At 69.8% G+C, this 54,812-nt stretch carries 54 protein-coding genes (2 of these 54 running past the window's edge); 24 read left to right on the top strand and 30 right to left on the bottom strand.

Annotated elements, in window-relative coordinates; all coding sequences use genetic code 11:
• The 10 genes from Q8W67_RS00770 to Q8W67_RS00725 all read right to left on the bottom strand — a co-directional run.
• On the bottom strand, positions 1–592 hold the 5' portion of the coding sequence (locus Q8W67_RS00770; protein ID WP_305539238.1) for a lysylphosphatidylglycerol synthase domain-containing protein. It extends 497 nt beyond the left edge of the window; only the first 592 of its 1,089 coding nucleotides appear in the window; the start codon lies at positions 590–592; its stop codon lies beyond the left edge, outside the window.
• 162 nt (positions 593–754) lie between these two features.
• Positions 755–1,384 carry a uracil-DNA glycosylase gene (locus Q8W67_RS00765; protein ID WP_305539236.1) on the bottom strand — a complete coding sequence of 210 codons (630 nt, stop codon included), beginning with the start codon at positions 1,382–1,384 and terminating at the stop codon, positions 755–757.
• A complete protein-coding gene (locus tag Q8W67_RS00760; RefSeq protein WP_305539234.1) occupies positions 1,374–2,132 on the bottom strand; it encodes a PIG-L deacetylase family protein in 759 nt (252 codons plus the stop codon). The genes Q8W67_RS00765 and Q8W67_RS00760 overlap by 11 nt, the downstream gene beginning before the upstream one ends.
• A gap of 8 nt (positions 2,133–2,140) precedes the next feature.
• Positions 2,141–3,379, bottom strand: coding sequence for a glycosyltransferase family 4 protein (locus Q8W67_RS00755; RefSeq protein WP_305539232.1), 1,239 nt, complete (start codon positions 3,377–3,379; stop codon positions 2,141–2,143).
• A gap of 43 nt (positions 3,380–3,422) precedes the next feature.
• Entirely contained in the window at positions 3,423–4,295 is an 873-nt protein-coding gene (locus tag Q8W67_RS00750) for a sugar phosphate isomerase/epimerase (RefSeq protein ID WP_305539230.1), read from the bottom strand.
• Complete coding sequence (locus Q8W67_RS00745) at positions 4,292–5,878, bottom strand: YcaO-like family protein (RefSeq protein ID WP_305539228.1); 1,587 nt, start codon at positions 5,876–5,878, stop codon at positions 4,292–4,294. Before Q8W67_RS00745 ends, Q8W67_RS00750 begins: the two co-directional genes overlap by 4 nt.
• Positions 5,875–6,930 (bottom strand): Gfo/Idh/MocA family protein, encoded by a 1,056-nt coding sequence (locus tag Q8W67_RS00740; protein ID WP_305539653.1) that lies wholly within the window; start codon positions 6,928–6,930, stop codon positions 5,875–5,877. The genes Q8W67_RS00745 and Q8W67_RS00740 overlap by 4 nt, the downstream gene beginning before the upstream one ends.
• Entirely contained in the window at positions 6,930–8,111 is a 1,182-nt protein-coding gene (locus Q8W67_RS00735; protein ID WP_305539226.1) for a bifunctional 2-polyprenyl-6-hydroxyphenol methylase/3-demethylubiquinol 3-O-methyltransferase UbiG, read from the bottom strand. Before Q8W67_RS00735 ends, Q8W67_RS00740 begins: the two co-directional genes overlap by 1 nt.
• 44 nt (positions 8,112–8,155) lie before the next feature.
• On the bottom strand, positions 8,156–9,013 hold the full coding sequence (locus tag Q8W67_RS00730) for a hypothetical protein (RefSeq protein ID WP_305539650.1): 858 nt from the start codon (positions 9,011–9,013) through the stop codon (positions 8,156–8,158).
• Positions 9,014–9,159: 146 nt separating this feature from the next.
• On the bottom strand, positions 9,160–10,350 hold the full coding sequence (locus Q8W67_RS00725) for an inositol-3-phosphate synthase (protein ID WP_305539224.1): 1,191 nt from the start codon (positions 10,348–10,350) through the stop codon (positions 9,160–9,162).
• A gap of 323 nt (positions 10,351–10,673) precedes the next feature.
• Between Q8W67_RS00725 and Q8W67_RS00720 the strand changes: the two genes are divergently transcribed.
• On the top strand, positions 10,674–11,870 hold the full coding sequence (locus Q8W67_RS00720) for a transglycosylase SLT domain-containing protein (RefSeq protein ID WP_305539222.1): 1,197 nt from the start codon (positions 10,674–10,676) through the stop codon (positions 11,868–11,870).
• Positions 11,871–11,915: 45 nt separating this feature from the next.
• Here the strand turns inward: Q8W67_RS00720 and Q8W67_RS00715 are convergent, their stop codons facing one another.
• Together Q8W67_RS00715 and Q8W67_RS00710 are read right to left on the bottom strand one after the other, a co-directional pair.
• Entirely contained in the window at positions 11,916–13,574 is a 1,659-nt protein-coding gene (locus Q8W67_RS00715) for a DHA2 family efflux MFS transporter permease subunit (protein WP_305539220.1), read from the bottom strand.
• Between the two features lie 5 nt (positions 13,575–13,579).
• Complete coding sequence (locus tag Q8W67_RS00710) at positions 13,580–14,836, bottom strand: HlyD family secretion protein (RefSeq protein ID WP_305539218.1); 1,257 nt, start codon at positions 14,834–14,836, stop codon at positions 13,580–13,582.
• 198 nt (positions 14,837–15,034) lie between these two features.
• Here Q8W67_RS00710 and Q8W67_RS00705 point away from each other — a divergent pair, with 198 nt between their 5' ends.
• On the top strand, positions 15,035–15,703 hold the full coding sequence (locus tag Q8W67_RS00705; RefSeq protein ID WP_305539216.1) for an HdeD family acid-resistance protein: 669 nt from the start codon (positions 15,035–15,037) through the stop codon (positions 15,701–15,703).
• A 259-nt stretch (positions 15,704–15,962) separates the two neighbouring features.
• Positions 15,963–18,425, top strand: a complete 2,463-nt coding sequence (locus Q8W67_RS00700) for a PBP1A family penicillin-binding protein (RefSeq protein WP_305539214.1) — start codon at positions 15,963–15,965, stop codon at positions 18,423–18,425.
• 4 nt (positions 18,426–18,429) lie between these two features.
• Here Q8W67_RS00700 and Q8W67_RS00695 read toward each other — a convergent pair whose 3' ends face one another.
• A complete protein-coding gene (locus tag Q8W67_RS00695) occupies positions 18,430–18,858 on the bottom strand; it encodes a DUF1810 domain-containing protein (protein ID WP_305539210.1) in 429 nt (142 codons plus the stop codon).
• A 129-nt stretch (positions 18,859–18,987) separates the two neighbouring features.
• On the opposite strand from Q8W67_RS00695, the gene Q8W67_RS00690 reads away from it, so the two are divergent.
• Entirely contained in the window at positions 18,988–19,365 is a 378-nt protein-coding gene (locus Q8W67_RS00690; RefSeq protein ID WP_305539205.1) for a hypothetical protein, read from the top strand.
• On the opposite strand, the gene Q8W67_RS00685 is transcribed toward Q8W67_RS00690, so the two are convergent.
• A complete protein-coding gene (locus tag Q8W67_RS00685; RefSeq protein WP_305539203.1) occupies positions 19,338–19,592 on the bottom strand; it encodes a hypothetical protein in 255 nt (84 codons plus the stop codon). The two genes, Q8W67_RS00690 and Q8W67_RS00685, sit on opposite strands and share 28 nt — an antisense overlap.
• Before the next feature lie 161 nt (positions 19,593–19,753).
• Here Q8W67_RS00685 and Q8W67_RS00680 point away from each other — a divergent pair, with 161 nt between their 5' ends.
• From Q8W67_RS00680 to pcaD, 3 genes are read left to right on the top strand one after another with little or no spacing between them, the layout of a single operon-like run.
• Complete coding sequence (locus Q8W67_RS00680; RefSeq protein WP_305539201.1) at positions 19,754–20,050, top strand: DUF2061 domain-containing protein; 297 nt, start codon at positions 19,754–19,756, stop codon at positions 20,048–20,050.
• A 10-nt stretch (positions 20,051–20,060) separates the two neighbouring features.
• Positions 20,061–20,330 (top strand): YciI family protein, encoded by a 270-nt coding sequence (locus tag Q8W67_RS00675; RefSeq protein ID WP_305539199.1) that lies wholly within the window; start codon positions 20,061–20,063, stop codon positions 20,328–20,330.
• A 38-nt stretch (positions 20,331–20,368) separates the two neighbouring features.
• Entirely contained in the window at positions 20,369–21,169 is an 801-nt protein-coding gene (gene pcaD / locus Q8W67_RS00670) for a 3-oxoadipate enol-lactonase (protein ID WP_305539197.1), read from the top strand.
• A 205-nt stretch (positions 21,170–21,374) separates the two neighbouring features.
• Here the strand turns inward: pcaD and Q8W67_RS00665 are convergent, their stop codons facing one another.
• The 6 genes from Q8W67_RS00665 to Q8W67_RS00640 form a co-directional block, all read right to left on the bottom strand.
• Positions 21,375–21,788 (bottom strand): EF-hand domain-containing protein, encoded by a 414-nt coding sequence (locus Q8W67_RS00665; protein ID WP_305539195.1) that lies wholly within the window; start codon positions 21,786–21,788, stop codon positions 21,375–21,377.
• A 523-nt stretch (positions 21,789–22,311) separates the two neighbouring features.
• The gene (locus Q8W67_RS00660; protein WP_305539193.1) at positions 22,312–23,931 is read right to left on the bottom strand and encodes an ABC transporter substrate-binding protein; all 1,620 of its coding nucleotides are present in this window, start codon (positions 23,929–23,931) and stop codon (positions 22,312–22,314) included.
• Positions 23,932–24,078: 147 nt separating this feature from the next.
• A complete protein-coding gene (locus tag Q8W67_RS00655) occupies positions 24,079–25,140 on the bottom strand; it encodes an MBL fold metallo-hydrolase (RefSeq protein WP_305539191.1) in 1,062 nt (353 codons plus the stop codon).
• Positions 25,141–25,220: 80 nt separating this feature from the next.
• Positions 25,221–25,457: a hypothetical protein gene (locus tag Q8W67_RS00650; protein ID WP_305539189.1), complete on the bottom strand. Its 237-nt coding sequence runs from the start codon at positions 25,455–25,457 to the stop codon at positions 25,221–25,223.
• 104 nt (positions 25,458–25,561) lie between these two features.
• On the bottom strand, positions 25,562–26,587 hold the full coding sequence (locus Q8W67_RS00645; protein ID WP_305539647.1) for an aromatic ring-hydroxylating dioxygenase subunit alpha: 1,026 nt from the start codon (positions 26,585–26,587) through the stop codon (positions 25,562–25,564).
• Between the two features lie 405 nt (positions 26,588–26,992).
• Positions 26,993–27,646, bottom strand: a complete 654-nt coding sequence (locus Q8W67_RS00640; protein ID WP_305539187.1) for an ATPase — start codon at positions 27,644–27,646, stop codon at positions 26,993–26,995.
• A gap of 303 nt (positions 27,647–27,949) precedes the next feature.
• On the opposite strand from Q8W67_RS00640, the gene Q8W67_RS00635 reads away from it, so the two are divergent.
• The 7 genes from Q8W67_RS00635 (at position 27,950) to Q8W67_RS00605 (ending at position 32,788) form a co-directional block, all read left to right on the top strand.
• Positions 27,950–28,162 carry a glutathione S-transferase gene (locus Q8W67_RS00635; RefSeq protein ID WP_305539185.1) on the top strand — a complete coding sequence of 71 codons (213 nt, stop codon included), beginning with the start codon at positions 27,950–27,952 and terminating at the stop codon, positions 28,160–28,162.
• Positions 28,163–28,179: 17 nt separating this feature from the next.
• Positions 28,180–29,739, top strand: a complete 1,560-nt coding sequence (gene ffh / locus Q8W67_RS00630; RefSeq protein WP_305539183.1) for a signal recognition particle protein — start codon at positions 28,180–28,182, stop codon at positions 29,737–29,739.
• Positions 29,736–30,071, top strand: coding sequence for a chorismate mutase (locus Q8W67_RS00625; protein ID WP_305539181.1), 336 nt, complete (start codon positions 29,736–29,738; stop codon positions 30,069–30,071). The genes ffh and Q8W67_RS00625 overlap by 4 nt, the downstream gene beginning before the upstream one ends.
• A 3-nt stretch (positions 30,072–30,074) precedes the next feature.
• A complete protein-coding gene (rpsP, locus tag Q8W67_RS00620; protein ID WP_305539179.1) occupies positions 30,075–30,437 on the top strand; it encodes a 30S ribosomal protein S16 in 363 nt (120 codons plus the stop codon).
• Positions 30,438–30,450: 13 nt separating this feature from the next.
• The gene (gene rimM / locus Q8W67_RS00615) at positions 30,451–31,146 is read left to right on the top strand and encodes a ribosome maturation factor RimM (protein ID WP_305539177.1); all 696 of its coding nucleotides are present in this window, start codon (positions 30,451–30,453) and stop codon (positions 31,144–31,146) included.
• A 51-nt stretch (positions 31,147–31,197) separates the two neighbouring features.
• Positions 31,198–31,581 (top strand): MgtC/SapB family protein, encoded by a 384-nt coding sequence (locus tag Q8W67_RS00610; protein WP_370693787.1) that lies wholly within the window; start codon positions 31,198–31,200, stop codon positions 31,579–31,581.
• 103 nt (positions 31,582–31,684) lie between these two features.
• Entirely contained in the window at positions 31,685–32,788 is a 1,104-nt protein-coding gene (locus tag Q8W67_RS00605) for a glycosyltransferase (RefSeq protein WP_305539175.1), read from the top strand.
• 75 nt (positions 32,789–32,863) lie between these two features.
• On the opposite strand, the gene Q8W67_RS00600 is transcribed toward Q8W67_RS00605, so the two are convergent.
• Complete coding sequence (locus Q8W67_RS00600) at positions 32,864–33,016, bottom strand: hypothetical protein (RefSeq protein WP_305539173.1); 153 nt, start codon at positions 33,014–33,016, stop codon at positions 32,864–32,866.
• A 302-nt stretch (positions 33,017–33,318) separates the two neighbouring features.
• Positions 33,319–34,038 (bottom strand): class I SAM-dependent methyltransferase, encoded by a 720-nt coding sequence (locus Q8W67_RS00595; protein ID WP_305539171.1) that lies wholly within the window; start codon positions 34,036–34,038, stop codon positions 33,319–33,321.
• A 74-nt stretch (positions 34,039–34,112) separates the two neighbouring features.
• On the opposite strand from Q8W67_RS00595, the gene trmD reads away from it, so the two are divergent.
• A complete protein-coding gene (trmD, locus tag Q8W67_RS00590) occupies positions 34,113–34,832 on the top strand; it encodes a tRNA (guanosine(37)-N1)-methyltransferase TrmD (RefSeq protein WP_305539169.1) in 720 nt (239 codons plus the stop codon).
• Here the strand turns inward: trmD and Q8W67_RS00585 are convergent, their stop codons facing one another.
• Positions 34,833–35,012 (bottom strand): hypothetical protein, encoded by a 180-nt coding sequence (locus Q8W67_RS00585; RefSeq protein ID WP_305539167.1) that lies wholly within the window; start codon positions 35,010–35,012, stop codon positions 34,833–34,835.
• A 213-nt stretch (positions 35,013–35,225) separates the two neighbouring features.
• Between Q8W67_RS00585 and Q8W67_RS00580 the strand changes: the two genes are divergently transcribed.
• The 3 genes from Q8W67_RS00580 to aqpZ all read left to right on the top strand — a co-directional run bounded on the left by Q8W67_RS00580 (position 35,226) and on the right by aqpZ (position 39,248).
• Positions 35,226–36,395, top strand: a complete 1,170-nt coding sequence (locus Q8W67_RS00580) for a phosphoserine transaminase (protein WP_370693786.1) — start codon at positions 35,226–35,228, stop codon at positions 36,393–36,395.
• 107 nt (positions 36,396–36,502) lie between these two features.
• Positions 36,503–38,095 (top strand): phosphoglycerate dehydrogenase, encoded by a 1,593-nt coding sequence (gene serA, locus Q8W67_RS00575; protein ID WP_305539163.1) that lies wholly within the window; start codon positions 36,503–36,505, stop codon positions 38,093–38,095.
• Between the two features lie 412 nt (positions 38,096–38,507).
• Entirely contained in the window at positions 38,508–39,248 is a 741-nt protein-coding gene (aqpZ, locus tag Q8W67_RS00570; protein WP_305539162.1) for an aquaporin Z, read from the top strand.
• A gap of 299 nt (positions 39,249–39,547) precedes the next feature.
• Here aqpZ and Q8W67_RS00565 read toward each other — a convergent pair whose 3' ends face one another.
• The 3 genes from Q8W67_RS00565 to tesB all read right to left on the bottom strand — a co-directional run bounded on the left by Q8W67_RS00565 (position 39,548) and on the right by tesB (position 42,672).
• Positions 39,548–41,053, bottom strand: coding sequence for an ammonium transporter (locus Q8W67_RS00565; protein ID WP_305539160.1), 1,506 nt, complete (start codon positions 41,051–41,053; stop codon positions 39,548–39,550).
• Between the two features lie 80 nt (positions 41,054–41,133).
• Positions 41,134–41,472 carry a P-II family nitrogen regulator gene (locus Q8W67_RS00560; protein ID WP_305539158.1) on the bottom strand — a complete coding sequence of 113 codons (339 nt, stop codon included), beginning with the start codon at positions 41,470–41,472 and terminating at the stop codon, positions 41,134–41,136.
• Between the two features lie 300 nt (positions 41,473–41,772).
• Entirely contained in the window at positions 41,773–42,672 is a 900-nt protein-coding gene (gene tesB, locus Q8W67_RS00555) for an acyl-CoA thioesterase II (protein WP_305539156.1), read from the bottom strand.
• A 119-nt stretch (positions 42,673–42,791) separates the two neighbouring features.
• Between tesB and Q8W67_RS00550 the strand changes: the two genes are divergently transcribed.
• Positions 42,792–44,063: an FAD-dependent monooxygenase gene (locus Q8W67_RS00550; protein ID WP_305539154.1), complete on the top strand. Its 1,272-nt coding sequence runs from the start codon at positions 42,792–42,794 to the stop codon at positions 44,061–44,063.
• Positions 44,064–44,225: 162 nt separating this feature from the next.
• On the opposite strand, the gene Q8W67_RS00545 is transcribed toward Q8W67_RS00550, so the two are convergent.
• Positions 44,226–45,758, bottom strand: a complete 1,533-nt coding sequence (locus Q8W67_RS00545) for a glycosyltransferase (protein WP_305539151.1) — start codon at positions 45,756–45,758, stop codon at positions 44,226–44,228.
• A 19-nt stretch (positions 45,759–45,777) separates the two neighbouring features.
• Entirely contained in the window at positions 45,778–48,885 is a 3,108-nt protein-coding gene (locus Q8W67_RS00540) for a rhamnan synthesis F family protein (protein ID WP_305539150.1), read from the bottom strand.
• Positions 48,886–49,360: 475 nt separating this feature from the next.
• Between Q8W67_RS00540 and Q8W67_RS00535 the strand changes: the two genes are divergently transcribed.
• Positions 49,361–49,909: a formaldehyde-activating enzyme gene (locus Q8W67_RS00535; protein ID WP_305539148.1), complete on the top strand. Its 549-nt coding sequence runs from the start codon at positions 49,361–49,363 to the stop codon at positions 49,907–49,909.
• Between the two features lie 139 nt (positions 49,910–50,048).
• Here Q8W67_RS00535 and Q8W67_RS00530 read toward each other — a convergent pair whose 3' ends face one another.
• Both Q8W67_RS00530 and Q8W67_RS00525 read right to left on the bottom strand, forming a co-directional pair.
• A complete protein-coding gene (locus Q8W67_RS00530; RefSeq protein WP_305539146.1) occupies positions 50,049–50,462 on the bottom strand; it encodes an SRPBCC family protein in 414 nt (137 codons plus the stop codon).
• Between the two features lie 246 nt (positions 50,463–50,708).
• Positions 50,709–51,257: a TetR/AcrR family transcriptional regulator gene (locus Q8W67_RS00525; protein WP_305539144.1), complete on the bottom strand. Its 549-nt coding sequence runs from the start codon at positions 51,255–51,257 to the stop codon at positions 50,709–50,711.
• A 125-nt stretch (positions 51,258–51,382) separates the two neighbouring features.
• On the opposite strand from Q8W67_RS00525, the gene Q8W67_RS00520 reads away from it, so the two are divergent.
• The 4 genes from Q8W67_RS00520 to Q8W67_RS00505 form a co-directional block, all read left to right on the top strand.
• Positions 51,383–52,081 (top strand): glutathione S-transferase family protein, encoded by a 699-nt coding sequence (locus Q8W67_RS00520; RefSeq protein ID WP_305539142.1) that lies wholly within the window; start codon positions 51,383–51,385, stop codon positions 52,079–52,081.
• Between the two features lie 684 nt (positions 52,082–52,765).
• The gene (locus Q8W67_RS00515) at positions 52,766–53,770 is read left to right on the top strand and encodes a MoxR family ATPase (protein WP_305539140.1); all 1,005 of its coding nucleotides are present in this window, start codon (positions 52,766–52,768) and stop codon (positions 53,768–53,770) included.
• 103 nt (positions 53,771–53,873) lie between these two features.
• On the top strand, positions 53,874–54,785 hold the full coding sequence (locus tag Q8W67_RS00510; RefSeq protein WP_305539138.1) for a DUF58 domain-containing protein: 912 nt from the start codon (positions 53,874–53,876) through the stop codon (positions 54,783–54,785).
• A 7-nt stretch (positions 54,786–54,792) separates the two neighbouring features.
• On the top strand, positions 54,793–54,812 hold the start of the coding sequence (locus Q8W67_RS00505) for a DUF4159 domain-containing protein (RefSeq protein WP_305539136.1). The gene runs 2,800 nt beyond the window's last position; only the first 20 of its 2,820 coding nucleotides appear in the window; its start codon is at positions 54,793–54,795; its stop codon lies off the right edge, out of view.

Here is a 54,812-nt window from a genome sequence, read left to right as displayed (position 1 = left end):
CCGCGAGGCCGATGCCCTGGTTGATCCGGATCGACGTGAAGGCGAGCCCGGCGAGCTGACCCGCCTCGATGATCAGGCTGAGGCCCAGCACCACGCCCATGCCGAGCCAGAAGGTGAAGCCGGCGATGACGGTGAGCGCGGCGATCTTGGCCGCGGAGAGGCCCTGCCGGGCGTAGATCCAGTATCGGATCGTGCCGGCGGTCAGCAGCGGGAAGCCGAGGGTGAAGCTCACCGCATAGCTCGTGAACGAGGCGAGCGCGGTGATGCGGTAGGGCACCTTGATCCGAAGCTGGCGCAGGGCCAGCGCATCGTAGCCTGTGAGGAAGAGGTAGCTGATGCCGACGAACAGGAACGCGAGGCCGAGCTGCTCGGCCGTGGCCGCAGCGATCGCCGCGCGCACCTCCGCCCAGCTCACGCTCTGGATGAGCTTCCACAGCACGCCGAGCGAGACCGCGAACAGCACGATGCTGGCGGCCGTGCCGATCCAGGCATAGCGGCCGCGCCAACTCTTCCGCGAGGTGCCCACGGCGGCGTCGTGCTGGACCGGTTCGACCGGTTCCGCCGGCCTCCGGTGCTGTCCCTGAAAGTTCATGCCGTTCGGCGTCCGCCCTTCCGGCTGCGCGGCCCGGCCGAAGGCCTGCGCCCATGCCGGATGATCCCGGACCGCGGCCCGTTGCCCCGCATGTAGGCCGAACGGGCGCTCAAGGCCAGGGAAGGCGGGTCGGGAAGCGGGGACGAGGTACGGGCGCTTTCCTCATGGTCGCGGCTTCCGCAGGATCGCCGCCGCCTCCGCCAGACCCCGGCAGATCCGGGCGGCCACGTCCGGCGACGTGCAGACATAGGTCGGGCTCGGGTGCGGGATCGCGATCAGCGGCAGGTTGGGGCGCAGGGCCTCGATCGCCGGCGCCGCCCCGCCGGCGAAGCGGCCGGCGAGCACCGCGACCGTGAAGCGCGGCAGCAGGTCGAGAAGCAGCGCCAGATACGGCGCGGCGGCCGCGACCTCCGCCCGCCGGGGCGCCCGGTTCGGGGCGCCCTCGGCGTGGATCAACCAGGGCACCGCGTTCCAGATCAGCGTGTCGGACCGGGCGATGCCGGCCTGGCTGAGAAAGCGGAACAGGTTGGAGGCGGTGCCGTTCGCGCTGTCGCGGGTGACGAAGCCGGTGCGCAGCACTGCCGGCCCCGGCGTCTCCAGAAGCAGCAGCATCCGCGCCTCGATACCGCCGTCGAGGGGATCCGGTACGGGCACCGGCGCGCCCCGCTCCGCGGCGATTCGCTCGGCGAGCGCACGGAGCGCCGCGATGTGCGGCGCGCCGATCTGGGCGCGGCGGGCCGCGAGGGCGGCCGGGTCGCCGAGGGATTTCGGCGCCCGTGGCTCAGCCGGCATCGAGGCCGCTGATCGCCGCGTCGAGCGGCCCGGAGACGCGGAAGCGCTCGACTCCCTCCTCCCGGGCCAAGCGCGCGTCGAGGCCCGCCACGCCGCCGAACTGGAAGCCGATCTGGCTGGCATAGGCCGCGCAAGCCGCGCGCTTGCGCGCCCGAGCCTCGCCGCCGAGCACCATTCGCTGCACCGGCAGCGCGGCGAACAGGTCGGCCAGCGGTTCCCGGGGCGCGGCCTCGCGCACCGTGTAGGGAAAGTCGCGCCACCACAGGATCGGGGGCAGCCCGTCGAGACTGCGCAGGGCGCGGACCGCCTGCACGTGATCGACATGGCCGCCCACCGCCTGAGGGGCGAGGATGACATCCGGGCTCTCCGCGGCGATCAAACGCGCGAGGGCCGGCGCCAGCTCGGCCGCGATGCCGTCATCCGTGCGGACTTCAGAGAAAAGCTCGGGCGCCGAGCCGTAGCCCCGGTGCGGCGCCTCACGGAACGGCAGGTGCAGGGGCGGCGCGATCCCGAGTTCGGCGGCGGCGCGGACATCCTCGGCCCGGCGCAAGGCCATGTAGTCGATCTCGGCCGGCAGCCCCTTGTCGAGCTGACAGGCGAGCGCGAATCCCCGCGGATCGGCGACGCTGCCGGTGAACACAGTCGCCATCGCCACGTGCCAGCCGTCCCGCGCCAGGCTCGCGAGGAGGCCGCCGCAGGAGAACGCCGCATCGTCGAGATGGGGCGAGAGGGCGAGGGCGTTGGGCATGGGCCGCGTCAGAGCAGATGGGGCTCTGCGCGGAAGCGGCAGGCGGGATCGTACGGCAGGTCCGGCGAGAACCCGGTGGCCGGCCGCTCGTGGCGGACGCGCGCGTAGACCTCCATGATCTGACGACCGACAGCGCTCCAGGAATAGACCCGCCGGCACTCCTCCAGGCCCGCCGCCGCCAGACGGCCGCGCAGGCCCGCGTCCGTGACGACGCGGGTGAGCGCGCCGGCGAGCGCCGGCACGTCGCCCGGATCGACCAGCAGCCCGTTCTCCCCGTCGCGCAGGCAATCCGACACGCCGACCGCGTGGCACGAGACCACCGCGAGCCCGGCCGCCATCGCCTCGAGGATCGTGTTGGAGAACCCCTCCGCGTAGGTCGGCGAGACGAACACGTCGGCGTGGCGGTAGAGGTCCGGCACGTGGCCGTACTCGGCATAGCCCGTGAAGGCGATCTCGCGCGGGGCGAAGGCCAGCTCCGCGGCGAGCGCCTGGGCAGGCTCCACGTCGGGCCCGATCCCCGAGATCGTGGCGGCGAACGGGGTGCCCTGCTCGCGCAGGATGGCCAGGGCGGCGATGAAGTCGAGCACGCCTTTCCGGCGGTCGACCCGGCCGTGATAGAGCAGCCGTACCGGCCCCGCATGGGCAGCCGGCAGCCCCTCGGGCGTCCCTTGGGCGAAGCGGTCGGTATCGACCGCGCCGGGCACGATGGTGAAGCGCGCAGGGTCCGCGCCGAGGCGCCCGCAGACCTCGTCCACGAAGGACGCGCCACCGATCAGCAGCGCATTGGCGTGGGCCAAGACCTCGCACATGGCGACCCGGTGGGTCTCGCAGCAGGAGCCGACCCAGTGGCCGTCGCCCCCCTGAATCGAGACCACGCTCGGCACCCCGAGCCGGCGTGCGGCGAGCAGCACGGCCCAGCCGGTGGGATAGCCGTACTGCGCGTGCAGTACCTCGAAGGGCTTGGCCGCGTGCTCCCGGCAGATGGCCTCGACCATCGTGTCGATGTCGCGCTCGAAATCGCCCGAGGTCTGCTCGCCGAGCTGCTCCAGGCCGATCACACGCACGCCCGGCACGGGCGGCGGCGGACCGCCGCCATAGACCCGGGTCCCGAAGGCGTCACCGCGGTACTGCGAGATCATCGTCACGTCGTGGCCGGCACCGACCAGTTCGCGCAGCAGGTTCTGCGCGTAGACGCTCATGCCCGATATGGCCGGGAAGTAGCGGCGACTGAGGAACAGGACCCTCATGAATGCGCGCGGCCTCGGGTGAAAAGGGGTCGGGATCCGCGCCTCACCGCCATTGCCGCCGCGTCTCCTGTTCGCCCGCGAGTTCCGGGCCCGGGCGCCGGCAGTCGCGCAGGTAATCCAGCGCCTGGGGGATCATCACGTCGGCCCGGTGGCTCTCCCGGGACAGCTCGACGCAGACCAGCTTGCCGAAGCCGACCGCCTCCAGCGCCCCGAGAACGCCGGGCACGTCCATGTCGCCCTCGCCGAACGGGAGATGGATGTGGCTGCCGCGCTTCATGTCCTCGATCGCCACGGTGCCGATCCGGTCGGAGAACTCCCGCACGGCCGCCGCCGGATCGCGCTCGCCGGTGACGAGGCAGTGCCCGGTGTCGAGGGCGAGCTTCAGGCCCGGCACGTCCAGGGCGGCGAAATCGTCCAGCGTCTCGATCAGCATGCCGGGCTCGGGCTCCAGGCAGGGCACGACTCCTGCTTCCGTGGCGAAGGCCGACACCTCGTGCAGCCCGTCGGTCAGCCAGCGGCCGGCCTCCGAGGGGTCGACTCCGGGCTTGGGCACGCCGGCCCAGAACGAGACCGCCTCGGCGGAGAGCATCGCGCCGATCTCGACTGCGCGCTTGAGGAAGCCGACCCGCCGGGCACGGCCAGCGGCGTCGGCCGTGACCAGCGTCGGCTCGTGCTTGGCGTTGGGATCGAGCAGGAAGCGGGCGCCGGTCTCGATGACGCAGGCGAGTTCGAGCTTCTCCAGGAGGCTCGCCACACGGCCGGCCTCGGCCACCCAGGTCTCGGCGAACGGATCGAGGTGGTGGATGTCGAGGGTCAGCGCCACACCGTCGTAGCCCGCAGCCTTGATCAGATGGATCGCGTCGTCGAGGCGGTGGTTGGCAGCGCCGTTGGTGTTGTAGGCGAAGCGGAGCGTCATGCCGCCCTCCCCTGTCTCTGCGCGAGCCGGAACGGCGCGTGATGCGATTCCGGCTCGCGGTAGAGCGGATAGTGCCTTCCGACGATGCGCTCGGCCAGGGCAATGTCGAACAGCGGCTGGCCGCCGAACCGCTCCAGGGCCTCCGGGGTGAGGCGGACCGGCCGCAGGGTCTCGCTCTCGGTCCCGAACGTGATCAGCGGATGGTCGCGGTCCAGGAGCTTGCGGGCGTTGCGCTCGCCGATCCGGTAGTAGCTCATGGTCTCGACCTCGAGCCCCGGCACGATCGCCTTCACGATGCCGACGCTGCCGCCGGGCGGCGCGCAATCGACGTAGAGCACGTCGAACCCGGCCTCCAGGAGCCGGTCACAGGCGATCCTGCCGCGGGCATGCCCGTCGGCGGCCTCCGTGGAGGGCAGCTCCGCGAAGCGCTTGGTGCTCCGCTCCGAATAGACGGTGTCGGCGAGCACGCTCCGCAGGTCGCCAGCCGGCATCTCGATCCATGCCAGCATCGCCTGCAAGGCGCGGCTCTCCTCCAGGTCGAGGCTGGGCAGGGCCTTCTGGATGAAGGCGTCGACGTAGCCCGGCGGGGTCACCGTGGCGGCGAGGTCGAGGGGTCCGTGCCCGAAGGCCTTGCGCACCCGCGCCGCCTGGAATTCGAGCAACGCCTTGCGCAGGGCCCGCTCCCGGTCCGGATCGCAGGCCTCGCCGCAGGCCGAGAGCGCGATGGGCGCGGGCGCCCGCGCGGGATCCGCGTCGTAGCCGACGACGTAGAGGTTGGTCAGGCCGAACTGGTCGGTGGCGAATTTCGGCAGCGCGCGGATCCCGAGCTCATTGAGCCGGGCCAGCATCGCGGCGTTCTCCGGGCCGATCCCGTCGAGGTCGAGCATCACCCCCTGGTCGAGCGCCCGGAACAGCAGTCCGTTGCCGTCCCGCTGGAGGAGTTCGAGCACGCCATGGCCGAGGGCGAAGGGCACGTCCGGCCCGGCGCCGAGGCCGTTGGTGATCAGGTTGGTGAAGGGCCTGTACCCCTCCGACAGTTCGAAATAGTCAGTGGCAGCCACGTCGAGGGGCATCAGCACGACCTCGCCCGTGGCGTGCCGGACGGCCGGGGTCCATTCGAGCACCGTGTCGCGGCCGACCGGGGAGCCTGCGGGCAGGCAGAGGGTGAGCGGGTCGGCGACGGATTTCACGCCGTAGACGCGCACGAGATCGGCGTAACTCGCCCGCTCCTTGGCCCGCGGCAGCACCGCGAGCGAAGGCATCAGGTTCTCGGCGATCTCCGCCACGGCGCCGATCAGCGCCTCCTCGTCGGTGGCGCCGTAGCCGATGCCCGAAGGCATCGCCCCGACGAAGAACGGGTCGTCAAGGAACAGGGCCACGAACCAGACCGGCACGCCGGTCCGGTCCAGCGGCGCCAACGGAAAGCCGACGATGCGCCCCTCCGGCAGGACGTCGAGATAGGCCCGCACCGGGTCCGGCAGCGTCTCCGGGAGACCCTCGATCACGCGCCTAGCGCCGAAATGATAGGGCCGCGGCGCCTTGATGCGGGCGTGGCGGGCACGGTCGTCCTGGTCGTGGGTCACGGGGAATAATCCATTCTGGATGCGGCTCCGCGAGGGGCGCTGAGGGGTCCGCCACCGCCGAGTTCGCTCTCGTAGGCTTCCACCACCAACCGCATCGTGTGCAGATCACGCTCGGCGGAGTAGGCCGCCCGCTCGGCAGGTCGACGCAGCGCCGACCCGAAGGCCCGAACCTGCTCGGTGAAGGGCGAGGCGTCCAGATCGAACGGAACCGGCTCCTCGGCACCAGAACCATCAATGAAGGTCACCGTGCCGCCGGCCACCTGCCCCATCGTGTTCTCGGCCACGAACATCCCCTTGGTGCCGACCACCTCCAGGCGGCGGCGGGGCAGCGCGTCCGGGCAATTGTAGGCGACGTGCAGGCTGGCCAGCACGCCGTCGTCGGTTCGGCCGATCAGCAGCGCGCCGTCATCGACCGGGTAGTCGTGGACGCGAGTCTGGGTCAGGGCGGCGATATCGGCGATCGGTCGGCCGAGGAGAAAATCGATCAGGTCGAGCCCGTGGGGGGCGAGGTCGATCAGCGCGCCGCCGCCAGCCTGGGACGCATCGATCCGCCAGTTCGGCTGGCCGGCTTCCGACCAGTCCCGCCCGAGCCAGCAGGCGTAGACGATCCGCACGGCCGTCACCGTGCCGAGCCGCCCGGCCGCCACCTGTGCGCGGATCGCCCGATGGGCCGGGTGGTGCCGCTGGTCGAAGGCTGTGCCGTAGAAGATTTCTTTGGACGCCACGGCCCTGGCTATGGCCTCGGCGTCGGCCAGCGTCGCCGCCATGGGCTTCTCGCACAGCACCGCCTTGCCGGCGGCCGCCAGCGCCTCGACGGCGGCCCGGTGGAGGTGGTTCGGCGTCGCCACATAGACCGCCTCGACCGCGTCCTCGGCGATGAGCCCGGCGAGGTCGGCGTGTCCGCGCGCGCCTTCCCGCCCGGCCGCCGCGCGGCTCGCGGGATCGGGGTCGCAGACCGCCACGAGCCGATGCCCGGCGGCCCGGATGCCCGGGGCCATGTAATCCCGGGCGACCCAGCCGTAGCCGACGATGCCCCAGCCGACGGCGTCCATCACCACCGCTCCGGCAGGTCGACGAACTCGCGCGTGCGGACGCGCTGGGTCTCCGGGCCGTCGATGCTGCCATCGAAGGTGATCTGGTCCGGGCCGGGCGACCGCAGCGGATAGGTGGCCCGAGAGGCATATTCCTCCCGGTACCGATCCGAGGGCCACCGGATCGCGTAGCCGTCGCCCTCGGGCTGGTAGAGCGGGTTGAGCCGCACGACGGTCCCGGCCTTCGGCAAGGTCAGGCCGTCCACCACCGCGCGAGGGGCTGGGCGCATGCCGGGACCGGCCACCACCGAGAACGCCTCGCAGGACCGCAGGGAGGCGGGCTCCTGGGGAATCGGGGCCCGGGCCTCCACGAGGGCGCGGGTCAGCTCCGCGTCGTCGTACACGAGGGCGTCGGGAAACAGTTCGGCGATCTCGTCGGCGGTGACCGCCCGGCCGGCGGAGAAGCCCGGGCAATCGCGGTTGTGGATGTGGCTGAGCGCCAGCCAGCCGTCGTCGCCGGCATTCTCGCGCAGGTTTTCGAGCAAGGCCGCCTTCTCGTCCAGGAAGTAGAAGGCGTCGTTGCAGGCGACGAGATCGACCGGCGCGCCGGCGATCGGCCAGTGCGGCGAGCCGGCATCGAAGCAGACGAGTTGCGCGCGCGCGCCCACCACCCAGTGCCGGGCGACCCAGAGCTTGGCGAAGACCACGTCGGCCCCGGCGGTCTTGCAGCCGCGGCGCTCCAGTTCCCGCAGGTAGTGGCCGATGCCGCAGGCGAACTCGAAGATGCAGCGCGGCTCGTTCCAGTGCGCCTCGAGAAGGGTGAGACCGGCCAGAAAGGTGGGGTCGCTCCAGCGGTGCAGGAAATAATCGCCGACCCGGCCCCAGCCCAGGAGCCGGACGGCGTCCCGGAGCGTCGCCTCGCGACGGTCCTTGATGAGCTGGATGATTTCGGCCGGGTCGGCAGCCGGGCCGTTCCACCAATCGTCCTGGTCGGTCAGCAGGGCGCCCAGCGCCTCATCGGACTCACCCGCGTCGAGATGGGCCAGCACCCGCTCGACCAGCGCCTCGCGGCCGACCCTCAGATACGGGATGCCGTCGATGACGGGCCAGCGCGCCCCGGTGCCAGCGTCGCGCAGGGCGTGCGGCGCGTCGGCCTTGAGCGGGTTGCCGGTGGACGGCGATCTGAGTTCGAACGGAATCATGGCTCTCGGGACCGCGCCGGCAGATGGGCGACCGGCTCTGGCGATCAAGGGATACGCATGTCGTGCAAGACACGGTCGTGAAATCCCTTCACCGGGCCGGCATGGACCAGCTCCCATTCGTCGAGCACCGCCGCCATCGTGGTCGAGGCCCCCCGCAGATGCTGCGCGATCTGCAGGACCCGGTCGATGCAATCGGCTGCGTGGAAGGCGCGGCCCTCGGCGGTGGCGTCGTCCGGAAGCACCGCACGAGCGCGCTCGACCTGCCCCCGCAGGGACCCGGCGAGTTCGTCCATCGCCCAGGCGGTGGTCACCGCCATGATCGGTCCGAGATGATCGCCGAGCAGCATCTCGCCGGTGAAGCCGGCATCCGGCATCGTCGCATTGTGGAAGTGATGCGCCATCGCGGCCAGGAACACGGTACCGGGATCGGCCCGATAGAACGGGCTGAGGCAGACGCCGTAGACCGCCACGATCAGACAATGCTCGGCGTGGTTCTCGGGCGGCTCCAGCAGGATCCGGGCACGGCCCGGGCAGGTCACCCCGGCGCGCGGCTGTTTCGCCAGCGCGCCGACGAAGGACGGCAGCGATCCGACCCGGCCCGCCGGGCGCGGCGCAAGACGGTCGCGCAGGCGGTTGCGGAGGTCCGGGTCGAGGTCGCCGGTCACGGCGTCGAAGCCCGCAGCCAGAACGGCCGACACCGCCTCGTCCGAAAGCCCCGCCGCCGCCAGGAACGCCGCGTCGAGGTCGCAGAGGCGAGTCGCCGCAAGCGTCGTGGCGGTGATGTCGAGGGCGACGTCCTCGGGCGCGGCCCCTCCCGTCAACAGGCCCCAGCCCTGCGCGAACAGACGCTCGGCAATGGACCCCTCGCGGCCCGCCGAGCGGACGCGCTTGAGATCGTTCATCTCGACCAGGAGCTCGCGCAGCGCCGCCGGCGCCGCGGCGCCGGTCTGCCGTTCTCCATCCCGGAGATCGGATCCGGGATGGGATGCTTGGTTCTCGCTTGGCATCGTCACTTTCCGAAAACCAGCACCCCTTTCCGGACGACGCTCTAGTGAACGCCGAGCCAGTCGAGCAGCATGGCCTCCTGCCTGCCGAAGGCGTGCTCCGGCCCATGGCCGTTCTTCACCATCGGGGCCTTGAAGAAGGTGGAGAGCTGCTCCTGCACGCCGCCGTCGCCGCGCTTGTTGGCGAGGTCGAGCACGCGGGCAATCTCGATGACGAGCGGCGCGGCCAGGATCGAGTCCTTGCAGAGGAAGTTCACCTTGATCTGCATGCGCTGCCCCATGAAGCCGGTGACGTCGATGTTGTCCCAGGCTTCCTTGTCGTCGCCGCGCGGGCGGTAATAGTGGATGTGCACGAGGTGATCCTCGACCGGATAACCGAGGATTGAGTCGAGCACCGTGCCCTTGGTGTTGAGCTTCGACTGGAGCGAGTTCGGGTCGTTCAGCGCAAGCCCGTCGCGGTTGCCCAGGATGTTGGTGGAGAACCAGCCGTCGACGTGGAGGGCGCGCGCCTTGAAGGCGGGGGCCAGCACCGTCTTCATCATGGTCTGGCCGGTCTTGCCGTCCTTGCCGGCCACCGGGACGTTCATCTCCTTGGCGAGGTCAAGGAGGGCTGGGACGTCCGCAGCCACGCTCGGAGTGAAGTTGGCGTAGGGGATTCCGCTCTTGATCGCCGCGTAGGCGTACAGCATCGCGGGGGAGATCGCCTCGTCGCTGGAGTCGAGCCCCTTCTCGAAGGCGGCGGCTGAATTCAGCGTCGGATCGGAGAGGTCGGGCCAACGCTCCGTAGAGGCGAGATTGACCACCACGACCTCATCGAGGTTGCTCTCCTTCTGGAAGCGCCGGAGGTCGCTCGCGATGATCGAGACCGCCTCGCGGTGGCCGGCCGCGACGATGCGGTTGCTGCCGTCGATGTTCTTACAGAACTTGGCGCTGCCGACTGCGGGCCAGGGCGTGATGCCCTTGAGCGCCCGGGCGCCGTCCTCGATGTCGTCCTTCGACAGCACGCCGTGCCCGGCTGCGGCCGAGGCGAGATCGTCGCCGTTGAGGTCCCAGCCGCCGAACACGAGGTCCTTATAATCGGCCATACCCGCCACGGAGAGGCCTGCGAGCGGCAGTCCGTCGAGGCGGTTCGATCCGGATTTGATCATCTCGATGCCGGCGATGGCGGTGGTGGCGACGGCGCCGCCCATGCCAACGAACGCGACGCCGACGCGGCGACCGGTCTGCATGCTCATCGGAAACTGATGTCCTTGTGGGGACGCAGGTCGCGTCTTGGGAGTGAAAGGTCGAACCCCCCGGGGCCCTACCTAACTGGACCAATCATCGGTCGTTCCAAGGCGAATGCGACAACTTTGCGCCGGTGCACGGCGGAGCGCGGACGGAGCGCGGCGTTAAGGCGACCCTAAAAAGCAGGGTTAACCCTTCCTTGACCGTGCCACGCTTGAATCACGGGGCCGTCCCATTCTGGTCACGGCCGGCGCCGATAGGGCCGCCGCTTCAAGGAACCCGGCCGCCAGACGCCGGGCCGATACAAGGGACAATCTGAAGAGGACCAGTGATGGGGGTTATCCCGGAGCCGGCGCGTTGCGCCGACGACGTGAGCCGACTCGTGCCGAGCGCGAGCGATTTTGACACTGAAACCGTGGCGTGGCTGCCGCGGGCCGGACGCGAGAACGGGCGCCGGTCACTTCGCCACACGCGCCGGGGCGGGATCCGCCGGCGCTTCGCAGCGCTGGCCTTCGGCCTCGTCGCCGGGCTGGGCCTGCCGCAGGCGGCGTTCGCGCCCGCCAATTTCGCGCCCACCGCCCAGGCCCATGACCGGGTCGACACCAGCCCGCGCGCGGCCGGGATCCTGGCCGAGGCGATCCCGGTCGCGGCATCGGCCGCCTGGGACGGGCTTCCGGTGGAGGAGCAGGAGCCGGCGACCACCGCGCTGATCCAGGACGACCTCGCGGCCCTGCCCCGGGTGACGCAGGAACAGGGGGAGGACGCGGTCCGGTTCGGCGAGCGCAGCGTGCCGCGCCGGGTGGTCGACACGATCGTGAAGGCCTCCGACGAGGCCGGCGTCGATCCGGTCTATATGATGGCACTGGCCGACAAGGAGTCGAGCTTCGATACGGACGCCAAGGCGGCGACCTCCTCGGCACAGGGCCTGTTCCAGTTCGTCGCCCGCACCTGGCTGGAGATGATCCGCGACTACGGCGCCCGATACGGGCTCGGCGAGGAGGCCGCCGCCGTGAAGGGCCGGGGCGCCGCGATCACGGTCGCCGGCGGCATGCGCGCCCGCGTGCTCGGCCTGCGCAACGATCCGCGGGTCGCCGCACTGATGGCGGCAGAGCTGGTCAAGCGCGACCGCGAGCGGATCGAGGCGCGGGTTGGCCGGGCGCTCACCACCACGGAGCTCTACCTCGCCCACTTCCTGGGCACCGCCAGCGCCGGGCGCTTCCTGTCGCTGTCCTCCGAGAAGCCCGACGAGGTGGCCGGGCGTGAATTCCGCAGCGCCGCCCGGGCCAACCGCAGCCTGTTCACCGAGAAGGCCGGGGGCAAGCGCCGCAGCCTGACGGTGGCGGAGCTGCACGGGCGGATCGACGATATGATCGACCGCCGCCTGAACCGCTACCAGGGCGTCGCCGCTGTGGCGGGCGCCCCCGACAGGACGCCGAGCCAGACCGAGACCGCGTCCGACGAGGCAGGCCGGACTGCCGACAACCGTCGCGTCGAGGTGACGGAGGCGCTGCCGCGGGACGGCGTCTGATCCCGCCCGCCGGGCGCGGGGCCGGGCGAAGCGCCCCGTCCCGCGTCAGTGCCCGCCCGCCGGGGCTCCGCCGCCGAGCTTGACCGATCTCAGGCTGAGGGCGAGGGGGACCGCGCAGGCGGCCACGAGGCCCATCACCCAGAAGACATCGATATAGGCCCAGTAGGCCACCTCGGTCTGGAGCACGCTGCCGATCCAGGCGGTCGCTTGGTTCTGAGCCTCGACGCCGGTATAGCCGTGCTCGGAGAAGTACTGCGTCGCCTGACGCATGGTCTCCTGGTAGGCCGGCGCGGCCGGGTTGACGCTCTCGACCAGCCGGCTCTGATGGAACTGGCTGCGATAGGCCAGGATGTTCTGCGCGAGGGACACGCCCATCGAGCCGCCGACGTTGCGGGCGACGTTGATCAGCGCCGAGGCTTGGTCGGTCTGGTCCTTGCGAAGACCGTCATAGGAGGCCGAGGTGATCGACAGGAACACCATCGGCAGGCCGATGCCGATATAGACGCGCGACCACGCGAAGAACGCGAAGGTCGTCGTGCCGTTGAGCCGGGTCAGGTCGACCATGCCCAACGCCACGATCGCCATGCCGGTGGCGATCAGCCATTTCGGCTGGATGTAGGCCGAGACGCGGCCGGTGAGGAACATCATCACCACCGTGACGATGCCGCCTGGGCCCAGCACCAGACCCGACAGGGTCGCGGTGTAGCCGTAGTATTCCTGCGTGATCTGCGGGATGAACTGCGTGGTGGCGATCAGGATCGCCCCGGTGAACATCATCACCAGGAAGCAGGATCCGAACTGGCGGTTGCCGATGAGGCTCAGATCGACGGCCGGATTCTTCCTGTTCAGGAGCCATGGGATCATGGCGACGAACGAGATCACCATCAGCACGCCGGACACGTTCATCAAGGTCGAGGTGCCGAACCAGTCCTTCCGCTGGCCCTCGTCGAGGATGACCTCCAGCGAGCCGAGGAACAGGGCGACCAGCAGGAAGCCGACGATGTCGAACCGGATGCCCTTGCGCACCAGGGCGCGGCGCTCCTTCTTGGCAGCCGCGCTGTCCTCGATGAGCCAGTACATCAGCCCCAGCGCGATCACGCCGATCGGGCCGTTGATCAGGAAGCACCAGTGCCAGGAGGCGTTGTCGGAGAGCCAGCCGCCGAGCGTCGGGCCGATCACCGGCGCCACCACGATGGCGACCCCGTAGATCGCGAAGGCCTGCCCGCGCTTCTCCGGCGGGAAGGAATCGGCCAGGATCGACTGCGCCAGCGGCGCCATGCCGCCGCCGCCCAGCCCCTGCAGCACGCGGAACAGGAGCAGCGATTCGAGGCTCCAGGCGAAGCCGCACAGGATCGACGAAACGGTGAACAGAGCGACCGACCACATGAAGAACATCTTCCGGCCGAAGCGCTTGGCCAGAAAGCTCGACGCCGTGAGGGTGATCGCGTTCGCCACGAGGTAGCTGGTCACCACCCAGGCCGCCTCGTCGGGACCGACCGCCAAGCCACCCGAGATGTAGCGCAGGGCCACGTTGGCGATGGTGGTGTCGAGCACCTCCATGAAGGTGGCAAGCGCCACCACGAAGGCGATCAGCCAGGGATTGTGGCCACCGGGCGCCTTGCCCGCCCCAGCCTCGCCCGCCCCAGCCTCGCCCGCCCCGGTCTTGCCCGTTCCGGTCTTGCCCGTTCCGGTCTTGCCGACCATCGCGGTCACCGCACCTTGACGGTCGGAACGATCGACATCCCGGGACCGATCGAGACATCCGTCGGCCAGTCGCTGATCACGATCTTGACCGGGATGCGCTGCGTGACCTTCACGTAGTTGCCGGTGGCGTTCTGCGCCGGCAACAGGCTGAAGGCGGTGCCGGAGCCCGGCTGCACGGAGGCCACCGTTCCGTGGATCTTGCGGTCCGGGTAGGCGTCGATCGCGACATCGACCCGTTGACCCGGCCTCATGTCGGCGATCTGCGTCTCCTTGTAGTTGGCGGTCACCCAGATGTCGTCGGGCACGAACATCGACAGGCTCTGGCCGGCCTGAGCGAATTCGCCGATTCCGCCGGTCAGGCGCACCACTCGGCCGGGCTGCACGGCCCGGACCGTGGTGTAGCCGAGGTTCAGCTCGGCCTGCTCGACCTGCGCCTTGTCCCGGGCGATCTGCGCCTGCGTGGATGCCTTCTGTGCCTGGAGCGAGCCGATCTGCTTCTGCGCGGCGACCACGCTGGCATTGGCGCTCTGCAGCGCGGCCTGGCGCTGCTGCAGCGTCGAGGTCGCGGACTGGGATTGCTGGATCGAGCCCGAGCCGCGTTCCGCGAGGTCCTTGTAGCGGGCCGCGTCTTCCTGAGCGAACTTCAGCGCCGCCTCGGCGGTGGCGACCTGCGCCTTGGACACGTCGATATTCGCGTTCTGGGCCTGGATCTGGGCGTCGATGTTCCGGATCGCGGCCTCGTCGGCCTCGACCTGCGCCTGGGCCTGATCGCGGGCGATCTCGTAGTCGCGCTGGTAGATCTGGAACAGCACCTGCCCCGCCTCGACGTGCTGATTGTCGGTGACCGGCACGTCGACGAGGTAGCCGCCGACCTTCGGCTGGATCGCGATGCTGCGCGCATCGACGAACGCGTCGTCGGTGCTCTCGTAGGGATGCATGTACAGGAGCCAGTAGAAGAAGACGCCCACGCAGAGCGCCACAACCGCGAGGCCGCCGACCAGGAACGCGAACGGGTGGCGCCGCAGGATGTTCGGGCGTCCGGCCTCATCGGCCTCCTCCCCATCCTCTCGGCCTTCCTCGTCCGGGGCGTCCCGGCCTTCGGCCCCGTCCTCGTCTGCCTCCGGGGCAGCCTTGCGCCCCGTCTCGCTGTCTCGGGCAGGGCCGCTTCGTCCAAGATCCATGACGTCGCGATCGGGCAGCCCCGGCCGGCCGTCGGCCGGCCGCACGCGTGCCTCGGCGGCCTGCCGCTGATCATCAAACATGGGAAATCGTCGCCGCCAGTTGAGCCGGCCGCCTCACGGCGGCCAGGCTACGCTCAACGCCCGCCTCGGCAGCAAAAGCCGGCGGCGGCGGCAAGGTTCCGCTCGGAACCCGACTGCGTCAGGAACGCTTGTCGCAGTGCAGCGTTCTGCGGGCAGAAACGCTGGCGATCCGCGCGCGGCGCGCCTCGGAGTTTCGCCATGACCGGCACCTCGTCACCGACACCGCAAGGGCCGGGATTCGGCTCGACGGCGACCTCGCCCTCCGGGATCCCGCTCGTCGGCACGGCACGCCTCGACGCGATGAGCGCGGCGCTCGCCCGGAACTGGTGGCTCGTCGCCCTGCGCGGTGTTATCGCGATCCTGTTCGGCATCATCGCCTTCGTGGCGCCGGGGGCCTTCGTGCTCTCGCTGGTGCTGTTCTTCGCCGCCTACACCTTCGCCGATGGCATCTTCGCCATCGTGGGCGCTGTGCGGGCGGCCCAGCGGCACGAGCGCTGGGGCTTCCTGCTCCTGGAGGGGATCGTCGACATCATCGTCGGCGTGGTCGCCGTGCTGGTGCCGGCCGCGGCGGTCTGGGCCTTCGTGCTGCTGCTGGCCGCCTGGGCTCTGATTACCGGTGGCCTGATGATCGCGGCGGCCTTCCGGTTGCACCTGCATTATGGGCGCTGGTGGCTGGTCCTGGGCGGCGTCCTGTCGATCCTGTTCGGCATCGCGCTGATCCTCGAGCCGGGCATGTCGGCCCTGGTGCTGACCTGGTGGATCGGCGCCTACACCTTAGCCTTCGGCGTCCTCCTGCTGATCCTCGCCTTCCAGCTGCGCAGCCAGCACGGGACGGCCCGACAACCGGTCGCTCCCGTGGGCCGGTGAGCCTGCGCGACGTCCCGATCCGAGGCCCGGACCGGGCCGCGTGATCCGGGTCACACGGTCGCGCGCCGATCCGCGTTCGGGCACGATTTCCTCCCCGCGATGGCAGGACAGGTGCCCGAACGAGGCCTGAGCGGGTTTGCCGAACGCGTCCTGCGGTACTGCGTCGGAAACCTGAGCGGCCGAAGCGATGGCCTGCCGGCGCAAGTCCGCTTAGAACCCTCCGCAGACCGGAACGGCCGGTCGCGGAACACGCATCGCGATGACGCCCGACGCGCCGGAGCGCGCCCCGACCGATCCGAGTCCCGTGCGGGGATCCGGCGCCGACGCCGCGGATCCGCGCATGGCGGCCCGCGCGGCCGGACGCGCGGCCCGCGACCTCTTCCGCCATCTGTGGGTGCTGATCGCCGCGGCCGGGCTCGGATGCCTGAATCTCTGGCGTGCGGCGTTGGCGCGATCCGCCGCCCGTCTGGCGCGAAGCCGCGACCGAGCGCCTCCTGCCGCCGCGGCGGAGAAACCGATCGGTGCCCGTTCGCGCCTTCGGGGCTTTGGCCGGCTGCGGCGCCGGCCGGCCCTGATCGCCGCCGGCGTCGCGATCCTGCTGCCGCTCCTGGCCCTCGGGATCTACCTGCTCGCAGCCCTCCTGACCCTGCCGCCTCTGGGCGGGGCCATCGTCGATACCGGCCAGAGGGCGATCACCGTCGAGGCCGATGACGGGCGGGTCTTCGCCACGCGGGGCAGCTTCCGCGGCCAGAAGCTGACCGCCGCCGACCTGCCCCCGCACCTCGCCCAGGCGATCGTGGCCATCGAGGACCGGCGCTTCTACAGCCACTGGGGCATCGACCTGCGCGGCCTCGCCCGCGCTGCGTGGCGCAACGCCCTGGGCGGCGGCGTGCGCGAGGGCGGTTCGACGATCACACAGCAATATGTCCGCCTGACCTCGCTCAACCAGGAGAAGACGCTCTGGCGCAAGGTCCAAGAGGCTTTCCTGGCGCTGCGCGTCGACGCGACGATGAGCAAGGACGAGATCCTGCTCGGCTACCTCGACACCGCCTATTTCGGCGCCGGCGCCTACGGGGCGGACGCGGCGGCCCGGCGCTATTTCGGCAAGCCGGCCAAAGCCCTGACCCTGCCCGAGGCGGCCATGCTGGCCGGGCTGGTGCGGGCGCCGTCGCAGCTCGCCCCGACCCGCAACCTCGGCGGCGCCAAGGAGCGGGCCGACGTGGTGCTCCAGGCCATGGTCGAGACCGGCGCGATCCCGCAGAAGGAAGCCGATGCGGCGCGCAAGCAGAGCGTGACCCTGCGGTCGCCCCCCGAGGCGCCGCCGGGCACCAATTACTTCCTCGACATGATCGGCGGGGACGTGAAGCGGCTGGCCGGCACCGACGGCGACATGACCGTGCGGTCGACCCTTAACCTCGACCTCCAGAGCCTTGCCGAGGGCGTCGTCGCACGCCGCCTCGACAAGGACGGAGCGCGCCGCAAGGTCGGTCAGGCGGCCATGGTGGTGCTGTCGAAGGAGGGCGCGATCCTCGCCATGGTCGGCGGCCGGGATTACGAGGACAGCCAGTTCAACCGCGCGGTCCAGGCCAAACGCCAGCCGGGATCGCTGTTCAAGCTCCTCGTCTACCTCACGGCCTACCAGCAGGGCCTTTCCCCCGAGACCGTCCTGGTCGATCGGCCGGTGCGGATCGGCGATTGGGAGCCCGAGAATGACGACGGGCGCTATCGCGGGTCCGTGCCGCTGCGGACAGCCTTCGCGCTCTCGATCAACACCATCGCGGCCCAGCTCGGACAGGAGGTCGGCATCCCGGCGGTGATCGCCACCGCGCGCAAGCTCGGGATCCAGTCCGATCTCCCGAACGTGCCGAGCCTCGTCCTCGGCTCCGGCGCCGTGAGCCTGCTGGAGATGACCCGCGCCTACGGCTCGGTCCTGGCCGGCCGCGCGCCGCTCCAGGCCTTCGGCATCCACGCGATCCGCGGTGGAGCCCCGCAGCCGCTCTACGTCCATGCCGACTCCACCCCGGGGGCGCCGCTCGCGCAGGAGCCGCGCGAGATGATGCTCGACTCGCTCCAGGCGGTGGTCGAGTCCGGCACCGGCCGGGCGGCACGGGTGCCCGGCCAGATCATCGGTGGCAAGACCGGCACGAGCCAGGATTTTCGCGATGCCTGGTTCGTCGGCCTGACCCCGGACCTCGTGGTCGGGGTCTGGGTCGGGAACGACGACGACAGCCCGATGAACCGGATGTTCGGCGGCGAGATGCCGGCCGGGATCTTCCACGACTTCGTCCAGCGCGCCTCGGCGCAGCTCGCCAAGGGCCGCCCGCGCCCCTCGGCGGAGCGGGCCGAGCCGGCGCCCGCGGTCGCAGCAGCCCAGCCGGCGGTCCCGGCACCGGCACACGTCTCGACCGGCGAGATCCGGGGCGTTCCGGAGGTGATCGACACCGGAACCCTCTCCTTGCGCGGGCGGACCGTGCGCCTTCTAGGCGTCGTGGGCGAACGCGGCCACCTCGCGCGCCAGCTCGCGAGCTACCTGCGCCGCCGCGAGGTGGTTTGCGGCGGGGGCGCCGACGGGGCCGCGTCGCGCTGCCAGATCGAGGGCGACGACCTCGCAGGGCTGATCCTGGCGGCGGGCGGCGCCCGCGCCTCGGACGATGCGCCGCCGGATCTGCTCGGAGCCGAGGAGCAGGCCCGGGCCGAGCGCGTCGGCCTGTGGGGGCGGTGACCGTCTAACCGTCCCCGAGCCTCGCCAGGGTCAGCGCATCGGGCTCGCCGCCGAAATATCGCGCAAGCGCCTCGGAAAAGAGCCGCGCCTCCGGGGCGGCGCGCGCGAACAGGGTCATGCTGGAGTGGAACTTCATGTCGTCGGGCGTGCCGAAGATCGCCCGCGCCGAGCGCCCGGTGACGGCATTCACCGCATCCGTGCAGGCGCGCAGGCGCGCGCCGAGCAGCGGGTGCCCGAGATAGGCCCGCGCCTCGCCCAGGGAGCCGACGGCGTAACGCCGCGCCATGGGGCTGGAGCCCAGGCCGGCAACCTGCGGGAAGATGAACCACATCCAATGGCTGCGCTTCTCCCCGGCCCGCAGCTCCGCGAGCGCCTGCTCGTGGACGCCGTCCTGCGCCGCGACGAAGCGGTCGAGATCGTACGGTTCGGCCATGTCCCGCGCCCTCGTTCCAGGTCCCGCTGCATCAACCGCGCGGCGGCGGATCGGGATGCGCCGCGATGTCCAACACCCGCCGGCGCGCGCCCCGCAGACGCGCCGCCCAGAATCGTGTAACCGCGACCGATGCTCAGCACGCTCGTCGCCTTCATGGTCGCGAACCCGGCGACGAGCCACGCCCTTACGGCGGTGCTCGAGACCGCCGGGGTCGCAGCCGTGTTGTTCCTGCTGCGCGGCCCCCGCCCGGAGGCGACCGCCGCGCTGGTGGTCTCGACCTACTATTACGGCCGCGAGGCCGGGCAGCGCGAGCACGACATCAAGCACGCCGGCTGGGATGCCGTGCAGGCGCATCTCGGCGCCGAGTTCCTGTACGGCTGGTCGCTGCCCAACCTGCAGCAATGGGTGGCCCCGACCTGCGCCGCCTGGGCGGTCGCTGCCGTGCTCTATCTCATCCGCGAACGGGCGCGGCGCGGCACTCAGGACTGCGCGAAGGGACCGTCCTGAGGCCCGACCTCGCTGCGGTCTCCGAGAAGCCGCCGGCCGGAGGCGATGATCTGGACCGTCTCGCGGCTGCTGCAATGGCGCCGCGCGAGCGCCTCCAGGTCGCGCAGATAATCGATGACCGGACCGCGCACCCTCTCGTCGCGCCCGATCACCGGCTCCACCTTGGCGGTCACCAACCCGGCAACCGCGTCCCAGAACTCGCCCGGGCGGATCGAAGGCTCGTGCATCGCTCGTACCCTCCTGCCTCGAAAGCCGGCGTTGTCGGGCGCTTCGGGCCCGGCCGCATTGACCCATGTTGAAAGTCCGCTCCCGGAAAGCGCCCGGCAGTGACCCAACGGTCGGGGCTTTCGCGCGTTGGACTCCCCGACCGACAGAGAGGCGCGCCGACATGCCAGCCGACGATTCGCCAGCCGATACCCTGCCAGCCGACGATGCGTACGCCCGGACGGCGCCCGAGAAGCCGGCCGCCGTACCGATTCCGGTCGCCGACACCCGCTTCCGGTCGATCGCCAAGGCCGTGAGCTGGCGGATCGTCGGAAGTCTCGACACGCTGCTGCTCTCTTACCTGTTCACCGGCAACGTCCTGCTCGCCGGCTCGATCGCCTCGACGGAGACGGTCACCAAGACGGTGCTGTATTACCTGCACGAGCGTGGCTGGGGGATGCTGCCGCTCGGCCGGGTGTGAGGTGCGGACGATGGTCGACATCATCGAGACCTTTGACAAGCCGGACCGTCAGGCGCTCCGGCGGGGGACGCGGGCCAAGCAGACTGGGCGGCAGCTCGCCAGCGGCGCCGAGCTCGACGACGACGGCAGCGACCGCAGCCTCGTCGTCGTCGACACCGAGGAGCGGGCCGCGGCGCTGATCGCCGCCGACCCCTTCGCAAAGGCCGGCCTGTTCGAGCGGGTGGTGATCATGCGCTGGCTCAAGGCCTATCTCGGCGGGACCCGCTTCCTGCCGGCGTGACGCGCCGGCACCCACGCGACCGAACATGGAGACGACCTATGCCGCAGATCGCCGTCCAGGGGCTTGAGCTCCGCTACGCCCTCGAAGGGCCGGAGGGCGCCCCCGTGGTGGCCTTCTCGAACTCGCTCGGCGCCACCCTGGAGATGTGGGACGCGCTGCTGCCGGCGCTCGGGGGACGTTTCCGCACCCTGCGTTACGACACGCGCGGCCATGGCGGGTCGGCGACTCGCGACCGGCCCACCGAGATCGCGGATCTGGCGGGCGACCTCGCGGGGCTCCTCGACGCCCTCGGCATCGGGCGGGCCCATCTGGTCGGGCTCTCGCTCGGCGGCATGACCGTGCAGGCTCTGGCGAGCGCCGATCCGGCGCGCAGCTTGAGCGCGACCCTTATGGCCACGGCGGCCCATCTTCCGAGCGAGCAGAGCTGGAACGAGCGCGCCGAGACGGTGCGGGCGCAGGGGCCCGGTGCGCTGGTCGAGGCGACCCTCGCGCGCTGGTTCACCCCCGCCTTCCGGCAGCACCATCCCGAAGCCCTGCAGGCCGTGCGCGCGCGCTTCCTGGCCTGCGATCCGGCCGGCTACGCGGTCTGCTGCGGGGCGATTGGGCGCATGGACCTGCGGCACGCCCTGTCCGCCATCACCGCACCGACCCTGGTGATCGCCGGGCGCGACGACCCCTCGACCCCCCCGTCCATGGCCGAGGTGATCTGCAGCGGCATAGCCCAGGCCGAGCTGGTGGTGCTTCCGCAGGCGGCCCACCTCCTCGCGGTGGAGCGCGCGGAGGCCGCGGGCGGATATCTGCGCGCCTTCCTCGACCGCTGCGAGGCTGCCCGCGCCTGACGCGCTCATTGGCCGGCGAGGCGGGCCTTGGCGGAGACATTCCGTTCGGGCCGGCCCGCATCCGGCGTGCGGCAGCGCCGTCCCGGTCGGGGCGACGTTCAGAGGGTCTCGGAGGGCCTGCGCCGAAAACGATGAAGCCCCCGCGGATGATTCCGCGAGGGCTATATCGAACGTCGGGTGCTCCGTCAGGAGCGACCGGGAAACGTTACTTGACGAGGGCGAGCAGCGCCTTGCCGGCCTTCGAGTTCAGTTCCTTGGCGTCCAGGGTGCCGTCGCCGTCCGGATCGGCCATCTTGAAGCGCTCGCCGACCGCGGCGAGGTATTCCTTCTTGTCGATGGTGCCGTCGTTGTCCGGATCGGCCTGCTTCACGCCGGCCTTGCTCAGGCGGCCCTTCAGCTCCTTGGCGTCGAGGGTGCCGTCGGAATCCTTCTCAAGGCGATCGAAGGTCGCCGAGGCCACCGCCTCGATTTCCTTCATGTCGACGGTCCCGTCATTGTCGATGTCGATCATCTTGACGGCACTGGCTCCGCTCACCGGCTTGGCCAGCGCGGCGGGGACCGAAAGGCCGGACACCGCAAAGGCGACCGCCGCGAAACCACTGATAAAACGAAGGGTCATTGCCAAATTATCCCGAAACATGATGCGTGAGCTTCCTAGCTCTCGCCACACTCTGCTGCAAGTGCGAAAACGCTTGTGCAGTGCCGGCCGCACATCGGCGCCGGGGCCGGCGAACCGAAAAAAGGGGCCGGCAGATGCCGACCCCTTTCAAAGCCATCCGGTCTCGCGCTGCCGGTGTCGAATCGGCTCCGTAGCCGTGGCCGCGTCGGACCACCGGGCGATCATGCTCGAAACCCTGCGGCGGCACATGCGGTCGTCGTCGCCTTGGACGCGGCGGTCCTCTTGACGCGGGAAGTCGCGTTCCCGCTGACCGCGGGAGCGCAGGTCCACCCGAGGACCAACCGGGCCGAGATCGATGCGCGGGGCGGCAGCGGGAACGACACTCGCGAGGAAGGCGGCCAGGGGATGGGCAGGCTCTTCAGGGCACTCTCCTTCGTGGGTTGGGGAGGCCAACACAGTCTCGTGAGGATCGTCCCCCGATCGGCGCTGCTTTCAACGCATCGAGGCATGCGGCCGGCCGCTCTCAGGCGAGCGTAGACAAGTCCTGGAACCAGTGCTGAGCCTGGACATAGTTCTTCACCCGCGGCGAAAGCGCATGCGGGTTGGTATCGTGCACCACCCAAACCTGTACAGCGTCGTTGACGACGATCTCGTGGATGCGGGCGAGCAGCTTGTTCTGCTCATCCACGTCCAGGCTCGCCTTCACCTTATCGCAGAGGGCATCGACCTCGGGATTGCGGTAGTGACTCCAGTTCACGCCGTTGGGGGCGATCTGCTTCGAGTCGTAGAAGCGCAGGATCGCGTAGAACGGGTCCGAGGTCACGTAGGCGATGTTGCCGGCGGTGACGCCCTTCAGGCTCGGATCCGCCGCACCCTGGCGCCAGGCCGTGTAGGCCACCTCCAGCTCGACCGTCTTGAACTCGACCTGGATTCCGACCTCGGCCCAGCTCTGCTGGATGAACTCGTTGATCGGCAGGGATAGCATCTGCCCGGTCCCGCCGGTCGGGATGAGGATCGTGGCCTTCACCGGATTCTTAACCGAGAAGCCGGCTTCCTCGACCAGCTTGCGCGCCTGATCGACGTCGGTCTTGATCTGGAAGCCGGGCTTGCCGAACCACGGGCTTGACGTCTGCACCTGACCGACGGCCGGCTGGGCGAGGCCGCCCATGAGCTGGACGACGCCCTCGCGGTCGATGGCGAGATTGGCGGCCTTGCGCAGGCGCAGGTCCCGCCAGGGCGAGCCTTCCAGCATCGACAGGTGATAATTCCAGACATGCGGCGTGTCGTTGCCGACTACGCGCATGCCGGCGGCCTTCAGGCGCGGGACCGCGTCAGGGGCGGGCGACTCGATGAGGTCGACATTGCCGGAGAGGAGCGCGTTCACCCGGGCGAGGTCCTCGGGCACGCAAGTGAGGGTCAGCTTCGCGAGCTTCGGCACCCGCTTCGGGTTCCAGTATCCGGCGTTCGGCAAAAGCTCGAGGCGCACCCGGGGAACCAGCTGGCCCATGCGGAACGGCCCCGTGCCCGACGGCTCGAAGGCGAATTTCGCCCAATCGCGCCCGACCTTCTCGTACTGCGCGGGCGAGGAGATCAGGAACCACAGCATCTGGTAGGGGAATAGGCTGTCGGGCGTCTTGGTCATCACCTGGACGGTCTTGGCGTCGAGCTTCCGGTAGCTTGCCACGCCGGGCAGGCGCGGTCGCACCTGGGCAGCCTGCCGCTGATCGAAATGCGGCGCCTCCTTGTTCAGGACCTTATCGAAGTTCCAGATCACCGCATCGGCGTCGAAGGCCGAGCCGTCGTGGAATGTCACGCCCTCGCGGAGATGGAAGGTCCAGGTTTTGGGGTCAGACGGGTCGCTCTCCCAGGAAGTGGCGAGCCCGGGAATCATCGTGCCGGGCCGGTTCGCGACGTCCAGGTCCCAGGCCACCAGGGGATCGTACAGGGTCAGACCGGTGAACTGATAGCCGCCCGCGCCCCGGTCCGGCTGGCCGGTGGTGAGCGGCAGGTCGGTCATCGAGATGCCGTAGGTCAGGCTGCCGGATGCCGCGCCCTGCGCACCAGCCCGGCCCGCGGCCCCGAATGCCGCCAGGGCAGCGCCCCCGGCCATGAGCGAGCGGCGTGTCGGCTTGATCTGGTCCATCGTGTCTCTCGGCTGGAGGCGGGTGCGTCGCCCGGAGCGCCGCCCCCTGTCCGTCGAGACGCGGCGTTCTCCGAGCCGCGATTCCGGGCTGCACACGGTATCTTGCATGCATCGTGCCGATCGCCGCGGCAGTCCCTAGCCGTGGTGTCACCCCTGCCAGACCTGCCCCGGTCTCAGCGCCACGAACCGCTCGGGGGCGATGCCCCCTGCCGCGAGCGCCGCCGCCAGCGCCTCCGCGGGCCGCTCGACGCCCTCGTCGGTGAGCTGGAAGGTCCCCCAATGATGGCCGAGCGCCTGCTCGGCTCCGAGAAGCGACAGGATCTGCACCGCCTCGGCGGGGTCCACGTGCTGGGCCTTCATGAACCAGCGCGGCTCGTAGGCGCCGATCGGCAGCGTCGCGAGGCGGGGCGCCCCGAAGCGGGCGCGGATGTCCCGGAAGATCTCGCCGTCGCCGAAGCCGGTATCGCCCACGTGGTAGTGCGCGCCCTGGGCCGAGGTGATCACGAAGGCGCACCACAGCGCCATGCGCCGGTCCCGCACGCCGCGGGCCGACCAGTGGTGGGCCGGCGTCAGGTGGACGGTCAGCCCGTCGCCGAGCTCGACCGATTCGCCCCAGTCATGGGTCTCGACATGCATCGTGTCGTCGAAATTGCGCAGGATCGCGTCGTTGCCGAGCGGCGCCACGATCAGCGGCTGGTGCGCCTGCCAGATCCGGGCGAGGCTCGGGCCGTCGAGATGGTCGTAGTGGTTGTGGGTGATCAGGACCACGTCAATCGGCGGCAGGTCGCCGAATGCGATCCCCGGCGGGTTGACGCGCTTTGGTCCGGCGAACCGGACCGGGCTCGCGCGCTTGGCGAAGACGGGGTCGATCAGGATGTTGCGGCCGGCAACCTGCACGAGGTAGCTCGCATGCCCGATCAGGACGACGCGCATTGATCCGATGCGCTCGGGCGGCCGGTCCGCGGGATAGGGGCTGGGAAAGGTCTTGGGCCAGGGCTCGCGCTGCCGCTTGGCTTGCCAGCGCAGCACGTCCGGCAGCGACTTATCGGCCGCCTGATCCGGCAAGTGGAACCGCAGCCCGTCGAAATGATCCGACTTCGGCCCACGATAATAGGGGTTCTTGCCCCTGCGGTGTGCGGCATAGCCGACGCCGCCGAGCGTCATCACCGTGGCCGCACTCGCGACCGTGAGCAGGCTGCGCCGTTTCATGGACCGGAGATGGCTGGCCTTTCGCCCTGGTCAAGTTCTCCCGGCCGCGGCGGGGAGCCTCAGGCCGCCGATTGATGGATTCAGTCGACCGCCTCGGCGGCGAGCGACAGGCGCGCGCGGTAGACCACCTTGCCGACCCCGTCGCGCACGCAGGCGACGTAATCCTGGCGCTCCACGTCCGGCAGCATGTCGCGTGCGATCGCCGACATGATCCGGGTGACCTTGGCGCGTGCCGCGGGCAGGTCCGGCAGATCGAAGCCGACCTCGTCGCGCAGCGGCTGGGAACCGTCATGGAGATCGATGAAGAATCGAGGCATCGGCGCGCAGCGTCTCAGAGAGGGTAATGCGCGGACATCAGTACGTAAGTTATGGTTAATAAGGTGTTACGGCCGCGGATTAGACACCTGAAAACTGTTGCCCATCATGAGCGCCAGCGCAGTTCCCGCCGCTCCAGGGGGTTCTCGAACGGGCGCCCGGCGCGAGCCGATTCCAGAGCCTCGCGCTTCAGACGAAAGTACCATTGCGAGGGCAGGTCGCCCTGGCCGAACAGCACCATGGTCGGCTTACGGTCCAGGCCATCCTGAGCGTGCTGGAGCACCTGCTGGTCCTGGGTCAGGAACTGCCGCATCAGCGGCCGGGCGAGCGGCTTGAGCAGGTTCAGCGCGGGCATACTCCAGACCAGGGCGTTGGTGAGCAGCGTGCGGTCGGGGGTGAGCGGGGTTGCGAAGGTGTAGTTTGCCACCCGCTTCTCGCCGGCGCGAATGCGCTCCAGGCGCACCCCTGGCAGCCGGAACTCGATCTCCACCTCGGGCACGCCGCCGAGCAGGCGGTAGACCGGTGAACTCGTGGTGGTGGCGTGGCTCGTCATGACGAAGCCGTGCGGGACCGGCTGGAAGGTCTTCACCTTCTCCCGAAGCTGCTTCGAGGGGCGGAACCACCAGGAGTCGTGGACGAAGGCGACGTGCCCGGGATCCACGAGGCTCAGGGTGGTGAGATCGAAGGAGGCCTCGACCACGAGTTCGACGACCAGGGAGCCCGCCGGCTCGAAATCCAGCTCCGGCACGGCCGGCACATCGCCCGAGGCGGGTCCGAGATGCGGGTTTACCCAGAGGAACCCGGCGCTCTCGCGGACGGGGAAGCGCTGGACCTGGATGCGGGAGAAATCGGCGGCGTCGTGCTCGGAAAGCGTCGGGACGTCGCGGCAGCGTCCGTCGGTGCCGAAGCGCCAGCCGTGGAACGGGCACATCAGCGTGTCGCCGTCGAAGCGGCCCTTCGAGAGCGCCATCCCGCGGTGCGGGCAGCGGTCGCGCAGAGCGAAGGGACTACCGCCCGGGGCCCGGCCGAGCACGATCTGCTCGCCGTTCAGTTCCACCGCGCGGAGCCCGGTCCGACCGAGGGTGCGGGACTGCCCGACGCAATACCACGCGTCTCCGAGGGGCTGGCGCATGGCCTCTGGATCGAGCGCGGCCTCGTCGGCGGGACGCGGCGGGTGCGGAACGGGAGCGTTCAAGGGTGTTCGGGCTGACCTCGGCGGCCCGTCATACGCCCGGCCGCGGGCGGGCGAAAGCGCATCCACAGGGCGGACAAACGGGCGCAGCCACCGGGCTTCACAAGTCGCCCGCGGCCACCTACCTTCGCCTCACCCGCAACCAACGAAAGGAGGTGATCCAGTGTCTCATTGTCATCAGCCGTGTGTCTCGGCTTACCGGACCTGGACCGTCGCCTCCGGCGCGTCGCTCTAAGACGCGTCAGAGACCCGCTTTCGGGACAGTTCCGCCGGACACAACGGTTCGGCAATGGAAGGGCCACCCTCACGGGTGGCCCTTCGGCTTTTCCGAGCGTGTCAGTCGTCTCAGCGCTTCTGGGTCTGGAACAGCGGCTGGGCCAGCGCCTCGGTCCGCGCCCGCCACAGGTCGCGCTCCTCGCTCAGGGCATCGCGCTCGAAAGCCAGGGCGTAGTGCTCGGCCCGCAGCGCATCGCGCTCGGTCATCGCCCGGTCGCGCTCGGCGCGCAGTTCTTCACGCTCGTGGCGGAATCGCTCGCGCTCGGTTCGGAATTCCTCGCGTTCGGCGCGGATTTCCTCTTGCTCAGTGCGCAGATCCTCGAGGGAGCCGATTTCTTCGCGGATATGCTCGCGCAGGACGCGGATCTCCTGCGCCAGGATCGCCTGCAGCTCCTCGTGACGCCCCGCCTCCAGCCGCAACTTGGCCTTGAGCATCAGATTCTCGGCCATCAGCTCGGACACGTCCGCGTCGTCGGAGGCCGAACGCGGCGCCTCGGCCTGCGACACCAGTCGGGGCGACCACGCCGGCTCGGCGCCGCGGACGGTCTTGGGGTCTTGCCGTGCCTCCGGACGATTGTCCGGCCGAACCTCGTCCGGCCGGTCGTCGGCGCGCGGCTCGGCCGGGCTCTGGGTCTTCATCGCCGCGAGCCAGTCCCGGAGCGGACCGGGGGCGCTGCGGCTGCCGGCCTCGTGCGGCGGTAGGGTGCGGGCGGGTTCCGACATCGGCGGTCGTCCTGAACGGGTGCTGGCCGATCAGAAGCCGAACATGCTTAACGATCCGTAAAAGTTAATGACCGGCGATCGTCTCAACCTGCGGCTGGTCGCGACGCCGGACGGGCCAAAAATTGACTTTCCGGCCCACTGCCGTTACGCCCCGCCCTCCCGATCCGAAGCAGATCGCCAATACACGAAGCCGACCGGCCCCCTGAGGCCGGAGGCCAACGCCCGACAGCGCGTTCGCGCCCTCGGGCGCGATGGGTGTTGGGTCGATCCGCTCCGCCGGGATCCGCCGGTCGAGGCCTTCGCATGACCCGAGACGAATTGCACATCGCGGACGCGGTCAACGAGACCTGCCCCTGGTCGGGTAAGCCGATCTCGGCCGACGCGCTCACCCTCTACAACGGCGCCGTCGTCGGGTTCTGCAATCCGGAATGCCGGGACAAGTTCGCGAGCGCCGTGCGCAGCTTCGAGGCCGCCCTCCAGGCGCGCCGCTTCGAGCGCGCCGGCGTCGAGCAGTAACCGCGGGTCCGGCCATCATGTTCGAAGGTCTTTCCGACCGCCTGTCCGGCATCCTCTCGGGCCTGACCCGCCGCGGCGCCCTGACAGAAGCCGACGTCACCGCGGCGATGCGCGAAGTACGGCGCGCCCTGCTCGAGGCCGACGTGGCCCTGGAGGTGGTGCGCGGCTTCACCGACCGGGTGAAGGAGAAGGCGGTCGGCGCCGTCGTGCTCAAGTCGGTCACCCCCGGCCAGATGGTCGTCAAGATCGTCAACGACGAGCTGGTGGCGATGCTCGGCACCGATGCCGAGGTGATCGACCTCAACGCCCCCGCCCCGGTGCCGATCCTGATGGTCGGCCTCCAGGGCTCGGGCAAGACCACCACCACCGCCAAGATCGCCCGGCGCCTGTCCGAGCGTGAGCGCCGCAAGGTGCTGCTCGCCTCGCTGGACACCCGCCGCCCGGCCGCGATGGAGCAGCTCGCGGTTCTGGCCAAGCAGGTCGGCGTCGAGAGTCTGCCGATCGTGGCCGGCCAGTCGGCGGTTCAGATCGCCAAGCGCGCCATGGAGGCGGGGCGCCTGGGCGGCTTCGACGTGGTGATGCTCGACACCGCAGGGCGCACCACGGTCGACGAGGCCCTGATGGCCGAGGCGGCCGAGGTGAAGGCGGCGACCCGGCCCCACGAGGTGCTGCTGGTGGCCGACGCGCTCACCGGCCAGGACGCGGTCAACACCGCCCGCGCCTTCGACCAGCGGCTGGGCGTAACCGGCATCGTGCTCACCCGCATGGACGGCGATTCCCGCGGCGGCGCGGCGCTCTCGATGCGGGCCGTCACCGGCAAGCCGATCAAGCTCGTCGGCACCGGCGAGAAGGTCGACGCGCTGGAGGAGTTCCACCCGGCCCGCGTCGCCAACCGCATCCTCGGCATGGGCGACATCGTCTCGCTGGTCGAGAAGGCCGCCGAGACCATCGACCACGAGCAGGCGCTCCGCACCGCGGAGAAGATGCGCAAGGGCAAGTTCGACCTGGAGGACCTCTCCATGCAGCTTGGCCAGATGGAGAAGATGGGCGGCATCGGCGGCCTGATGGGCATGCTGCCCGGCATGGGCGCGATCAAGAAGCAGGTCGAGGGCGCCAACCTCGACGAGAAGATGTTCAAGCGCCAGCGCGCGATCATCTCGTCGATGACCCCGCAGGAGCGGAAGAACCCCGATCTGCTGAAGAACTCCCGCAAGAAGCGCATCGCGGCGGGTTCGGGCGTCGACGTCTCGGAGATCAACAAGCTCCTGAAGATGCACCGGACCATGGCCGACATGATGAAGGCGATGGGCCAGGGCAAGCGCGGCATCGGCCAGGCCCTGGGCTCGATGTTCGGGCTGGGCGGCGGCATGCCGGGCGGCATGCCCGGTCTTCCGCCCGGCATGCCCGAGCCGACGCCCGAGCAGATCGCGCAGCTCGAGAAGCAGTTCGGCGGCAAGCTGCCGCCGATGCCGCCGGGCCTGGGTGGAGGTGGTCTGGGCGGGATGCCCAAGCTGCCCGGTCTCGGCGGCCCGAAGCTGCCCGGTCTCGGTGGGTTCATGCCGGGGAAGAAGAAATGAGCATCCTCGCGGCTCAGGCCGTCGATCCCGAACTCGCCCGTCTGCGCGAGAGCATCGACAATTTCGATGCGGCGCTGATCCACCTGCTCGCCGAGCGCTTCCGCTGCACGCAGCGGGTCGGCGAGCTGAAGGCCCGAAAGGGGATCCCCCCTTCCGATCCGGACCGGGAGGCGCGTCAGGTCGCCCGGCTCCGCAACCTCGCGGTCGATGCCAAGCTCGACCCCGATTTCGCCGAGAAATTCCTGGCCTTCGTGGTCAAGGAAGTCATCCGGCACCACCAGACGATCGCGGCCAATCATGGGCCGTCGGTCGAAGAGCAGAGAAAGTCGTAGACAATGGCCCTGAAGATCCGTCTCACCCGCGGCGGCGCGAAGAAGCGCCCGTACTACCGCATCGTCGTCGCCGACGCCCGCGCCCCCCGCGACGGCCGCTTCATCGACAAGGTCGGCGCCTACGATCCGATGAAGGCCAAGGACGATCCGGCCCGGATCCAGCTCGACGCCGAGAAGATCCAGGGCTGGCTCGCCAAGGGCGCGCAGCCGACCGACCGGGTCCTGCGCTTCCTCGACCAGGCCGGCCTCGCCAAGCGCCCGGCGCGCAACAACCCGCAGAAGGCCGAGCCCGGCGAGAAGGCCAAGGAGCGCGCGGCCAAGCGCGCCGAGAAGGCCGCAGCGCCCGCCGAGGACGCCGCCGCGTAAGGCGGGCCGGGCCATGGCGCGCCGCCCCGCAGGTCCCTCCCCCCGCGACGGCGGCCGCCGCGGGCGCCCGAGCACGGCGATCGGCTCGATCGCGCCCGATGCCGCGACCTCGCCCAAGGCACCGGCTCCGAAGCCGGTGCGGCCGCCCGCAGCCCCCGACCCCAATCTCGTCCTGCTGGGCGAGTTCGGGCGGGCGCACGGGCTCAACGGCGAGGTGAGGCTCAAATCCTACACCGGCGATCCGCGGGCGATCGCCGGCTACGGCGCCCTGCTGACCTCCGACGGGCGGACGCTGACGCTGTCCGACGTGCGCCCCGCCCCCGGCTCATCCCCCGACATGCTGATCGCCCGGGTGAAGGGCGTCGGCGGGCGCAATGAAGCGGAGGCGCTCAACCGCGTGGCTCTGTTCGTTCCCCGGGACCGCCTCGCGGAGCCCGAGGATGACGACGAGGTCTACGCAGCCGACCTGATCGGCGCCACGGCGGTGGACGAGGCCGGGACGACCGTCGGCACCATCGTGGCCGTGCCGAATTACGGCGGCGGCGATCTGCTCGAACTCCGCCCCGCGCTGGGCGGCGCCACCGCGCTCCTGCCCTTCACCAAGGCCTTCGTGCCGAGCCTGGATCTGGCGCAGCGGCGCGTCACCGTGGTCCTGCCGGAGGATTTCTTCGCCCCCGTGGGCGAGAAGCCGGCCGACGATCCGGGCTGATGTTCCTGGGTCTGGCCCCAATCAGCTTGACCGCATGAAGGTCCGTTCGGGGTGGTCAGCCGCCATTGGGTGGCCGCTCGAAGGCCGACATTCAGCTTGGCGGCCATCGACGCCGTACAGATACATCAGACTGCGTCCCGGAAGCGGACGTGTTTGCCTTACGGTTTCGAGATCCTGGCCGGCATCTGGCTCATCGGCGCCGGCACGATCCTGAAGCAAAGCAATACGGTTCGGGGCGTCACCACCGCGGCGGCCGTGTGGCGGTCGAAGGTGGTCGGTCTCTGTTTCGGGGCGAGGGCATGGCACCTTGGTCTCGCGGCGACGCTTTTGGCGCTCGCAATTCTACACTACGGGCAACGTAAAGTTGGAATACTTGAGCGAAAGGCGTGCCCAGGAATATTAAAATCGAATTTAAGGCGCATCCGGGAAAATTAGCGTATTGATCTACGGCGCATTGTGTGCGGCGCGAAAGCCAAATCATTCGACCCAACTTCGGCAGCTGAATTTTGGTCGAATAGGGGTGACGGACTATCTGTGAATGCTTAGATTTTCTTATCTAAAATTTCCATTTCTGTTCAACATTCCTATTTTGAGTCAACTGGCCGGACTGCAGCGGATTTTGGTTAAAACTCCAACCGTATTTCATCCGGACACGGCAGTTAGCGGCCTATTTCTTGATTTCAACCCACCGATATTTTATAGCAAACCTCGTCCGCAGCCCTTCGGTGCGGCTCATTATTTCGCCGATCGCTTTCCGGGCGAGCCATTCATCTTCTTGCATCCCATCACGATGAGTCTTGAGAGACCAACCTATGCATTTTCATTAGCTGTACAGTATCGTCGCTTTCGCCGGGCGCACCCCTTTTCCCGCCTCATCGTCCTGGCCAATACAGAGGGCGAAGAGCGTCTGCTGCGCCGGCTTGGCATCGACGTATATCTGGCGCCACAGAATATGTTCGTCGACGAAACTATGTACCACCCAGTTCCTGGCCGTAAGCGTACATACGACGCCATCTACAACGCGATGCTGGCCCCGATGAAGCGGCATGATTTGGCGCGCCTAGTGCCAAGCTGCAGCTATGTAACGAAGCTGTTCGATCATTGGCCGCCAGAACTGAAACGAGCGCAGCTAACGAATTTTATTCGTCGCCTCCCGCGCGGCCACGTAGTCTGCAATATGATCACAGAAGGCAGAATCGTCCCGCTGGATCACATCCAGGTGAACGAAGCGATGGCGTCGGCGCATGTCGGTCTATGTCTATCGAAACTCGAAGGCGCGATGTATGCGAGTCTCGAGTATCTCTTGGCTGGACTGCCTGTCGTGTCGACGCGCAGCAAAGGTGGACGGGATACGTTCTTTCACCCGGATACAACCTTGATCGTCGATGACAACCCTCGGGCTGTTCAAGAAGGCGTTGCCGCAATGAAGGCCCGTGCCTTGCCGGTTGAGTTCGTCCGCGCGACGACGTTACAATTAATGACGGCAGAGCGAGAGCGCTTCAATACCTTTATCGATGGATTGCGAGGGCATCAGGCAATCCGGACTGATCCACGCTGGTCATTTAACTATTATCCAAAACTTCATAAAATTGCATCTCTGTCTGATTTTGAAGGCGAACTGATCAGTTATCAAAGCATCTAATCTCATTGCGATGTCGCAAAAAAGGAAAGAAATCTTACTTATGTTATATGTAAATATATAACACAATATTTATGCTCAGTGCAGGCGCCAGATCCGCGGGTTCGTCAGTACAACGGCCAATACATACAATGCCACGCCGAGTGGTGTACCGTAGGCGACCACAAGAACGCCGATCGCGATCCAAGCTGCAAGCAGCGCAGCCATCATCACTAACGCGACTGAATTCACGGTCGCTCCTCCAGTCCGCATCCAGTGTTGCGAATGGTAGCGCGGTGAGCGCGGTCCGGCGAGCGCCCCGCTCCTGAACGGGCAACCGCGCTCCCACAGCGTCGACGGGGTGGACGGTCTCACACGGTCTCCGGGCGGGCGGCGCCTGTCGCCGTCTTTGCGAGCGCAGCCAAGCAATTCCGGGACTCGCGCGGTCGTCCTACGTGGCGTGTCCCCGAGTCGCTTGGCTGCGCTCGCGATGACGGCGCGGGACGTCGGGCCGCGCTATCCGACCGAGAACCGGAGGAGCAGGCGCGAAGCCTCTACCGCGGCGTCGCGGAATCCCGGCAGGAGCGGATCGTCTCCGGCTTCGGTCGGCTCTCCAAGGCGGGCGCCGCGAACACCGCCAGATAGGCGCCGCCGCCCAAGGGATGGAACCCCGTCTCGCGGTAGCCCGCGGCGGCGAGTTCGCAGCGCAGGAGCGTCGGCGGGGTGCCGTGCCGGGACGGGACGTCGTCAACATCGACGATGCCGACCCGCCCCCCTGCGCGCATGGCCGGGGCGAGGTTGTGGAGCAGCCCGAAGGGCTGGGCGATCTCATGGTACATGTGCACGAGGATCGCCGCATCCACCGAAGCCGGCGGCAGACGCGGATCGTGCGGCTCGCCCCGCACCACGGTGACGTTGTCGAGCCCCTTCACGCGCCGCTCGAGGCTTGCCAGGTAGGCGGGCGTCACGTCCTCCGCCAACACCCTGCCGCCGGGTCCGACCCGCGGGCTCAGGCGCACGACGTAGTAGCCGCTGCCGGCGCCGATATCCGCCACCGTCTCGCCCGGTGCGATGGCCATCGCCCGGGCGACCTGATCGAATTCGCCGGCCTTGTCCCGATCGGCCTCCGAGGACCATTGCGGCGCCACGATCTCGGCCACGGGCCGGTCTGGCTTGGGGAACGCCCGCGCGGGCACGCCCGGAGGCGCCGTCGGCCCGGCCGCCAGGGCCGGTCCCGACAGGGTGACGGAGAGGAGGAGCAGGAGCCGCATCATCGCCGACAACCGCCGAAGGTCAGAACGGTGCCCGCACCGTTGACCGTGCCGCACCCCGCGCGCGATCAAGCGCCATGACGCGCGCGGAAACGCCCTGGCGGGCCACGATCCTCACCCTGTACCCGGAGATGTTCCCCGGCCCCCTCGGCGTGTCGCTTTCGGGCGACGCCCTCGCCCGGGGCGACTGGAGCCTCGAGGCGCGCAACATCCGCGAACACGGGCTCGGCCGCCACCGCTCGGTGGACGACACGCCGGCCGGCGGCGGCGCCGGGATGGTTCTGCGCTGCGACGTGCTGGCCGCCGCGATCGACGCCGCGACCGGGGCGCACGATCCGCGCCCCCGCCTGCTGATGTCGCCGCGCGGGCGTCCACTGAGCCAGGCGCGCGTCCGCGAACTCGCCGCCGGACCGGGGGCGCTGATCGTCTGCGGCCGCTTCGAGGGGGTCGACGAGCGCGTGATCGCCGGCCGCGGCCTGGAGGAGGTCTCGATCGGCGACTACGTGCTCTCGGGCGGCGAGATCGCCGCCCTGGTGGTGCTCGACGCCTGCGTGCGGCTCCTGCCCGGGGTGATGGGCAAGGTCGAATCGGGGGTCGAGGAGAGCTTCGAGGGCGGGCTCCTCGAATACCCGCACTACACGCGGCCCCGCGACTGGGAAGGGCGGCCGATCCCGGAGGTGCTGTCGGGCGGCAACCACGCTGCCATCGCCCGCTGGCGTCGGGCGGAGGCCGAGCGCATCACCGCCGAGCGGCGCCCGGACCTGCCCGGCGCCGCCGCGCGGCCGCCAGCCCGCTGATCAGGCGGGTTCCAGGTCGATCACCGGCCCGTCGCGGTCGTAGTCCATCGGGTCGAGGCGAAGCGGCTGCGGGACCGGGCCGCGGGGGCGGCCCGCCAGCGCGATGCGCGACGTTAACGCACCGATTACCAAAAGTAACACGGACCAGACCGTCAGTATCGCGGCGCTGTGAAAAGACATCGGCGTACCTCAAACGCAACACGGCACGCCATTAAGGCTAACGCCTCAGGATTAATCGACTGTTCCGCGGCACCGGGCGCCCCGTCCCAGCCGGGGGCAGCCTTCGAAGACTGGCCATCGCCGCCGCCCTTGCAACCCGACCGATTTGGGCGCATGCGCGATCCTGGGACACTCCTCCCCAACGAGGAGCGCCCATCTGCAAGGATGGATTCGATGATGAGCCGACCCACCGGGCGCCCGCGCGTCCCGAATTTCTCGTCCGGCCCCTGTGCCAAGCGTCCCGGCTGGACCCCGGCCGCCCTTGCGGAGGCCGCGCTGGGCCGGTCGCACCGCTCCGCGCTCGGCAAGGCCAAGCTGCGCCGGGCGATCGACCTGACGCGCTCCGTGCTGCAGGTTCCCGACGATTACCGCATCGGCATCGTGCCGGCCTCCGATACCGGCGCCGTCGAGATGGCGATGTGGACGATGCTCGGGCCGAAGCCCGTGGAGGTCGCCGCCTGGGAGGCCTTCGGCAAGGAGTGGGTCACCGACGCGCTGAAGCAGCTCAAGATCAATCCGCGCATCCACCAGACGCCCTACGGCGTGCTGCCGGACCTCGCGGCGATCGACACCGAGCGCAGCGACGTGGTCTTCACCTGGAACGGCACCGCGGCGGGGGTAAAGGTGCCGAACGGCGACTGGATCGCCACGGACCGCGCGGGGCTGACGATCTGCGACGCCACGTCGGCCGCCTTCGCGCAGCCGCTCGCATGGGACAAGCTCGATGTCGTCACCTTCTCCTGGCAGAAGGTGATGGGCGGCGAGGCCGCGCACGGCATGCTGATTCTCTCGCCCCGGGCGGTGGAACGGCTGGAGAGCCACACCCCGGCCTGGCCGCTGCCGAAGATCTTCCGCCTGACCAGCGGCGGCAGGCTGATCGAGGGCATCTTCAAGGGCGACACGATCAACACCCCCTCGATGCTGGCGGTGGAGGATTACCTCGACACGCTGGACTGGGCGGTGCGGATCGGCGGCCTGCCGGCTCTCCACGCGCGGGCCGACGCGAACGCCAAGGTGATCTACGACTGGGTCGCCCGGACGCCCTGGATCGCGCCGCTCGCGGTCGATCCCGCGACCTACTCGAACACCGGCGTCTGCCTCGTCATCGCCGACCCGGACGTGCTGGCCCGCGGCGACGCGGCCGTGGCGTCCCTGGCTTCCGGAATCGTCGAGCGCCTGGAACGGGAGGGTGTCGCCCTCGACATCGGTGCCTACCGCGACGCCCCGTCGGGCCTGCGCATCTGGTGCGGCGCGACCGTCGACGCCGCGGATCTCGAGGCGCTGACGCCGTGGCTCGACTGGGCCTTCGCGGAAGAGAAGGCCGCGCTGGCCCGGGCGGCATGAGCGGGCACCCATAGCGGCTCGGCCCGGCCAAGACCCGCGACGGCCCCCTCCCCCTCCGCGGGGGAGGGTCGGGGCCGGCGTCCCCCTGACACAGCGCCGGAGGCCCCATGGCCGCGCCCAGAGTGCTCATCTCCGACCCGCTGTCCGAGGCCGCGATCCGTGTGTTCCGCGACCGCGGCGTGGCGGCCGATTTTCGCCCGGAGCTCGGCCAGGACAGGGACGCTCTGATCCGCGCGGTCGGCGCCTATGATGGGCTGGCGATCCGCTCGTCCACGAAAGTCACCCCGAAGGTCCTGGCGGCGGCCGAGCGGCTGAAGGTGGTGGGCCGCGCCGGCATCGGGGTCGACAACGTCGACGTCCCGGCCGCCACAGCCCGGGGCGTGATCGTGATGAACACCCCCCAGGGCAACGCCATCACCACCGCCGAGCACGCGGTGGCGCTGATGTTCGCGCTGGCCCGGCAGATCCCGCAGGCCGACGCCTCGACTCAAGGCGGGCGCTGGGAGAAGAACCGGTTCCTCGGCGTCGAGCTCACCGGCAAGACCCTGGGCGTGGTCGGCTGCGGCAATATCGGCGCGATCGTGGCCGAGCGGGGCATCGGCCTGCGCATGAAGGTCATCGCCTACGACCCATTCCTCACGGCCGATCGGGCGGTGGCGCTCGGCGTCGAGAAGGTCGAGCTGGACCAGCTCCTGGCCCGGGCCGACGTGATCACGCTGCATGTGCCGCTCACCGACAAGACCCGACTCCTACTGTCGGCGGAGGCGCTCGCGCGCACCAAGCGCGGCGTGCGGGTGATCAACTGCGCCCGGGGCGGCCTCGTGGACGAAATGGCGCTGCGGGCCGCCCTCGAGTCCGGGCACGTGGCCGGGGCAGCCTTCGACGTGTTCGTCACCGAGCCGGCGCTGGAGAACCCACTGTTCGGCCACCCCAACGTGGTCTGCACGCCCCATCTCGGCGCCTCGACCGTGGAGGCGCAGGCGAACGTGGCGCTGCAGGTCGCCGAGCAGATGTCGGCCTATCTGGTGGACGGGGCGATCACCAACGCGGTGAACTTCCCGGCGATCAGCGCCGACGAGGCGCCGCGCCTGCGCCCGTTCATCGCCCTGGCGGAGAAGCTCGGCTCGTTCCTGGGCCAGCTCACGGAGGCGCCGGTCACAGGCATCCGCGTCACCTACGAGGGCACAGTGGCGGCGATGAACACCGGCGCGCTCACGGCCGCGGCGGTCACCGGAATCCTGCGGCCGTTCCTGGCGGACGTGAACATGGTCTCGGCCCCCACGGTCGCGCGGGCGCACGGGATCGTGGTGGACGAGATCAAGCGGGCGGGCGCCCCCGCCACCTTCGAATCGGTGGTGCGGATCACCGTGGACGCGCAGGATATGCCCCGCGACGCCGCCGGGACCGTGTTCCAGGACGGCAAGCCCAGGATCGTCGAGATCCGGGGCATCGCGATGGACGCGGGTTTCGCGTCCCACATGCTCTACGTGCGCAACCACGACCGGCCGGGCTTCATCGGCCGCTTCGGCGGCGTGCTCGGCGAGGCCGGTGTGAACGTCGCCACGTTCAACCTCGGCCGCGAACGGGAAGGCGGCGATGCAATCGCGTTCGTCGCCGTGGACGGCGCGGTGCCCGAGGCGGTGCTCGACCGGATCGCCGCGATCCCGCAGGTGAAGCGGGTGCGGGCGCTGCGGTTCTGAAGGCCGCAGCACGCAACGCCGGGCCCGACCGGACCACCGATCGATCCTCAGGCGGGTTGCCTCGCCGCCGTCAGGCGGGGGCCGGTTCGGGACAGCGTCCGCTTCCGTTCGGCGCCGCCCGGCCGAGGCAGCCTCGCGCCGTCGACGAGTCGCGCGGCATCCCGCATGGCCAACCTCCGGCGAGGGGCGGACTCGGTTCGTGGGGCGGACTCGGTTCGTGGGGCACCGATCGAGCCGAGCATGTCGGCACCTAACATACGTCAGTTGTAGTTTTCCTATATCTATGCAGTATTCATCGATCGTGCGGCCGCAATCAGTGGCACAGATCAGACTATCGCGTCGCGCCAAGCGGAGCTTCTGAACCTGTCATCGCGTGAGCGCCTCGCGAACCGACGGAGCGAGAGATATCGGCATGGATCACGACACGATGCGCAGGGCGACCGCCGAGTTCTTCGGCACCTTCTGGCTGACATTCGGCGGCTGCGGCGCAGCGGTCTTATCGGCGGCCTTTCCGGAACTGGGTATCGGCTTCCTGGGCGTGGCGTTCGCTTTCGGCCTGACCGTGCTCACGATGGCTTATGCAGTCGGCCATATCTCGGGCGGACACTTCAACCCGGCGGTGACGCTCGGCCTGTGGTCGGCGAAACGTTGTGCGAACCGGCACGTGCTGCCCTACATCGTCGCGCAGGTCATCGGCGCGATCCTGGCGGCGGGGGTGCTCTACACCATCGCATCGGGCAAGGCCGGCTGGATCCCGAACGGCTTTGCGGCGAACGGTTACGGTGATCTCAGCCCCGGCAAATACGGCGTCGTGGCCTGCCTCGTCACCGAATTCCTGACGACGTTCTTCTTCGTCTTCATCATCGTCGGAACGACCTCGAAGGGCGCAGCGAGCGGCTTCGCCGGCATTCCCATCGGGTTTGCCCTCGTGCTGATCCATCTCATCTCGATCCCGGTGACCAACACCTCGGTCAATCCGGCGCGCAGCACGGGGCCCGCCCTGCTGGCAGGCGAAGCCTACATGTCGCAACTGTGGCTGTTCTGGCTGGCGCCGATTCTCGGGGCGATGACGGCAGGCGCGATGGCTCGGTGGTTCTATGAGCCCGCGGACGTCGTCGAGACGAGCGTGGTCGAGAAGCGCGCGGTGGCCTGAACCCCGCAACGACCCATCCGCCGGCATCCGACGCAGGACGGACCGCGACGAGCCCGCCTCATCGCGGTCTGCCCGCGGGCAAGGCGCGTTCCCCGGTGGCCAGGGGGGCGTCCGCCGGACCTCCATGGGGTCGACTGCCCGGGGTCCTGGGGCGGACGCTCGCGGAGGCCCTCTTGGCGGAACCGGGCAACGAGAAGCATCGCGCAGGCACGGGATCGAGACACGAAAAACCCCGGCCCACGCGGAGCCGGGGTTTCCCGTTCCTGAAGCGCGGCCCTGCGGGGCCGCGCCAGTCGCTCTCAGTAGTTGTAGGCGCGCTCGCCGTGATCGGCGATGTCGAGGCCCTCGCGCTCCTCTTCCTGGGTCACCCGCAGGCCGATCGTCAGGTCGACCAGCTTGTAGAGGATCGCCGAGCCGACGCCCGACCACAGGAGCGTCAGGCCGACCGCCTCGGCCTGAACGATGAGCTGGCTCATCATGTCGTAGGCGCCGACCACCATCTCGCCCGGCTTGGTGCTGTAGTCCGGGATGCCGACGCCGCCGAGGTTCGGGTCGACCAGGATGCCGGTCGCCAGGGCGCCCAGGATGCCGCCGATGCAGTGGACGCCGAACACGTCCAGCGAGTCGTCGTAGCCGATGGCGTTCTTCACCGTGGAGCACATCACGAAGCAGACCACGCCGGCGACGAGGCCGAGCACGATCGAGCCCATCGGCCCAGCGAAGCCCGAGGCCGGGGTGACCGCCACGAGGCCGGCGATCGCACCCGAGACCATGCCGAGCAGCGACGGCTTGCCCTTGAGCGCCCACTCGGCGAAGAGCCACGCCACCGCGGCCGCGCAGGTCGCCACGAAGGTGTTGAGCATCGCCAGCGCGGTGGTGCCGTTGGACTCGAGGTTCGAGCCCGCGTTGAAGCCGAACCAGCCGACCCACAGCAGCGAGGCGCCGATCATGGTCATGGTCAGCGAGTGCGGGGCGAGAAGGTCGCGGCCGTAGCCGATGCGCTTGCCCATGATCAGGCAGCCGACGAAGCCGGCGATGCCCGCGTTGATGTGCACGACGGTGCCGCCGGCGAAGTCGAGGGCGCCCTTCTGGAACAGGAACCCCGCGTCCTTGTTGACGGCGTCGAGGGCTGCCTGGGCGGTCGCCTTCGAGGCATCGTCGGTGGCAGCGGCCAGAGCCTTCGCGGCGTTGCCGACCGCATCGGGGCCGCCCCAGTACCAGACCATGTGCGCCATCGGGAAGTAGATGAGCGTGACCCAGAGGATCATGAACACCACCAGCGCCGAGAACTTCATCCGCTCGGCGAAGGCGCCCACGATCAGCGCAGGCGTGATCATGGCGAACGTCATCTGGAAGCAGATGTAGACGTATTCAGGGATCACGACGCCGTTCGAGAAGGTCGCGGCGGTCGAGTTCGCGTCGACGCCCTTCAGGAAGGCCTTCGAGAAGCCGCCGATGAAGTCGTTGATGCCGCCGCCGTTGGTGAAGGAGAGGCTGTAGCCGTAGAACACCCACAGCAGGCCGACGATGCAGACGATGGCGAAGACCTGGGTCAGCACCGAGAGCATGTTCTTGGTGCGCACGAGGCCGCCGTAGAACAGGGCCAGGCCGGGTACGCTCATCATCAGCACGAGGGCCGAGGAGACCAGCATCCAGGCGGTGTCGCCCTTGTTGGGGATCGGTGCAGCCGCGGCGGCGGCCGTGGCGGCCTCGGGCGTCGGCGTCTGCGCGAGAGATGGCTCGATCAGGAGGGCGGCGAGTATCGCCCCTCCCAAGCCGAGCATGAGGGCATTACGGACTTTCATGGGCACGTGGCTCCGGTCGCGATTCGTAGCGTTGGGTGAGGGTGAAGGGTTGGGCGGGCCCGGACGCGCCGGGCCGCGGATCAGAGGGCGTCGGCGTCGGTCTCGCCGGTCCGGATGCGCACCGCCTTCTCGAGGGGCATCACGAAGATCTTGCCGTCGCCGATCTGGCCCGTGCGCGCCGCGGCCGCGATGGCGTCGATGACGCTCGCGGTGAGGTCGGAGGCCACCGCGACCTCAATCTTGAGCTTGGGCAGGAAGCTCACCGCGTATTCCGCGCCGCGGTAGATCTCGGTGTGGCCCTTCTGGCGGCCGTAGCCCTTCACTTCCGTAACCGTCAGTCCGTGCACGCCGATTCCGGTGAGCGCATCGCGCACCTCCTCGAGCTTGAACGGCTTGATGATGGCCATCACGATCTTCATGGGCGGCGCCCCCTTCAAGGTCCTTGGAAACCGTTGCCGTCGCTCGACCCGTACGGCGACCCGGTTCGGGTAGCCCGCAGACCTGAGACGGCCCGCGGTTGAGAGACGCTATTCAAGGACTATGCCACGCAAGCTTGGCGCGGAACTTTTTGAAAAAACGCCACTCTGCCTGTGAAATAGCCACCCCGAGCGGGGCACGACGCGCTCCCGGGCGAGAATATGCCTTTCAAACGTGCATTCTGCCCAAGAAGGTGCAGATCATGCCGGTGCGATTATGCAACACACGTTGGACAACAGGTTTTAATCCCCGCGCGGACGGATCAGACCTTCCTGCGCCACGGACGCCACGAGGCTGCCGGCGCGGTCGAAGATCTGGCCCCGGGCGAAGCCGCGGGCTCCGCCGGCGACGGGGCTGTCCTGCGCATAGAGGAGCCAGTCGTCGATCCGCACGGGGCGGTGGAACCAGAGGGCGTGGTCGAGGCTCGCAGCCTGGATGTCGGGGTCGAACACGGAGCTGGCGTGCGGGATCAGCGACACGTCGAGCAGCGTCATGTCGGAGGCGTAGGCCAGCACCGCCCGGTGCAGCGCCGGATCGTCCGGCAGGCTCGCGGCCGCGCGCAGCCAGACATTGAAGGCGGGGTCGGGTGGCGGCGCCCCCGGCCCCCGGGCCATGTAGCGGTTGAGGTCGACCGGCCGCAGCGCGATCGGTCGCTCGCGGCCGAAATAGGCCGCCACCGCCTCGGGCATGCCGGGAGCGCCCGTGGCGGCGAGGGCCTTGCCGTCGAGGAGCCCGTCCGGCCCGGCCACCGCCGGCATCGCCGGCTGGTGGACGAAGCCGTCCTCGGTCACCTGATAGGAGACCGTGGTGGCGAAGATCGCCCGGCCGTGCTGGATCGCCTTGACCCGGCGCGTGGTGAAGCTCTTGCCGTCGCGGATGCGCTCGACCTCGTAGACGATCGGCGCGCGGGGATCGCCGGGCAGCATGAAGTAGGCATGGAGCGAATGAGCCGGGCGATCGTCCGGCACGGTGCGGGTGGCGGCCACCAGGGCCTGCGCCACCACCTGGCCGCCGAAGACCCGCCGCCAGCCGGTCTTCGGATTCTGGCCGCGGAACAGGTCGACTTCGAGCCGCTCCAGGTCGAGGATGGCGATGAGCTCGGCGACCGCGTCGGTCATCGCGTCGGTATTGGCGTCGGTCATGAGGCGCAGGGTTTCCGTTCGTGGCCCGCGTGCGACATAGGCCTTTCGGGCGGAGCGATCCACGCGCCTCGCCCACCGGCGCACAGTGCGCTCGGCCACCAGATCGGAGATCCGCGACGATGACGGCCCAGACGCCCCGCCCCGGCAGCCGCAGCATCCTGATCGCCGGCGGCGGCATCGCCAGCCTCGCCCTGGCGCTCGCGCTCAAGCAAGCCCACGGCCCGGCGCTCGCCGCGACCGTACTTGATCCCCATGCGGCCGATCCCGGCCGACACCGCGGCCGCGCCTACGCCCTGGCGGCCGGGGGCCGGCGGATGCTGGCGCAACTCGGGCTCTGGGAGCGCGTCTCGGCCGCGGCCGAGCCGATCACCGAGATGGTGATCAGCGACAGCCGCGTCGCCGACCCGGTGCGGCCGGCCTTCCTCACCTTCGGCCGGGAGGACGAGGACCGGGAGGAACGCGCGGCGGGCGGGCCCTTCGCCCACATGGTCGAGGCCGAGCCCCTGGCCGAGGCCCTGATGGAGGCCTGCCGGGCGGCGGGCGTCGACATCGTCCCGGCGGGCGTCGTGCGCGCCGTCCCCGAGGGCGCGACGATCCGCGTGGAGCTGACCACGGGCGCACGCCTGCGGGGCGACCTGCTTGTGGCGGCGGACGGCGCACGCTCGCGCCTGCGCGAGGCGGCGCGGATCGGCTGGGTCGGCTGGTCCTATCCCCAGGTCGGCATCGTCGCGACGATCGGGCACGCCCGACCGCATGGCGGGCGCGCCTTCGAGCACTTCCTGCCCTCCGGTCCCTTCGCGATCCTGCCGCTGCGGGACGGCGGGGCCTTGGGCCACCGATCCTCGATCGTCTGGACCGAGCGGGCGGACGAGGCCGACGTCCTGCTCTCGGGGGATGCCGATGAGGTGCTCGCCGAGATCGAACGCCGGTTCACCCTGAATCTCGGGCGCATCGCACTCGAGCACGGCCCGAGCCGGCACCCGCTGGCCTTCGGCATCGCCCGGGCCTTCCGGGCCGAGCGCCTCGCCCTGCTGGGGGACGCGGCCCACGTGATCCACCCGATCGCCGGCCAGGGCCTCAATCTCGGCCTCGCGGACGCCGCAGCCCTGGCCGAGGCCGTGACCGGGGCGCTGCGCCTCGGCCTCGACCCCGGCAGCCCCGACGTGCTGCGCGCCTACGAGCGTGCCCGCCGCTTCGACAGCTTCGCGATGGCGGCGGCCACCGACGGGCTGAACCGCCTGTTCTCCAACGACGCCCTGCCGCTGCGCCTCGCCCGCGACCTCGGCCTCGGAATCGTCGACCGGCTGCCGGGGCTGAAGCGCTTCTTCATCGGCGAGGCCGCGGCCTCCCGGGGGTCACGGCCGCGGCTGATGCGGGGCGAGGCGCTGTAGCCCCGCACGCAGGGTTCTCCGAACCGCCCTCATTCCGGGTCTCGCCGCAGGCGAGAGCCCCGTATCCAGACCCACGGGCAACCCGGCGGTTCTGGGCTCCGGGCTCCGCTGCGCGGCCCCGGGACGACGGGCGCGTCTTCGACCCGCGCCTCACAGGGCCCGTCAGGTCGCCCGCTCGGAAAGCCGCTCCGCGATCCAGCGGGTCGCGTCGGCCCGGGGGGCGACCACGTCGGTGTCGGTCCGCAATTGCGGGCTGTAGGCGGGGTCCTCCGTCAGCACGTCGTGCCAGCGGCGCAGGAAGCGCGAGATCTGGGCGCCCGGGGCGAAGCTCGCCTGCCGTGACGCGCTCTCGTGATGCGCCATCTCGGCGAACGGCGTGTAGACGATGCGGTAGCCGAGCTGGCGCATCTTCAGGCAGACATCGACGTCGTTGAAGTCGAGGGCGAAAGCCTCGTCGAAGCCGTTGACCGCCTCCAGCACCGCCTTGCGGGTGGCGAAGAGGGCCCCGGTCACCGACGAGCAGTCGCGCTGCGCCAGCGCCCAGTCGCCGTAGGTGGGCTCGGCCGCGTCCCGGTTGTACCAGGGATGGGCGCAGACATCGAAGATGCCGCCGAACATCCCGGCATGCTGGATCCTGCCGCTCGGGAACAGCAGCCTCCCGCCGACGCCGCCGACGCCGCGGTCCAGCGCGAAGGTCAGGAGCGCCTCGATCCAGCCGGGGCGCCGCACCACGAGATCGTCGTTCATCAGGATGACGAGGTCGGTCTCGGCGGCGCGCCAGAGGGTGTTCATCTTGGCCGCGTAGTTGAACGGCGCGCCCTCGGGGCGGGTCGTCAGCAGGCGGGTCACCGTGAAGCGGTCGGAGCGGCCGCGATAGATCGTGTCGTCCGCCCTGTCGTCGCCGATCAGCACGCGGATCCGGTCGGCCGGGTAGGTGCTGCGGCTCAGGCTGTCGAGGAAGTTGATGACGTGCGGCTTGGCCGTTTCGACGACGCGGCCATCCTCGCCCCGGGGCCGGGTCTGGGCGGTCGGCACCACCAGGGTCACGGTCGGGCGTGTGTCGAGGGTCCGGCGGATCTCCAGGGTGTCCGGCGTCAGGCCGGGCGCCGTGCGCAGCGGCGCGCCCGCATCCTGGAACCAGCGGTCGAGGGCGTAGGCGCGGGCTGCGCGCGTCGCCTTCGGGCGCTCCTGCGGCGAGGCGATCAGGGTGTGGGGGATCCGGTCGATGCCGAGGCCCGCCGAGATCGCGTCGAGCAGCAGCCGGAACCAGGCGGCGCTGCCGTGGCGACGGCCGAATTCCGGGCTGAGGCTCGCGAGGGCCGAGGCGCGGATGAGCAGGGGAAAACCGACATAGTCGTCGGCCATCAGCAAGGCCGGGTTGAAGGCGGGCTTGCAGTGGACGCTGCGGACCTGCCCCTCGCCGTCGACCACGGCGTCGTCGCCGTAGAAGATCGCGATGTCCGGCCGGTCCGCCATCGCCCGGAGGATCTGCGGGACGAGATCCGGGTTCAGGTCCGAGGCCGCCGGGGCCACGAACACCGCCCGGCAGGACGGCAGCTGGCCGGCTGCGATCTGGCCGAGCCTGCGCTCGTCGAGCGGGCGGAACTGCGCGTCGAGGGGGAGGGGCAGGATCGCGTCCGGCCACGCGCGCGCGCTCCAGGAGGCCGATGGGGCCGGGACCGGTTTCTTCAGCACGGATCGGGTCTCCGGGGCGTCAGGAACGTTGGGCGGCGAGGAGGCGGGCGAGGCTCGCCTCCATGGCGGCGGCCACGGCGCCGATGGACAGGCGCTCGCGGATGCGTGTACGGGCGGCGGCGCCGATCCGCGCCGCGTCCCCGCTCGTCACCACCCGCGCCGCGTCCGTCAGCGCGCGGGCGAGGTCGTCCTCGTCCACCTGCCCCCACTCGGCGCCGCGCAGATACGGGCCGTAGGTCTGGTCCAGGGCGGTGACCGCGGCCTTCACCGGGAAGCCGCAGGTGGCGTCGAGGAAGTCGCGGCAGCCGCCGTAATCGGTGGCGACCACGACCTTGCCCATCTCCATCGCCTCCGCGATCGTGAGGCCGAACCCCTCCGAGGAATGCGACGAGGCGTAGACCGCGCAGAGCTCGAACAGGGCGCCGAGCTCGTTCTGGGACAAGGGCTGGTCGATCACCACCACGTCGCGGGTCGTGCCGACGAGGTCGAGCAGCCGCTTGCCCTCGTCCGGCAGGTCGAAGACGTGCTTGGTCTTGAGCACGAGCTGCCAGCCGGCCTGCGCCAGCCCGGCCGCCCGGAAGGCCCGGATCAGGGCGTGCGGGTTCTTGCGTGCGAGATAGCTGGACCCGTCGAAGGCGTAGAGGATCACGCGCTTGGACGGATCGATCGCGAAGCTCTTGCGCAGGGTGGCCTTGGCCGAGGCGCTCGCGGGCTCGCCCGCCTCGTTCTCGACAACGTAGGGGACGACGTCGACCGGGATGTCGGTGATCTGCCGGAAGATCGCGGCGCAGAACTCGGTCGGCGCCCAGATCGCGTCGAGGCCGTCCACCGTCGGAAGCCAGCCCCCGGGCACGTGCGAGGTCTCCCAGACGAACAGCCCGACCTTGAGCCGCGCGCTCGCCGCGATCGCCCGCTGCCGGTCGCTCATCAGTGAGTGCCAGCTGTCGCCGTTGAAATGCACCAGGGCGACGTCCGGAGCCCCCGAGAAGGTCCGCGCCTGCCACGCCGGCGCCACCCGGGCGTGGACGTGGAACGGGCGCTCCATCGGATGGATGTTCAGCGCGAAGGGCGCCCTGTGGAGCGCGCGCGCGTAGCTGCGCGCCGCCACGCCGAGCCCGTTGGCGTAGTTCATGGGCGACACGTAGGCGACGCGCAGCGGCCGTTCCGGTGCCTGGGGCGCGCGCAGGTCGGCCCAGAGCTTGGGGCCCGGATACGTGAAGGTCTGGTCGAGCCGCGCGAGATCGAAGCCACGCGCGGCGATCGCCTCGCGGACCGCCTCGCCCCCGATCGCGGCGTGCTCGCCCAAGAGCGAGCGCTTCACGAACGGGAAGCCCTGGCCGAGCATGTTCTCCCAGTCGAACAGGGTGCGGTTGTTGCGCGGGTCGTTGACCAGGGTCATGTGCTTGTTCTGAGCCGAGAACAGGCTCCGCATCCCGAGCCCCGCCGCCCGCATCCTACCGGAGAAGGTCAGCTCGTACTCGGTGATGACCGCGTTCTTGTCCGGCCAGTTCGCCACGGACTGGATGAAGTGGTTGAACGCGTAGGACGACACGCAGCGCTTCTTCAAGGCGAGGAAGAAGCTCTGCAGGTGATGACTGTAGTAGAAATTGTCGGCTAGCCCGACCACCGCCTCCGGGCACGCATCGATCTTCGCCAGCAGTCCCGCGAAGTCGCCGCTGTCGAGCGGGCCGACGAGACTGTCATTGGCGAGGTAGAGGGTCTGGGAGTCGAGGAGGTCGTCGTCCTCCAGGAGGACATGCGCCCAGGCCGCGAAGTCGAAGCCCTTGTTCTCGCGCAGGTAAGCCGAGGCGCAGAGGTCGAGGATCCCCTCCGGCACCGCGGTCTTGTGCTGGTCGGCGGCGATGATGAGGACGATGTCGGTGCCGTTCTCGGCGAAGGCCCGCAGGTAGGGCTCGACATGGCCCCGGATCCGCCCCTCCGGCGCGTGGGTGATGAACAGGGCCGTGCGGCCGTGCCGGCGCGGCTCCCGCTTCAGGCAGGAGAGGCGGGCATCGGCGGCTTCGCGCACCGCCGCGTCGGCCACCCGGCGCGTCAGGCGTCCCGCCTCCAGCCCGGTGGTGACGTAGTCGACCAGGGGATTCAGCCCGAGGGCCGCGACCTTCGGATACCGGGCCAGATACCAGGGCGCGTCGAAGCGCGGGGACGGGCTGGTCCGCACGCCCTTGTCGGCCAGGAAGTGGCTGAGCGGGTTCTGCCCGGCCTCGTCGTCCGCGAGATGGGTCTTGGTGTACCAGCGCGTGTCGAACCAGGGCCCCGGATCGAGCCCCTCGGCGGCACCGTGCTCCAGGAAATGCACCAGCGGGTTGAGGCTGTCGGCCCGCACGGCGGCGGATTGCGCGGCGTACCAGTCCGGATCGAACAGCGGATGGGGCGCGTAGCGGCGGTAGCCGCCCGCCATCACGTAATGCTCCAGGGGCTCCAGCCCGCTCGTCTCGGCCTCGGGGCAGCGCCCGCGATAGAACTCGGCGTCGAAGAGGCCCGACCGGCGGATCAGGTCGACGTGCCGCGACAGGCCGGCGAATTCCTCCGGGTTGCGCAGGTAGCCCTGCTTCCGGCCGGTCTCGTAGTAGTGGCTCAGGGCATTCCCGCCTGCCGCCCGGGCGTCGGGATAGCGAGAGCGGTACCAGGCCGCATCGAACAGCGGCGACGGGTCGGCGTCGGGGCTTTTCAGGAAGTGGAAGAACGCCCGGGCGCGGGCCTCCGCGCCGCCGAGATAGCGCGCGGCGTACCAGTCCGGATCGAACAGCGGGTTGGGCTTGAGGCCCGCATCCGCGCCGCGCTCGACATAGTGGATCAGCGGATTCACGCCCTCGGCCCGCAGGCCGGGCACGGTGTCGAGGTAGAGATCGCCGTGGAACAGCGGATGCGGCCAGCGCCCCTCGCGGCCGCCATGGACCGCGTAGTGGACCGCCGGATCGATGCCCTCGCCGACCACGTCGGGGTAGCGTCGGGCGTACCAAGCCGCGTCGAACAGGCCCGATTCCTTCACGGCCCGGACCAGATCGGCCTGCCGGGGCTCGTTGGCACGCCGGCGCTTCAGGCGCCGGGTGAGCGGGCGCGCGAGGGACCGCGCGGCCCCGGCGACGAACACTTCTCGAAGGCGCATGGCTTGTACCGGATACGCGGGACGCCCGCTTTGCTGCCCACGCCGCGACCCGCGAGAGACATCAGGAGGTTCGGCCGGCCGACGATCGCGGGCGCGACCACCCCGGCATGCGCGCCTTCCTAATGGTCCGGCTCGCCCGCGCCAAGACCCGCGCCAAGACCCGCGCCAGGACCCGCGCCAAGCCCCGACCCGGGCGGGATCACCGGGCCGCCCGCGGTTCGGCCCGGCCTTCGGGCGCGGACCGCGCGAAAATCTACCCCTCGCCTATCCGCCCGCCGTGTCGTTCGTATACGAGGCTCGTTCACGGGGGGTGCAACGCGCGTCGACGGCGAGCCGCCCGGCGGCTGGCCGCGTGCCGGGGCACGGGCCGCCGACCGGGTGCCCTTCACCACGCGGCGCGAACGCGAAGCGACGATCCGGCCGACACGACGGCATCGGGCCACCCCCTGATGCCGCAACCCAGGGAGCCTACCTTATGAGCGAACGCATCATCCTCCGCGCCGGCGAAGCCCTCGTGGCGGGGGGCCCACCCAACACCGCCTCCGAGCCGGAAGTCATCATCGGCGAGCTCGACGGGCCGGTCGGCACCGCGCTGGCGACGCTGACGGGCGACCAGGTCGTCGGCCACAGCCGCGTCTTCGCGCTGCTCAACACCGACATCATGGTGCGCCCGGTGACGCTCTGTGTCTCCAAGGTCAGCGTGACCGAGAGCAAGTACACGTCGATCCTGATGGGCACGGTGCAGTTCGCCATCGCCAACGGCGTCCTCGACGCCGTGCGAGCGGGCTACATCCCGAAGGAGAAGGCCAACGACCTCGGCATCATCTGCTCGGTCTGGCTGAGCCCCGGGGTGATCGAGGCCGAGACGGTCGACCACAAGGCGCTGTTCGAGATCCAGCGCAAGGGCATGACCGAGGCGATCCGCAAGGCCATGACCAACGAGCCGTCGATCGACTGGCTCCTGGAGAACCAGGACAAGATCGTGCACAAGTATTATAAGATGGGTCTCGAAGGCAAGATCTGATTACCGGCACCCGGAAAGCGAAAGAGATCGGCCTTCGCGACGGCGCGGGCCGGTCTCTGTTATACTCAGGCCCGAAAAAACTTGACGACTGCTTAGGGCGGGAAGCGGCTGCTCCCTTCGCCCGGGCGTCGAACGCGGCTCAGCGTCGCGCGACATGCTTGCAGAAATTGTCGAGAATGGCAGCCCAACCGCTGCGCTGCTGCTCGATAGGAAACTGGGTCTCGGGATCGAACGAAACCTTCAAACCCGTCTGGTCGCCCGCCGGCGTGAACTCGACCACCGCATGTCGATCACCGAACGCATACTCGATCCGCGCGTTCGGGATGATCCTGGTGTAAGTCCCCTCGAAGTCGAAGCCCATGCTGCCGTCCTTCGCCTCCATGCGCGAGGTGAACGTGCCGCCTTCCCGAAGATCGACGCTCGCGGTTGGGCAATGCCAGTCGTCAGAGGCGAAATTCCACTGCGTGATCTGATCAGGCGACGTGTAGGCCTTCCAGACGACATCGAGGGGAGCGGGAGCCGTTGCTTCCACGGTGATCCGGTCTTGAGTCATTCGCGGTCTGCATCCAGCCGATGTCGGGTCTTCGAGGGGCGCACCTCACATCGGATCGCTCGTGACGGCAACCCTTGGAATGACATCGAAGCGGGGAGGTGCGGCAAGGCACGGATGTCCACAATGGGTGGTTCTGTGCCGGCCCGCTTTCGAGCAGCGAGGCGTTGAAGCGGACTTCGCCTTCCCGCCCGCTCACGACCCACCCCGGACCCTCGGAGCGTCCGGTCATAGGGTACGTGACCTTGGTCACGGGATAAGGCCGCTCTCCCGGTAAGCGGCGATGACATCGGTGTAGTGGGTGACTTCGTCCCGGCCGTGCGCGATCATCTGCGCGCCCGACACCGCCGCGAAGATGGCCTTCGCCCGCCGCCGGATGTCCTCCGGGGCATCATCCTCCCCCGGGGCCAGCACCCGCGCGATCCAGCGCTCGTTCATCTCGCCCCACCTGACGACTTCGGTACGGACCTCGGCAGGAAGGTCGTTCCGTTCCGCCGCCAGCATCCCGGCCAAACACATGCGGTTGCCGTTCAGCAACGTGTCCCGGAACACGTCGGTGTACCGCCGCATCACGGTCGTGCGGTCCGTGGTGTCGTTCAGGACATCTTCGAGGTAGCGCTCGTAGCGATCGATGTAGCGCCTCACGATCGCCTCGCCCAACGCCCCCTTCGTCGGAAAGTAGTAGTGGATGCTGGCGCTCTTGATGCCGACCGTTTTGGCCAGCTCACGGAAGCTGAGGCCGCTGTAGCCGAGATCCTGTACGGTCAGCCGCGCTGCCTCCATGATCCGGTCCCGCATCGTATCGCTACCCATCTCAGCCCCCTGCTACCTGACGTCAGATAGGCTTTGACAGGCAATGCGTGAAGCTCCTATGCCGGCCGCACCTACCTGACGCACGGTAGGTGCGATTGGAGGACGCTACGATGACGGACAAACCCCGCCTCTACACCTCGCCCTCGGCCTTCCCCAACCCCCAGCGCGTGCGCCTCTTCCTGCACGAGAAGGGCATCGCCGATCAGTTCGATGAGGTGATCTACGACATGGCCCCCGGCGGAGAGCAGCGGGGGTGGCAACACCTCAAGATGAACCCCTGGGGCGAGACGCCGACCCTACGCCTAGCCGATGGCGGCATCCTGTCCGAGACGACCGCCATCGTGCGCTACCTCGACCAAGCCTTCCCCGGCCGCCGCATCATGGGCGAGACCCCGATGGAGCAGGGCCTGGACGCGATGTGGGACACCCGCATCTGGGTGCACATCCTCTATCGCATCACCACGATGTTCCACGTCCTGCACCGTGGGCTGGGTCCGAAGCTCGAACTGACGCACAACCCGGCCTGGGGCGAGCACTGCCGCAAGGAGGCACTGGCCCACGCGGGGCTCGTGGACCGGCACCTGTCGGACGGCCGCGCTTGGATGTTGGGCGGGGATGCGCCGACCTTCTCGGACATCACGCTGGCGACGGCGGTGGCGTTCTCGAAGTTCCCAGTCTGCGCGACGCCGCTGGACGAGCGGTTCGAGCACCTCGATGCATTCTGGCGGCGCTGGCAGGAGCGCCCGGCGTTTCGAGCGGCCTACGCCGATCGCAGCAGCGGCGTAGCGGAACTAGACGACCGTAAGTAATCCCGGCGCGTGATACGGCGGTGATGTGGACCGGCCCGATCTCGGATGCCACGGCAATCGGGGCCGATCTACACTCACGAGGGAAGGGCTAAGCTTCCGCTAGGAACGTGATTTCTGCAATTCTGGCTGTGGAATTGCACCCGGCGGCCGCTTTCCACCGTGAGCCGAAGTTGACGGACGGCCGACGAATGGCTGCTTTCGGGCTGGGACGACGGCTGTCCGCACGGCTGGCATGGGTCGGTAGCTGTCGGTACCAGGCGTCCGGGCTCGCCGACCGAGTCACGGGGCGTCTTCCGCTGGCGCCACCGATCGCTTGGAACGGCCCTCCCCTGGAGCCGCTGAGCGCAGCGGATCCCGCAACCGGCCCGCCAGGCGCCGCCCGGCGGGTTGTACTCTCTCCCCTCGAATGGCTCGGCCGGCCCGCTCCGTCATCGCGCGCCGCGAAACGCACCAGGGATGCGCCGGGCCTCGAGACGGAGCGCGGCGAGATGGCTTCCCCGGCGCGCGTAAGGGCGATCACGGCCTGTCCGAGCGCGTCGTCCGGAAGCAGCTTCGGACGCCCGGAACCGGGCGCGAATCGGCGTGCGGCGATCCCGACCTTGCCAGCCCGGTATCATCGGCCCCACACTTGTCCGAATGACCGGCGGGGTCCCGCGGGGCCTCGGGCAGGAGATGGACATCGGCATGACGCAGGCGATCGGCCCGGCCACCACCCTCGACGACGGCATCGTGGCGACCGCGGAGAGCTGCCTCGCCGCCGTCGGTCAGGCGCGGGACGCGATCCACGGGGTGATCTTCGGGCAGGAGAAGGTCGTCGACCTCGCCCTGGTGACGATCCTGGCGGGCGGCCACGGCCTCTTGGTCGGCCTTCCGGGGCTGGCCAAGACCAAGCTGGTGGAGACGCTCGGCACCGTGCTGGGCCTCGACGCCCGGCGCGTGCAGTTCACCCCGGACCTGATGCCGTCCGACATCCTCGGCACCGAGATCCTGGAGGAGGACGCCGAGCGCCGCCGTGCCTTCCGGTTCGTGCAGGGGCCGGTCTTCACCCAGCTGCTCATGGCCGACGAGATCAACCGGGCGAGCCCGCGCACGCAATCGGCCCTGCTCCAGGCCATGCAGGAGGGCCACGTCTCGGTGGCGGGCGCCCGGCACGACCTGCCGCGGCCCTTCCACGTGCTGGCGACCCAGAACCCGATCGAGCAGGAGGGCACCTATCCGCTGCCCGAGGCGCAGCTCGACCGCTTCCTCCTGGAGATCGACGTCGGCTATCCCGACCGTGCCGCCGAACGCCGGATCCTGATCGAGACTACCGGTGTCGAGGAGGTGCGCCCGCGCGCCGTGATGTCCACGGACCAGCTGCTCACCGCCCAGCGCCTCGTGCGCCGGCTGCCCGTGGGCGAGGCCGTGGTCGAGGCGATCCTCGACCTCGTCCGCGCCGCCCGCCCCGATGGCGGCGACAAGCTGGTGAAGGACAAGCTCCTCTGGGGCCCCGGCCCCCGCGCCAGCCAGGCGCTGACGCTCGCCGCCCGCGCCAGGGCGCTGATCGAAGGCCGGGTCGCGCCATCGGTGGCCGACGTGAAGGCGCTGGCCGAGCCGGTGCTTAAGCACCGGATGGCGCTGAGCTACACCGCCCGCGCCGACGGCGAGACCATCGAGGGCCTGATCGGCAAGCTCGCGGAGAAGCTCTGATCCGGAAGCATTTTCGAGTTGGGTGGATGCCGGCTAACGTGAAGAAAATGCGTGGGTTCAAGCCATCGTCAGCGCTGGACGGCGCGGAAGGGCTGCGCTGACGATGGTCGCGACGAACGCCCTCGATGCAGGCAGGCGCGTACCCGGCAGGCGCGAGAGCGAGGGCGCGACCGCCCTGTCGGACAAGATGCCCCGCCTTGTCCTGGAGGCACGTCGGGTGTCGAGCCTGCTGGCCCACGGCCTGCACGGGCGCCGCCGCGCCGGGCCGGGCGAGAGCTTCTGGCAGTTCCGGCCCTTCGTCACCGGCGAGGCCGCCGCGCGGGTCGACTGGCGCCGCTCGGCCCGGGACGACCGGCTCTACGTGCGCGAGCGCGAATGGGAGGCGGCCCACAACATCTGGCTTTGGATCGACCGCTCGGCCTCCATGGGCTTTTCGTCGGAGCTCGCCTCGGCCCCCAAGATCGAGCGTGCGCTCATCCTCGGGCTCGCGCTCGCCGACGCCTTCGTGGAGGGTGGCGAGCGGGTCGGGCTCCTCGGCCTCACGCGGGCGACCGCATCGCGGGGCATCGTCGAGCGGATGGCGCAGGCCCTCGTCGCCGATGCCGCCGGACTGACCCAGGACCTGCCGCCGCAGGCGAGCCCCGCCCGCTTCGACGAGGTGGTGCTGATCGGCGACTTCCTCACGGAGCCCGAGCGGATCGCGGCCTCCGTGCAGAGCCTCGCCGGACGGGGCAGCCGGGGCCATCTCCTGATGGTGGTGGACCCGATCGAGGAGACCTTTCCGTTCACCGGTCAGGCGGTGCTGCACGATCTCGAAGGTGGGCTCAGTCTCGATATCGGCGACGCCGATGCCTGGGGGGCGCGCTACCGCGCCCGGATCGCCGAGCATCGCGCGGCGCTGCAGGCCATCGTCCGCGGCCAGGGCTGGACCCTGACGATCCACCGCACGGACCGGCCGGCGAGCGAGGCGGCCCTGCGGCTCGCCACGCTGATCGCCGCGCGCGGCACCGAGTGAGGCCGCCATGCTGGGTCTGACCTTCGC

It is taken from the genome of Methylobacterium sp. NEAU K, from assembly GCF_030700285.1.
Classification (GTDB): domain Bacteria; phylum Pseudomonadota; class Alphaproteobacteria; order Rhizobiales; family Beijerinckiaceae; genus Methylobacterium.
Note: the sequence above shows the minus strand (reverse complement) of the source record. Positions and strands in the feature narration are given on the sequence as shown.

Coding starts and splice junctions, on each gene's coding strand:
- Q8W67_RS00690 (WP_305539205.1), top strand. CDS start 18,988: ATGCTCAGCACGCTCGTCGCCTTCATGGTCGCGAACCCGGCGACGAGC.
- Q8W67_RS00705 (WP_305539216.1), top strand. CDS start 15,035: ATGACCGGCACCTCGTCACCGACACCGCAAGGGCCGGGATTCGGCTCG.
- Q8W67_RS00665 (WP_305539195.1), bottom strand. CDS start 21,788: ATGACCCTTCGTTTTATCAGTGGTTTCGCGGCGGTCGCCTTTGCGGTG.
- Q8W67_RS00675 (WP_305539199.1), top strand. CDS start 20,061: ATGGTCGACATCATCGAGACCTTTGACAAGCCGGACCGTCAGGCGCTC.
- Q8W67_RS00730 (WP_305539650.1), bottom strand. CDS start 9,013: ATGAACGATCTCAAGCGCGTCCGCTCGGCGGGCCGCGAGGGGTCCATT.
- Q8W67_RS00660 (WP_305539193.1), bottom strand. CDS start 23,931: ATGGACCAGATCAAGCCGACACGCCGCTCGCTCATGGCCGGGGGCGCT.
- aqpZ (WP_305539162.1), top strand. CDS start 38,508: ATGGATCACGACACGATGCGCAGGGCGACCGCCGAGTTCTTCGGCACC.
- Q8W67_RS00605 (WP_305539175.1), top strand. CDS start 31,685: ATGCTTAGATTTTCTTATCTAAAATTTCCATTTCTGTTCAACATTCCT.
- Q8W67_RS00530 (WP_305539146.1), bottom strand. CDS start 50,462: ATGACTCAAGACCGGATCACCGTGGAAGCAACGGCTCCCGCTCCCCTC.
- trmD (WP_305539169.1), top strand. CDS start 34,113: ATGACGCGCGCGGAAACGCCCTGGCGGGCCACGATCCTCACCCTGTAC.
- Q8W67_RS00520 (WP_305539142.1), top strand. CDS start 51,383: ATGACGGACAAACCCCGCCTCTACACCTCGCCCTCGGCCTTCCCCAAC.
- Q8W67_RS00535 (WP_305539148.1), top strand. CDS start 49,361: ATGAGCGAACGCATCATCCTCCGCGCCGGCGAAGCCCTCGTGGCGGGG.
- Q8W67_RS00540 (WP_305539150.1), bottom strand. CDS start 48,885: ATGCGCCTTCGAGAAGTGTTCGTCGCCGGGGCCGCGCGGTCCCTCGCG.
- rimM (WP_305539177.1), top strand. CDS start 30,451: ATGGCGCGCCGCCCCGCAGGTCCCTCCCCCCGCGACGGCGGCCGCCGC.
- Q8W67_RS00685 (WP_305539203.1), bottom strand. CDS start 19,592: ATGCACGAGCCTTCGATCCGCCCGGGCGAGTTCTGGGACGCGGTTGCC.
- Q8W67_RS00625 (WP_305539181.1), top strand. CDS start 29,736: ATGAGCATCCTCGCGGCTCAGGCCGTCGATCCCGAACTCGCCCGTCTG.
- Q8W67_RS00765 (WP_305539236.1), bottom strand. CDS start 1,384: ATGCCGGCTGAGCCACGGGCGCCGAAATCCCTCGGCGACCCGGCCGCC.
- Q8W67_RS00700 (WP_305539214.1), top strand. CDS start 15,963: ATGACGCCCGACGCGCCGGAGCGCGCCCCGACCGATCCGAGTCCCGTG.
- rpsP (WP_305539179.1), top strand. CDS start 30,075: ATGGCCCTGAAGATCCGTCTCACCCGCGGCGGCGCGAAGAAGCGCCCG.
- Q8W67_RS00510 (WP_305539138.1), top strand. CDS start 53,874: ATGGTCGCGACGAACGCCCTCGATGCAGGCAGGCGCGTACCCGGCAGG.
- Q8W67_RS00640 (WP_305539187.1), bottom strand. CDS start 27,646: ATGTCGGAACCCGCCCGCACCCTACCGCCGCACGAGGCCGGCAGCCGC.
- Q8W67_RS00680 (WP_305539201.1), top strand. CDS start 19,754: ATGCCAGCCGACGATTCGCCAGCCGATACCCTGCCAGCCGACGATGCG.
- Q8W67_RS00655 (WP_305539191.1), bottom strand. CDS start 25,140: ATGAAACGGCGCAGCCTGCTCACGGTCGCGAGTGCGGCCACGGTGATG.
- Q8W67_RS00635 (WP_305539185.1), top strand. CDS start 27,950: ATGACCCGAGACGAATTGCACATCGCGGACGCGGTCAACGAGACCTGC.
- Q8W67_RS00755 (WP_305539232.1), bottom strand. CDS start 3,379: ATGAGGGTCCTGTTCCTCAGTCGCCGCTACTTCCCGGCCATATCGGGC.
- Q8W67_RS00710 (WP_305539218.1), bottom strand. CDS start 14,836: ATGTTTGATGATCAGCGGCAGGCCGCCGAGGCACGCGTGCGGCCGGCC.
- Q8W67_RS00525 (WP_305539144.1), bottom strand. CDS start 51,257: ATGCGGGACCGGATCATGGAGGCAGCGCGGCTGACCGTACAGGATCTC.
- Q8W67_RS00750 (WP_305539230.1), bottom strand. CDS start 4,295: ATGACGCTCCGCTTCGCCTACAACACCAACGGCGCTGCCAACCACCGC.
- Q8W67_RS00595 (WP_305539171.1), bottom strand. CDS start 34,038: ATGATGCGGCTCCTGCTCCTCCTCTCCGTCACCCTGTCGGGACCGGCC.
- Q8W67_RS00725 (WP_305539224.1), bottom strand. CDS start 10,350: ATGAGCATGCAGACCGGTCGCCGCGTCGGCGTCGCGTTCGTTGGCATG.
- Q8W67_RS00515 (WP_305539140.1), top strand. CDS start 52,766: ATGACGCAGGCGATCGGCCCGGCCACCACCCTCGACGACGGCATCGTG.
- Q8W67_RS00715 (WP_305539220.1), bottom strand. CDS start 13,574: ATGGTCGGCAAGACCGGAACGGGCAAGACCGGAACGGGCAAGACCGGG.
- ffh (WP_305539183.1), top strand. CDS start 28,180: ATGTTCGAAGGTCTTTCCGACCGCCTGTCCGGCATCCTCTCGGGCCTG.
- Q8W67_RS00585 (WP_305539167.1), bottom strand. CDS start 35,012: ATGTCTTTTCACAGCGCCGCGATACTGACGGTCTGGTCCGTGTTACTT.
- tesB (WP_305539156.1), bottom strand. CDS start 42,672: ATGACCGACGCCAATACCGACGCGATGACCGACGCGGTCGCCGAGCTC.
- Q8W67_RS00760 (WP_305539234.1), bottom strand. CDS start 2,132: ATGCCCAACGCCCTCGCCCTCTCGCCCCATCTCGACGATGCGGCGTTC.
- Q8W67_RS00735 (WP_305539226.1), bottom strand. CDS start 8,111: ATGATTCCGTTCGAACTCAGATCGCCGTCCACCGGCAACCCGCTCAAG.
- serA (WP_305539163.1), top strand. CDS start 36,503: ATGGCCGCGCCCAGAGTGCTCATCTCCGACCCGCTGTCCGAGGCCGCG.
- pcaD (WP_305539197.1), top strand. CDS start 20,369: ATGCCGCAGATCGCCGTCCAGGGGCTTGAGCTCCGCTACGCCCTCGAA.
- Q8W67_RS00550 (WP_305539154.1), top strand. CDS start 42,792: ATGACGGCCCAGACGCCCCGCCCCGGCAGCCGCAGCATCCTGATCGCC.
- Q8W67_RS00740 (WP_305539653.1), bottom strand. CDS start 6,930: ATGGACGCCGTCGGCTGGGGCATCGTCGGCTACGGCTGGGTCGCCCGG.
- Q8W67_RS00695 (WP_305539210.1), bottom strand. CDS start 18,858: ATGGCCGAACCGTACGATCTCGACCGCTTCGTCGCGGCGCAGGACGGC.
- Q8W67_RS00645 (WP_305539647.1), bottom strand. CDS start 26,587: ATGCGCCAGCCCCTCGGAGACGCGTGGTATTGCGTCGGGCAGTCCCGC.
- Q8W67_RS00580 (WP_370693786.1), top strand. CDS start 35,226: ATGATGAGCCGACCCACCGGGCGCCCGCGCGTCCCGAATTTCTCGTCC.
- Q8W67_RS00720 (WP_305539222.1), top strand. CDS start 10,674: ATGGGGGTTATCCCGGAGCCGGCGCGTTGCGCCGACGACGTGAGCCGA.
- Q8W67_RS00650 (WP_305539189.1), bottom strand. CDS start 25,457: ATGCCTCGATTCTTCATCGATCTCCATGACGGTTCCCAGCCGCTGCGC.
- Q8W67_RS00560 (WP_305539158.1), bottom strand. CDS start 41,472: ATGAAGATCGTGATGGCCATCATCAAGCCGTTCAAGCTCGAGGAGGTG.
- Q8W67_RS00565 (WP_305539160.1), bottom strand. CDS start 41,053: ATGAAAGTCCGTAATGCCCTCATGCTCGGCTTGGGAGGGGCGATACTC.